A 57671-nucleotide genomic window follows, 5' to 3' on the forward strand; every position below is an offset into this window, starting at 1 on the left:
TGGTGGAAGGGGTGCATCAAGATGTTGTGTTCTGCTTGGAACACGATCATGAAGTTGAATGTTCCTGAGATACCCAAGGGCATACCGTCAGAGAAGGAACCTTGTCCGATGGGGTATACCAAGAATACTGCGGTTGCTGCTGCTACTGGAGCCGAATATGCAATAGCAATCCAAGGACGCATTCCTAAACGGTAGGATAGTTCCCATTCACGACCCATGTAGCAGAATATGCCAATCAGGAAGTGAAAAACTACCAACTGGTAAGGACCGCCGTTGTACAACCACTCATCTAAGGATGCTGCTTCCCAAATTGGGTAGAAGTGCAAGCCAATGGCGTTGGAGGAAGGTACTACTGCACCAGAGATGATGTTGTTTCCGTAGATTAAGGAACCTGCTACAGGTTCGCGGATACCATCGATGTCTACTGGTGGTGCGGCGATGAAGGCGACTACGAAGCAAGCTGTGGCGGCTAGCAAGGTGGGGATCATGACTACGCCGAACCAACCGATGTAAATCCGGTTGTTGGTGCTGGTGATCCACTCACAGAATCTATCCCATACGTTGGCGCTTTCGCGGCGTTGTAAGGTTGCTGTCATGGTTTTATAAGTGCGGTTTGTTGTTTATGAATCAGGCTCGTTTGTCTTTGCCTGTGAATACACTATAGACTCCTTTACAATTTTTAATCAAGTTTTATTACTTGAGTAAAGCTGATAAAATCTATTAGTTTTACTTATTAAAATGCAAGTAACCAAGTCAGGATATGCCCAAGCTGTCTTTTGTCTGACATCACTATATATATAGGATTCCGATTTGATTTCTGAAAACATACTGAAACTGGAAAGCCTCTTTTATAAGGGTTTCATCTGAAATCTTGTTCAAAAATCAGAGATGAGTCCTATATGTTATGGAAATTCTGATTCTATTGCCTACCAATCTGGGAATAATAGCTTTGTAGATTACCGCTATTCCAAAAAAAATTAACCCTCGGCTTATCACTGGGGGCTTCTTTTGTTTGGCAAAATGGCATATCTATAAATTAGACGGTTGCTATGGTATTTGAGTAGGATACATTCCATGCGAAAAAGTACTGACTTGCATTACCCCTGGCTAACTACCAGGGGTTTTTATTGAAAGTTTTACTGAAATATTGCACCATTCCGAATAACCGTAAGATTAGCCGCTTGGTATGAGTTGATTCTAGAATTCCGTACTTTTCTCAATATTCTAGAGCTTTTGTATATAAAGCGATGGCTTCGCCGCGCCGTAGGCATCGCACGATATTTTCTAATAACAAATACAAGACCAATTTTTTTCTAATAGTATAGCTTGTATTGATTGCCTCATGAGGCTTCTAGCGATCGCCCTCCCGGAAAGTGACAGAAGAGGGGTAATGAAGTAAAGTGGGCGGCTTTCAACGCGATCGCATTTCTTGCCTTAACCGAACAGTATTGAGCGGTTATTCTCAGGGGAAAATTAGACTTTAGAGCAGTTGTTTAAAAAAACAGGTTTGCCGCCTTGCTCAAGAGATACTGTTAGTGCAGCCAGAATTTCTACTAACTGTGTGCCTACCCACCCAGATGAAATCTCTGAGGGAGTATTGTTTAGAATAGAGACAACAAAGGTGGAGCAAACTCGCCCCAATGGTTCACCTGGCTCTAATTCCAGCACCACCTGCTTTTGATTTACCGGAATAAAATGATTACCCTGCTGTTCAAATTCCCCATATAGAAGCGTTAGAGGTGATGACTGCAACATTTCATCAAAAATCAAACTACCAAGGCTACCTACAATCCCCAGCCGTCGCTGCTTATCAGTATTCAGCCAGCACAAATGAATATAAGCTTGAAAGCCATCTGGGTATGTCAGTGTCAACCATACTAGATCGGCTAAACCTTGAGGCACAGGACAATTTGTATCTTTCTTCCCCTCTGCTCCCCTGCTCCCCTGCTCCCCTGCTCCCTGTAGCCACACCGTACCCGTTGCTTGTACTTTTACAGGAATCTGACCCAGCCAAGCGTTAAAGATAGCAATATCGTGAATAGCTAAGTCCCACAGCGCATCAACATCTTGGCGGACAGGCCCCAAATGGGTGCGCGTCGCATAGCCATAGCGTAAATAACCTAATTTACCCGCTTGTACTACAGTTTGCCCTTGCTCAACTGCTGGGTGAAATAAATAAGTGTGGTCAACCATAAGTATTAAATGATGCTGCTCTGCCAATAGGCAAAGTTCCCGACATTCTGCGGGATCGAGAGTTAGGGGTTTTTCAGCTAAAACATGGTATCCCTGTTTGAGAGCGTCTTTAATTAAAGCATAGTGAGTGATAGCTGGAGTTGCGATCGCAACTCCTGTCAATCCTGGTACTTTTTTTAAATCTTCCCACTCGGTTGTCAATATTACATTTTCATCTAAATTAAACTGCTGTTTTACCGCCGCTAATCGTTCTGGATGAGGATCTACTACCGCAACTACATCGACTTGGGGATGTCCTAAGAAATTCCGCAGCAGATGCACTCCCCAACGCCCAACTCCGATAACAGCAATTTTAATTTGGTTTGTCATTTGTTATTTTTCATTAGTTATTTGTCATTTGTCATTTGTATACAAAGGACTAGGGACAAATGACCGCTGACAATCAACTGATTATCGGCTAATCGCTCTTATTTTAAGCTCAGGGTATTTGCGGGTTAGGTATTGCTAAAAAAGCCACCTTCGCTGCGGCTTGTTCAGCAGCTTTGATCGATCGCCCCTTACCAACTCCTAGTTTGTTTCCGTGCAACCACACTTCAGCCATAAAACGTTCTTGATTACGATGCGGTTGAGTGACTTCCACAACCCGATATTCTGGTAAAACTTTAAATTGCGCCTGAGTCCATTCTTGGAGAGCAGCTTTGTAATTAAGTCTGGCAGGATCGAGGCGAATTTCTGTTGTTAGTTCTTGGAAGTGGGGATCTAGCCAAGAGCGGATCAATACCAGATTTTGAGTACTTAAGTAAAGCGCACCCAAAACTGCTTCAAAAGCATCTGCTAGTCGTGACTCTTGACCAACTTTATCAGCCGTAGCGCTACCGGCGACTAGCAAGTATAACTCTAAACCATAAACTCTGGCTAATTGGGCGAGAATGCGATCGCTCACCAACACCGAACGAATTGCTGCAAAATCCCCTACCGGACAATCGGGATAATTTTCCCACAACACAACAGCCGACACCAGCCGCACCACTGCATCGCCAACAAACTCCAGTTGTTCATAATTTGCCGAATCAGAGACAGTGGGATGAGTTAGCGCTAAATCTAGCAGTTCCCACTTTATAGGTGCTTCTAGCGACAAACCAAATTTTTGGACTAAACTTTCGAGTTGCCGTTGACGGCGTGGATAGGCAAGGGGCATTACGTGACAAGGGGAAGGGGGCAAGAGGCAGGGGAGCAGAGGAAGGTAACTATCTATCTTATATCTCTAAAGTTCTTGGACTATCACTTTAACAACTTTTTGCTACTTCTCTCTATCTAGCTTCTCTTGAATAGCTTGACGGCAAAACTCAGGAGGATCATCTTTAGCTTTTACGATTTAATCCTAATTTCTGTAATGCACGACACATTGCACTTCGCCCTACCCAGTTGCCAGTCTTGTCTGCAAATAATTCACATAACTTTATCAATGTTGCATCTGGATATGCTTCAATTAATTCTCTTAACTCTATATCAGCATTTGTCAGATGACTAATTGTGGTTTTCCTCGCGGCTTGGGCTATAAATTTCCTTCAAGTTTTTGTTGTTTTACAAGCTTTTGTACTAAACTCTTTGTGACGGAAAATATGTTAGCTACTTTCCTGATTGAGATGTTTTTCTGGAGATGTGGTGCAACTATTTTTTCTCAAAGCTCGACAGAGTATGACTTCATTTAAAAGTATTTATATTTTAGTCTAGTGTACCTCATTACAGATAGAAGTGCTGTAAGCCAAATGATGAATGAATCACCAGACAAAATCCGTACAAAAAATAATAGAGTATAAACCGTGAAAGGTTCATACTCCATTGCAGGGGAAAGAGCAGTACATAAGCCGGGTTCTGTTCTCTTGCGAGGGCAGTTATCTATCTGGGACGCTTGTTACCAAACGCCTCTAGCGGCTCTCATTGAGCGGAACTGGTAAAAAACCAACCGTAGTTCCTATCGCCTTGCTCCCAACCGGGGTTTACCGAGCCAGCACCTCTCGATACTGCTGGTGCGCTCTTACCGCACCTTTGCACCCTTACCAGATCAATTAAAAATGTAAAATTAATCTGACGGTATCTTTCTGTGGCACTATCCTCACGATCGCTCGCACTGGACGTTATCCAGCAAGTTTGGTTTTTCGGGAGTCCGGACTTTCCTCAAACCAGTAACTATGACTGATCTGCAACCGCCTGCGTCTACTCTCTCCTTAGATCCAGTGTAATCTTGGATGGCATAGTCTGTCTGGTTGCTATTGCTTTTTTTTATTCCAAGGTAAAGCGTAAGTCCAAGGTAGTTTCTTGACTGTGAAAGGACAATTGATAATACTAATGGGAGGAAAATCACGGCCTGGGGATAGACCTAAACGCACTTCAGATACTCTAAGCACCAATTGCAGAGAGAAGTCTAACTCCTTTCTTCTGTTAATAAAGTCGTTGTACAACTTTTTTTGCCCTTTTTGTAGCCCGTTGATATCAATTAGTGGTTTTTTCGCTGAATAGGTTCCAGCTTCTTTATCGCGCTCGAATACATCTTCTGCTGTCACTGTTTCAGAAAGTGTTTTGTTGGGAGCAATCAGGCTAGGACTTTGGGGTACTGCTAAGTCGCGGGTTAAGTCTGGTGATTTCCGAATTACACGGCGCGATTGCTTGCTATGTTCAACTACTAAAGAACTGTTGTCCCAATCAACGTATAGGGCAATATTATCAGATTTATTTTCAATGCTAATTCCTAAATCTTTCAGATCGTCTATCGGATATGAAGGTTTGAGTTTAAAGGAAATCCCAATTTTATCGTCGAGATTTTGTTCTTTGAGTTGCTCGTCAACGATTCCTTTTTTAAACTCAAACTTAATTTGATCGTCGATGGATTCAACCATGCGGTTAAAAACATAGGCAACACCGATAATATAAACAGTCAAAACTATTAAATTCTGGTCGCTACTCCTCATAAATTATAATATTAACTCCCAGTACTAATGAATGTATATTCGATTCGTCGCCCATCTGCAATTATTAATTACGCTTAATTGTTACAGAATTTTGCAGCCAACCCCGTTGCCAAAAAAAGAATAGCAGACTAAGTGCGATCGCAGCCATTACTGCCCAACAAAGTGGATAGCCCCAATACCAATTCAACTCAGGCATATTATATGGCGATTTTTCGGTATTGAAATTCATACCATATATTCCGGCAATAAAAGTCAGTGGAATAAAAATTGTTGAAACTATCGTTAGTACCTTCATGATTTCATTCATTTTATTACTCACTGCCGAGAGGTACACATCCATTAATCCAGATGCTAGTTCTCGATAAGTTTCCACCATATCCATTACTTGCACTGTATGGTCATAACAATCTCGCAAGTAGATTCGCACTTCTTCGCCAATCAGTTCGCTACCATCTCGAATCAAAGAATTAATTGCATCTCGCTGCGGCCAGATAGCACGACGTAGTTGCAGTAGTTCTCGCCTAATTTGATAAATATTTTGTAGTGTTTGCGGAGTAGGTCTGACTATGACCTCCTCTTCTAACTCTTCGATTCGCTCCCCATAAAGCTCTAGCACTGGGAAAAAGCCATCAATAATTGCATCTAACACAGCGTAAGCTAAATAATCGGCTCCTTGTTTGCGAATGATCCCTTTGCTTTTTTCAATTCGCGATCGCACTCCTTCAAAACAATCATGTTCTGGTTCTTCTTGTACTGTTAGCAAATAATTTTTACTTAATATCAAACTCACTTGCTCGCTGTAAAAACCACATTCTCTTTCCTTTGGTACTACCATCCGAGCAATGAATAGCAATTGGTCTTCATAATCCTCTGTTTTGGGGCGCTCTGGCACATTAACTATATCTTCTAAAACTAGAGGATGTAACTCAAAAACTTTACCCAATCGTTGTAATATATCTTGACTGCCTAAACCTTGTACGTCTACCCAAGAAACGGATTCCATCTCCAGATATGGAACACACTCCTCTGGGGTTGCTATTTGTTCGCGGATGAAATTGGTTTGGTTATAGTCAATCAAAAAAATTATCGGTGGTGGAGCGTCTTCATCAATAAAAATGGTTCCAGGTATAGTCCCTGGTCGGTGATGGAACTCATCTTCATATAGCTTGGTTACTATTTTGGGAAGACGACGCAATTTTCGTACCATGCAATATTACCTAACATTGGGAATTGAGAATTGGGAATTGGGAATTGGGCATTGGGTATTGGGTATTGGGTATTGGACAAGTTACTCTTTTCTCAGTGCTTCGTAAAGAAATAAGATTTCCTACTCGGCACTTATGAGGCACTTTGATTTCTTTCAGCTTTTGCTATTAATATTACAAAAATTAATACAAAGACTGTGATTTTTAGATTACGCAGTTATTTAGGTTGGGGAATTTAGGAATCAGCATTTTTTAGTGGTTAGTTGTATTCACGACTAATTACTGATAACCATGATGATTATTTCTATTTATGCCCAGCTACTTCCCAGCAATAGAGATAACATATCGGCTCTGAATCAGCAATGCTATAAAAAAACAGTTTGTCTTGACAAGACAAACTGTTGAAAAAATATTTATCTGGGTGAGCAGAAGTTAGAACATGCCCATGCCACCCATGCCGCCCATACCACCCATGCCGCCCATACCACCCATGCCGCCCATACCGCCCATGTCAGGGGCAGCAGCAGCAGATTTCTTCTCTGGTTTTTCAACAACGATCGCTTCGGTAGTTAAGACCAAACCAGCAATGGAACCAGCGTTTTGCAAAGCTGAACGCACAACTTTGGCAGGGTCGATAATACCAGCCGCGATCAAGTCTTCAAATTCGCCGGTTGCAGCGTTGTAGCCAATGTTGAACTCACTTTCTCGGACTTTAGAGACGATCACAGAACCTTCAGCACCGGCGTTATCTGCTATTTGACGCAAGGGAGCTTCTAGCGCTCGTCCGACTATATCAGCCCCAATTTTTTCTTCTTCATTTTCTAGGCTGTTTTTAATCGCTTCTACCGCCTTGGCTAAGTGAATTAAAGTCGTCCCACCACCAGGAACAATACCTTCTTCCACCGCAGCTTTAGTAGCGTTCAGCGCGTCTTCAATCCGCAGTTTGCGGTCTTTGAGTTCGGTTTCGGTTGCTGCACCGACTTTAATCACTGCCACGCCGCCAGCAAGCTTGGCGATGCGTTCTTGGAGTTTTTCTTGGTCGTATTCAGAATCGGTTTCTTCCAGCTGTTTGCGAATTTGAGCAATCCGCTTTTGTACCTCTGGCTTGGTGACACTGCCAGCGACAATGGTGGTGCTTTCTTTGTCAATGGTGATTTTGCGGGCAGTTCCCAGCGCTTCTAAAGCAGCGGTATCCAAGCTTAAGCCGATTTCTTCCGAAATCAACTGTCCATCGGTGAGAATCGCAATATCTTCTAACAAAGCTTTGCGGCGATCGCCAAATCCAGGTGCTTTAATAGCAGCAACGGCTAGTACACCCCGCGCTTTGTTCACTACCAAAGTTGCCAAGGCATCACCTTCGACATCTTCAGCGATAATTAACAAGGGCTGACCAGAACGGGCGACTTTTTCCAAGATTGGCACTAAATCTTGAATGCTGCTGATTTTTTTATCTGTCACCAAGATTCGGGCGTTTTCAAATTCTACGATTTGCCGCTCGTTGTTGGTGACGAAGTAGGGTGAAATGTAACCCCTGTCAATCTGCATCCCTTCAACTACTTCTAGTTCAGTTGTGAGAGATTTAGATTCTTCAACGGTAATGACACCATCTTTGGTGACTTTTTCCATTGCTTGGGCTAACATTTGGCCAACTTCTTCATCGTTACCAGCAGAGACAGTGGCAACTTGAGCGATCGCACTTCCTTCTACTGGCTTGGCTACCCTGGCAATTTCTTTTACCAGTGCCTCAATAGTTTTGTCGATCCCGCGTCTCAAGCTAACTGGGTTACTACCCGCCGCGACGTTCTTCAAACCTTCTCGAATCAAGGCTTGTGCCAAAACGGTAGCGGTGGTTGTACCATCCCCAGCCACATCTTTAGTTTTTGAGGCTACTTCCTGGATGAGTCTTGCACCAGTATTTTCTAAAGGATCTTCTAATTCAATTTCCTTGGCAACAGTGATACCATCATTGACAATTTGAGGTGCGCCAAATTTTTTCTCTAAAAGCACATTACGACCTTTAGGCCCCAAGGTGATTTTTACGGCATCAGCAAGGGCGTTAACACCCCTTTCGAGAGCTCGCCGCGATTCCTCATTAAATGCAATAATTTTCGCCATGTTTTATTTCTCCAGCGCTTCCATTAGACAATTTAGCACTCACAGAGCAAGAGTGCTAATCTCTCAAGCGGCTCAAGTTACAAATGGAAATAAAAAAAATTGATTAATATACAGGTGATGCTCATATTAGATACTGGCAGTAATGCTTGAATTGGGAGATGAATCTAGACAACTCCCTTAAGTCCCTTGGTATTGCCGACCCTAGCGGCACCGGCTGGTTGGCGGTAGTATTTACGTTTCTCTTAGCTTGGGTTGTAACCTGGCGTTTAATTCCGACAATCCGCAAATTCGCCTTGCGGGTAGGCTGGGCTGACCAACCCAACGCCCGACGACTCAACCGAGAACCTTTACCCAATGCAGGGGGGCTGGCTATCTACGCGGGTGTAATTGCCGCGCTGGTATTAGCTAGCCTTTTACGACCGATCGAACTCCAAAACGTATTGGCTCAGGTGCTCACTATTCTGTTGGGGGGTTCGATATTAGTCCTTGTGGGCTTTATCGACGATCAGTTCGGCTTACCGCCCTCTGTTCGATTGTGGGCGCAAATTGTCACGGCACTGTTATTAGTAGCTAATGGCATCAGCGTCAAAGTCCTGTTTGGCACTCCCATCGACTCGCTTCTGTCCATGTTGCTAACAGTACTGTGGGTAGTAGGGATTACCAACGCCATCAACTTGATGGATGGTATGGATGGCTTGGCAGGAGGAATTAGCTTTATTACCGCCATGAGTTTGTTGGGCGTTGCAGCCCAATTTAACAATCGTGCGGCGGCAATTTTGGTACTCGCAGCCTTGGGAGGTGCTGCATTAGGCTTTTTGCGCCATAACTTCCATCCATCACGAATTATTATGGGTGATGCCGGAGCGTACTTTTTTGGCTATGTACTGGCAGCAACTAGTATTTTAGGTAAACTCCAACAAAACACAGTTTATGCACTAATTCCCACAGTTTTATTTCTATTATTGCCAGTGCTAGACACCACTCAGGTATTTGTGCGGCGGTTACTAGCAGGAAATAACCCTCTCAGTACTCCTGGCAAAGACCATCTGCACCACCGTTTACTTGCTTGGGGACTCTCCCAGCGCCATGCTGCGTTTACGCTTTGGTCGATTACCTTAGTTTTCAACTTGCTGGCAATGAGAATACAAGGTATGAGTTTGGCTGTGATGGTGACTACTGCTAGTAGTATTATCCTGCTTTTGGGTTTTACTGTCTGGCAAAGGATACGCCAACAGCCTTAGTTGCTTGTAGGGTAGGCATTACAATGCTAGCCCTACTATGCTTGATTCTCTGTATGAAAGCAAAATCCAAAATTGTTTGATTCAGTCAACCAAAAATTCAAGCTGTTCGATACATAACTGACTGATAAGGCAATACTGTTCAGTTAAGGCTAAAACTCTTGGTCAAAGTCAATTTTTTAACGAACCGCAAAGGGCGCAAAGGACGCAAAGAAAGAGAAGGAAGAAATGCTTAACTGAACTGTATTGACTTATAAGGCAGGAGGCAGAGATAGCAAGGGTTTAAGGCCCCCACTGAACTCTCGTAAGAAAGCGGTAAGCAAACGCAACAGTAGCTTCAATCCGGGGTCGAATCCCCTGCATCCTTTGATGACTATTAACTCAGCAGTAAGTAAGTTGGCACAATAAAACCAAACTGTGTTAAGAAAAGTAAATAAGGCTCAAACCCTTTTTCCCCCTGCTCCCTGCCCTAACCTACTTAACTTAGGCCATTACCATGCCACCATCGACATTAAAAACCTGTCCGGTGATGTAGTTAGCGGCGGGATCGGCGGCGAGAAAGCGCACCATCCCAGCAACTTCTTCAGGCTGACCGAAACGACCGAGAGGGATGAATTTCAGAATATCTTCGGGGTTGTTGAGATCGCTGGTCATGTCGGTGGCTATGAATCCAGGGGCGACGGCGTTAACGGTGATGCCGCGAGTAGCCAGTTCTTTGGCAACGCTTTTGGTGAAGCCAATTACACCGGCTTTGGCGGCGCTGTAGTTGGACTGACCTGGGTTGCCCATTTGCCCAGCAACCGAGGTAATGTTAATAATTCGACCCGATCGCTGTTTGAGCATAATTTTACTGACGGCACGTGTACATAAAAAAACACCAGTTAAGTTAAGGTCTATCACAGCTTGCCAATCTTCTGGCTTTAAACGCAAAAGCAGTGTATCGCGGGTAATTCCTGCGTTGTTGACTAAGATATCCACACGCTTAAACTTTTCCATGACGGCGTTAACTAGTGCGTCTACTCGATCGCTTTTAGAAACATCTGCTTGAATAGCGATCGCTTCCCCTCCCGCTTCTGTAATTTCTGTAACAACAGCCTCGGCAGCTGCACTCGAACTAGCATAATTAACAACTGCGATCGCTCCTTTTGAGGCCAATTCAATTGCGATCGCTCGGCCAATTCCTCGTGAAGCACCTGTGATAATAGCAACTTTACCTTCTAATAGTGTCATTTAATGTTCCTCAATCTTAGAAATACCGCGCTAATTATCTTATGGTGATTTAGGCAACATCTGAATATTGTCTGGATAATTAAATATCAATGATATGTGAATTTTATTATAATTATTTAATATTTTTGGTGAAATAATAAGTCTATATTGGTTAATCTAATCGTTTTACAATAAAAACCTCTGAACCTATACCGATTTTATTTTCTAAGAATTACTATTGAAACAAACAATTGAAAATCGGTGTGTATCACATGGCAACTAAAAAACAATTTGACAGCTTTGAAGAGATGCTGTCTGCTTCTGATGTACCTGTATTAGTAGATTTTTACGCTGACTGGTGTGGCCCATGTCAAATGATGGTGCCAATTTTAGAGCAAGTCAATGCCCAACTTAAAGATCGCTTGCGCATTGTCAAAATTGACACAGAAAAATACACAGATTTGGCGAGTCAATATAAAATTTCCTCTCTCCCAACCTTAGTACTATTTAAGCAGGGTCAGCCTGTGGAACGAATAGAGGGAGTAATGCAAGCACCACAGTTGGTGCAGTATCTACAAACAAAGATTTAAGAACACTTAGAATTTATATTTTGGTTCTTAGAGACGCGAAATGTCGCGTCTCTTTCAGTAGATATTGATTGAACTTCTAGCAGATAAAACCTTAAGTAAACATTAAGCATATCTACTTATACGTCTAGAGAAAGTAGTTTATAAATTGAGATAGGTATATTGTTTAGATATAAAAAATTCTCTTGACAAGCAAAAAAATATATGAATAACTTTCAGAAAAAACCTGACAAAGCCTATATTTGGGTGAATATTGATTTTGATAAGGTCAAACATAGAATAGATGGGGTAACTTGCCAGATTGAACAGGTTATACAAAAGCACCAACTGTCAAATCAAACTCGTAACTCCGGCAAAATAAACAATTAAGTTATGTGTAAAGCGATATCTCCGATAAGCTACGCACTTTATTTTTAGTGTAGCGTAGTCCATCGGAGACATCGCACCAGTTTTAAGCAGCAGACTTTGGGCAAAACGACTATGTTTCTGTTTAAAAAAATATTATTTTTCGATGAAATGAAAAAGTAAGCTTCAAGCTGATATTGAACATCTGCTGTATTCAGCAGTTGAAGAAGAATTCAGGAGTCAGAATGCAAGACGCTCTCTATGAGACGCTGCGCGAACGCGAAATGTCAATTCTAATATCAAGCCCCAGCTAGATGCTTTCTAGTTAGGGCTTTTGTTTTTATGTCTGGAGTCGATATGTAATCGCGTATCAAACGCGATCGCAGTGGGGAATTTATCCGATTGTCAAAGCTGGTTCTTCACAGAAGTTAAACAGGGCTGACTCTGTTTCTGATTCATCTTCAAATACAGCAGAGATGTACCATTCACAGGGCGAATCATTCGTATATTCAGCCCAAGCAATGCTTACTGTTTCACCTGATGGAATCCCTGAATCACTCAAGGTAAATGAAGCCCACTCTTCATCATCCACAGATACCCACAACTCTGTAATTGCTTGTTCAGTTTCATTGGTAACGGTAAAGGTGAATTGGTCTGACATAAATAGCCTTCTAGCGATAAATAAATTGCAGGTTGTCAGTCACCGATTATACTGTCACTTTTTTGAAGTGTTTGTCATCTTAGCTGCTAAAATCCATACCCAGAATGGTTTCTAACCTTTTTTTTGCTAAAGTTAAATTTATTAAAGAGGATTAAAAATATCACCAATTTATATGTGAGATAGTCAATGCCACGCAACAGGAGATTTAGATCGCACATCCTCAGTGGCATTAAATTTTGAGTGAGTAAAAGTAATTGAGAGCGATCGCTAAACCATACTACACGCCCTTAGTACAACTCATATTTCATTAACTGACAAGGTATAGTTCCGTTGTACACCGCCATCCGTTGGGATGATTTCAGTCCAATGGATTGAGATAGTTCCTTGTTACCACTTAGCACAAATGCAGTCCAGCCCTTGAAGCGTTGTTTCAAGACATCGCCCAAAAGTTTGTAAAATGCCCCTAAATCACTATCTCGCCCCAGCCGTTCGCCATAAGGTGGATTGCATAATAAAATTCCACTGTCTGCGGGGGCGATAACATCGGCTAACTCCATTTGAGAAAACCATATATGGTTATCAACGCCGCAGTTTTGAGCATTATTAATCGCTTGCTCAATTACATTTTCGTCGCGATCGCTTCCCCAAATAGGTGCGGTCAAGTTATCCAATTGACTGTCCTTAGCTTCTTGGAGCAGCTTTTCTAAAAGAGGCAGGTCAAAATCGAGCCAATTTTCAAATCCAAAGCAATCACGAAATAGACCTGGCGCTATATTAAGTGCTTTTAAGCTAGCTTCCAGAGGTAAAGTACCAGAACCACACAGAGGATCGTAGAACATCTGATTTGGCTGCCAGCCCGAAAGTTGAATGAGGGCTGAAGCCAGAGATTCCTTGAGAGGGGCCGATCCAACGGCAGGGCGATAGCCTCGGCGGTGCAGACTATTTCCAGAACTGTCGAGTTTGACGGTACAAAAATCGCGTTCAATATGAACATTAATCCGCACATCTGGTTCATGAAGCTCTACATTTGAACGCTCACCCAGCTTTTCTTGCTGCTGATCGACGATCGCATTTTTGACTTGGAGCGATGTGAAGTGGCTGTGATTGAGGCGATCGTTTTTGCCTGTGACATTCACCGCTAGGGTCATGTCTGGCGTTACATAGTTTTGCCAATCGATAGTCTGGATGCCGCGATAGAGATCCTTAGCATCAAGGCATGGAAAATCATGGATATTCACCAAGATTCGGAACGGTAGCCTAGCCCAGAGGTTGACGCGATAAAGGAGAGTGCGATCGCCTTCAAAGGCTACACCACAAAACCCTGGTTCCACAGAATTGGCTCCCAATTGCTCTAACTCTTGAGCCGCGAGAGTTTCTAATCCACGAGCAACCGTTGCAAAATAATTCATCATTCGTAATTCGTAATTAATAGTTACTAGCAACTCAATTTCTCTTAGTCCACGGAGGTGAACTTTGCTTGTGTAGTTGCGATTTTTCATCGCCCAATACTTTTTGAAACAAGATTAATCTAGAAATTTCTAAAATCAATCATTGTCTGACGATAAGCATCTGGCAATCCTGTATCAAAACACTTACCTTTCACAACATATCCGGTCATTCCCTCTTCTTGATGCAATTTTTCTAGACAGGATGTTAGCTGAAATTCACCTCGCTCTCGAAAATTTTGGTTGATATGTTCTGCTAGAAAGTCAAAAATTTTCGGCGTGAGTAAATACAAACCAAATATGCCTAAAAACTCATTGTCTGCCATTCCCTCTACATATAAATGCTTTTGTGCATACTCAACAGTCGGTTTTTCATATAGTTGCGTTACTGACAAAATCGAGTTTAACTCTTGCCAAACTCCTGTTGCACACCCAGCTTTATGAATAATTTCTGCTGGCATTGTAGTCAAACCCACAACGCTTTGATTAACTTGTTCGTAAACATCTAAAACTTGACTAGCACAAGATTTTTCAATATCAGATGTATAAATGTGGTCGCCCAACATTAACAAAAACGGCTCATCTTGTACCCAATCTTTAGCACAAAATACTGCATGACCATAACCTAATTGTTCCTCTTGCAATAAAATTGTAATTCTGCTACCTAAATCTTCCAGATATCGGCTATATTCTTGATTTTGTGGTGAAAGTTTTTGTAAAAGTTCTTTTTTAGGTGGATTTTTCAATAAATCTGCAAATATTTCTCGATCGTCCGGCTGCACTACAATCCCCACTTCTGCAATTCCAGCACTAATTGCTTCTTCAATAATTGCAAGAATCACAGGTTTTGCCCTACCATCTCGATCGATAATCGGAAAAAGTTCTTTTTTCACAACTTTGGTAGCTGGAAACAACCGAGTCCCGAAACCAGCTACCGGAATCACAGCTTTTCTAACTTGATTTTTCTGCATAAATCTCCCCTCCTCTCTCTGCGGACTCTGCGCCTCTGCGGTTCGTCACCCCAACTTCTCAAACAACTCCGCCAACACCACATTAGAAAACAAAAACCCTTGGGGATCGATCAAACGCAACCTTCCCTCTGCAATCTCCACCCAACCTTTATCAAAATACCCTTGCAAACACCTGCAAATTTCCTCCACCTTCTCTTGTCCAAACGCCTCTATCAAAGCCACCAAACTCAAACCCTCCGCCAAACGCAACCCCAACATTAACGTTTCTAACAATACTTCTTTTGGGGGAGTCACATCACAATCAATCACAGCACCAGCTTGTACCCACTGGTAATACTCCCTAGTCTTGCGCGGACGAGTGAAGCGTTTCCCCTCAACATAACTCGCCGCACCCATCCCAAAGCCGTAGTAAGGGCGGTTTTCCCAATACACTCGATTATGTTGGCACTGATGACCGGGTTGGGCATAATTAGAAATCTCATAATGGTCGTAACCTGCACCAGTCAAAACCTGCTGCCCCATCTGGTACATTTTGACTGTGGCTTCATCCGTCGGTAAAGGAGTATCGCCAGGTTTGTAGTAACGACCAAAGGCTGTACCTGGCTCAATGGTGAGATCGTAGATAGAAATGTGAGTGGGTAAAAGCGCCACCGCTGTTGTTAGGGAATCCTGCCATTGATCCAAAGACTGATGCGGCAACCCAGAAATTAAGTCTAAGCTGAATTTGGGAATCTCAACTTGGTGGATTAGTTCCACAGCTGCAAAAATATCTTCAACCGAGTGCGATCGCCCCGCCTTCTGCAATAATTCTTCTTGAAAGGCTTGTACGCCCAAACTTACCCGGTTCACGCCTGCACTGCGATAGCCTGCTATATGGGCTAAATCAAAGGTGCCTGGGTCAATTTCCATAGAAATCTCTGCACCAGCTGCAATACCAAAATGCTTCTCTAGCCCTGTTACTATTCGTTGTAGCTGTTCTGTTGATAGCAGCGAAGGAGTACCACCACCAAAGAAAATTGTCTTTAGAGGTTGACCCAAGGCTGGTGTAATGGCAATTTCTTGACATAGCACCTCAACATATTGGGAGATAGTACCAGATGTTTCGCCCCGCAAGCGATCGCCCACAACAGACACCGGAAAATCACAATAAAAGCACCGCCGTCTGCAAAAGGGAATATGCACATAAGCTGAACTCGCAATTCCAGAAACACTAAATTTTTGACTCATTTTGAGAAAAGTTTTAAGTTAATCCAACTGCGAATTAGAGACAATGAAAATGAGGAGTTTTTTTACAAATTTTTGTCGTTTTACAAAGAAACAATGAAAAATATTAAGATAAAAGCCTTTAGTTATAATAATTGCAGATATTGCCCTACTAAACCCTTAGTGTAAGTCAATATTGATGAGTTTATCTTACCGATGAAATAAAAAATACTGAACTTTCTCGGTGAACACAGTTGCAGGAAAACAACATAACCATGCTTGACGCAATTATCATTTTCTCATTTATCCTGGCAGCTTCGGGAATAGGGTTCTACAGCATTGAACTACTACCCAATGGGGCGCTAGACGAGGTAACAAATCTTGAGGCTTTACGCTTAGTTGTTGCCGTCTTTGCCGCGATTATTGGTGGTGCGATCGGACTGAGTTTCCAGACGACATATCGTCGCCTAGAATCACAAGTCAAAGAAATGCCTCTGGAAGTGATTTTAACTCGTGCGATCGGCTTAGTAATTGGTTTATTGCTAGCTAACCTGATGTTAGCCCCACTATTTTTACTACCTATACCGGCAGATTTTGGATTTATTAAGCCACTTGTGGCAGTTGTCGGTAGTATTATCCTCTCCGTCACTGGTATGAACTTGGCAGATACCCACGGGCGGGGCTTATTGCGGTTCATTAATCCCAACACTGTTGAATCAATGGTTGTGGAAGGAACGCTAAAACCAGCTAATACCAAAGTTTTAGATACCAGTTGCATTATTGATGGTCGCATAGAAGCGCTACTAGAAACAGGCTTTCTGGAAGGACAAATTCTCGTACCGCAATTTGTCTTGCAAGAACTCCAGCAAGTAGCTGATGCTAGCAAAGACCAAAAACGGGTGCGGGGAAGACGAGGACTAGAAATTCTCAACCGCATTAAGGAAGATTATCCCGATCGCATCCTGATTAATGCAGTTGACTATGAAGATATTCCCACAGTAGATGCCAAATTGGTACGTTTTGCCCAAGAAATTAGCGGTACATTGCTAACTAACGACTACAACTTGTCTAAAGTCGCCAGTGTTCAAAAAGTACCTGTTTTGAATGTGAATGATTTAGTAAATGCCGTCCGTCCTAGTTATTTACCTGGCGACAACCTTGATTTAAAAATTCTCAAGGAAGGCAAAGAACCCAGTCAAGGTATTGGCTACCTAGATGATGGCACAATGGTAGTAGTTGAAGAAGGCAGCAATTATGTGGGTGGTGAACTGCGAGTAGTAGTCACCAGCGCTTTGCAAACTACCGCAGGAAGAATGATTTTTGCCAAACCCCAAGCTTCAGCATTGGCGTGAGGGAAATGTCCGGTGGAATTAGAGTTAAATTGTGCAATCGGTGCAGTCAACCTGCACCGATTCTTTATATAGTTGTTAGCGCTACTCTCCGAAAAACTGCTGCCCGCTCATAGCGCTAACATTTAAACTTGGTATCTTTTCAAAATTACATTGTCAAAGATTGAGGATTCGTCTCAATCAATTTTGCTAAATCTTGCAAGAACGCCGCAGCATGGGCACCGTAAATAATCCGATGGTCAGAAGTAATATTGACTTGCATTTGTTGACGCACGCCAAATAAACCGTCGGGTGTTGCTACCACTTGTGGACGGGATGCCCCGATCGCTAAAATTGAGCCTTGTCCAGGCGGCAAAATCGCATCAAATTTGTCTACGCCAAACATTCCCAAATTGGACAGGGTAAAAGTACCACTGTTGTATTCTTGGGGCTGTAATTGTTTTGCCCTCGCCCGTTCTACCAAAGATTTCCAAGTCCGCGATAGAGAATAAATATCCACCGCATCTGCATTTTGCAGCACAGGTGTAATTAATCCGCCATCATCCATCGCAACTGCTACAGAAATGTTGATATCAGAATGATAAACAATACCCTGGTCTGAGTAGCTAGCATTTAACAATGGGTGTTTTTGCAATGTCACCGCTACAGCTTTCGCCAGTAACGCTGTCATTGTCACACCTTTGGATTTAATTTGTTTATAAAGTTTATCTAATCCATCGGTGGTAATTGTATAACCGACACGGAAGACGGGCACGGATATGGTAGCTACCATGTTCCGTACTACGGCATTTTGGAAGGTAGTTAGAGGCACGATTTGACCAGGAACAGCCGCTACCACTGGTGCAGGCGCTGGTGTCCGAGGTGCTGGGGGTGCAACTGGGGCACTGGTTGGTACAGGTGCTGGTGGGGCAACTGGGGCAGTGACAGGTTGTTTGCCCTTATTGGACAATGCTTCTACATCTTCGGCGACAATGCGACCGTGGGGGCCACTACCTTGGAGTGTAGTTAAATCAACCTTGAGTTCTTTGGCTAACTTGCGGGCCCGGGGTGAAACGACAAGCCTTCCTTCTTTGTGGTTAGACCCGTTTTGAGACGCTAAGGCAGGTGTTGCAGCTGAGGTTGTGGCGGCGATTGGTTCAGGGGAAGAGGTAGTAGCAGCAGCCACGCCGGAGGAATTGGCCAGAGATTTCGCCTGTTCAATTTCAGCTTCCGTTTCGGCGATGAAGGCGATCGCAGATCCTACCGGGGCAGTTTCACCAGCTTCAACTATGATATGGGCAAGAAATCCTTCGTAAAAGGTTTCTACATCCATATCTGCCTTATCTGACTCTACAACCACCACTGTTTCGCCTTTTTCCACTTTGTCCCCTGGCGATTTCACCCAGGAGACGATTTTGCCTTCGGTCATAGTGGAACTCAGCGCCGGCATAAATACTTCGTGAATGCTCATAGGGTGGTTTGGGAATCAATGGTTTATGGACTTTAACAGCTTTTATCAGATCGAATTGTATCTTGGCGGGAGAGTTTTGGACTGGAGATTTTATATTTTAGGTTGAAAATTAGGAATGGGGAATGGGAGAGTTCCTAACTCCTAACTCTTGACCCCAGGAACCTAAATATAACTTAAGAGGTCTATAATCCAGAGTTATCCCCAATGGTTAGCCAGTATTTCGATCTCGTTTTTAGTCGTTGACTTGCAAAAACCAGCACGAGTTTCTCACAGATTTAATGGGATTGGCATTTTTATTCCTCATAACCACTGATTAAGATACAGGAGCTACTCACAGGTAGAGGATATAAGATACAGTTCAATCTAGAATTCAAAATTGGTAATAAACCTATTTGAAATTCCTGTTTACTTTTATGTCGGCAAAGTTGAAATTATTTTTGATTGTGATACTAAGTATCTTTGCCACTGCTGGCGCTGGAGTTTATATTATCCAGCGACAGCAATCTGTACCAATTGTTGAGAGTAGTGATGGGCAAACCCAGCAGGTGAAAGCAATACATCAATCTCAAGAGGTTGTGGCATATCCAAACCGTTCCGATTATAAAACTATACCTTTAGAAAAAATTAACTCATCTCTCCAAGGTAGCGATCCTGCTACCCTTGCTTTAAATGCCTTTGACGACATAACACCAGTGCAAGGAACGCGAAAGGTAGAGGTGGCTTATCCGCAACGAAATCAGGCCCTTGTGACGATTACGCAACTCAAGCGGGGGGATGATTCAGTTGGTATTAAATATCGAGTTGAGATGTCAGCCTTCGGGCGATCGCTATTTATTAGCTCTCCTCCAGTCTGGCAAATAGTTTGGGCTGGCTCCCAGGTAGAATGTTGGGCTGGGAGCCGCTCCCACACTAAGTTAAATCACATCTGTCACTAGTCATTGGTCATTGGTCACAAAACAAATGACAACGGACAAATGACAAATGACAAACTTAAATGTCGCCGCGAATTTCTTCTACAACGCCGTCGCGCAGAACGATTTCGACTTGCATTTTGCTAATCAGGTTATCACCGATTTCTACCCGGAAAAAGCCTTCCATTTGGAACTGATTGACTTCCTGATCTTGCTGGAGAAACTGGACTTGCTGGAGGTTTTGCAGCAACTGGTTTTTCTGCTCTAGAAATTCACTTTTCTTTTGATTGACTTGGAGTTGAATATTGTCAATTTGTTGGAGGGTCTGGGGGCCGGGTGGTTGCAGACTCTGCTTTTGAATTGCCGCGATCGCTCTTTGTCCTTCTACGTCTAGCTGTTGCAGTTGCTGATCGAGTTGATTGATCTGCGTTTGCAGCTGCTGTTGTACTTCCTCTTTCCAAAGAGGAGTCACAATAACTTTGACGTTAACGACGCGTTTCAGAAGCAAATTAGATTTGGAGACATCCATAAATATTTCACGTTCACTCTTTACAGTTGGGAGGTGGAATTATCAGGCAAACATGCCGTCAATAATATCGCGATAACGTTCCGTGACGATATGTCGGCGAACTTTTAGTGTTTGTGTCATCAAACCATTTTCAATGGAAAACGGTTCTAGAATGAGTTTGAATGTCCCGATGCGGTCATCCGGTCGATAGCCTGGACGATTTTGCACTTCTCGATTCAATTCTTGCCGAAATAAATCCTGGATCATTCTACTCTCACAGTCAATTTTTTGACTAGGCGAAGAAGTGGCCGGATTGTTCTGCACCCATTTTTCTAAGGCTTCGACATTGGGGACAATTAAGGCTCCTAGGCTGCGCCGATCTTGCCCAACGAGCATAATTTGATCGATGTATGGCGATCGCAAACAGGCATCTTCAATTGGCTGTGGCTCGATGTTTTCCCCGTTAGTCAATACAATCGTATCCTTTGATCTGCCAGTCAGCACCAAATCGTCTTGTGGTGTCAGCCAACCTAAATCGCCGCTATCAAACCAACCTTCAGCGTCAATGGCTTTCGCTGTCGCTTCGGGATTTTGGTAATAGCCTTGCATAATCTGCGGGCCCCTCAACAATACTAAGCCTCGCTTTTCTACTGGTAGAGGCGCTTTTGTCTCAGGATCTACAATTTTAGCTTCTGTAGCGGGGAGTGGTAGCCCTGATGCACCAATCAAATTTCGCCAAGGACGACGCACATGGGTAACAGGAGAAGTTTCTGTCAAACCATAGCCTTGCAAAATCTGGACACCAATAATTTCAAAGAAGTTATCGATGTGTTTGGGAAGCGCACCGCCGCCGCTAATCATCTGCTTGACTTCTCCGCCTGTGGCTTCTCGCACCTTAGCATAAACCAGTCGTTCTCCCAAGGCATGGAGGGGTAATAAAGCAGATGCTTGGATCTTAGCTGCTAATCGTTCGACGGCTGAAGCATGAAGATTATTTAAATCCAATCCCTGAGCAGTTCGCCTAGCTCTGATATATTTATCGCTAATGCCCAATAAAAAGTTAACTAGGCGTTGCTTATTTGCTGGTTGTTCGCGGAACTGCTTTTGCACTCCTTCATAAATCGATTCCCACAGACGGGGTACACCCACCATATAGTTAGGTTTAAATTTTTTCAAATCTCCTTTCACGGAGCGCAGGTTAGTATAAACTTGCGTGCAACCTTGAGATAGTAAGTAATACTCAACAGTTCGCTCGTAACTATGCCACGAAGGTAGGATACTGAGAACCATATCGCCGACATTTGGTTGCAATACTGTGCCAAAGGTTGTTACTTGGTGCATCAAGTTTTTATAAGACAGCATTACACCCTTGGGTTTGCCTGTGGTGCCAGAGGTGTAAATTAGGGTTGCCAAAGCCTCACGGTTTTGTTTAACTGGCACAAAATTATGATTTTTTCCAATTTCAATCAACTGGGCAAAATTCAGCACCTTTAGGGTTTCGTCTGTGGGTGGTGCTTCATCTGAAAGTAAGATCGCAAACTGAATTGGTAAATCTTTGATCCGGTCTTGCAGTTTTTTAAGTGTCTTTAAATCCTCTGCTACTATTGCCGTACTGCCGCTATTAGCGATGATAAACAGCAATTCTTCTTTTTCCGCTTGAGAGCTACGCACCGCATCAACTGCTCCAGCAGTCATTATGCCTTGATCGGCAATAAACCACCGGGGACTGTTGTCAGAAATTAAGGAAATGCGATCGCCTACCTTCACTCCCAACGCCTGTAAACCAGCTGCAAATAGTTGTATTTGCTCTGCTAACTGGGTATAAGTAATCACTATTTCTTGTTTGGTGTGAGGGCTGCGGAGGGCGACAACATCACCAAATTTCTGAGCTGCCAAAGGCCAAACTTCTGGTAGCGATTCCACATTTGTGTAATCTACCAACCGCTTTAATGCCTCGCGTTCTTGCTCGCTGATATTAGATAAAAAAGAAGACGCGGTTTGGGTTTTTGACATAACACCTTAATATTGTAAATTAATCGTTTTTACAGCTTATTTTGTTATTCCGCTACAATAACCGTCCTTATTATCCACATTCCCTTCTGTGTATAATAATTTCAGGAATTCCACGTTTATATTTACAAAAATTTATGTTAAAGTTAGTTTACATAGAGTGCAAGCAATAGATGAACTGAACGTCAATCCTACACATAATATTATGCTTGCGCCTCAAAACAGCGATCGCCTATTTTTTAAAGGAGATGATTACCTATGAATTTGATAGATGCTATAGTGCTAACGCTCATCAATGCCGCTGCTTGCATGGCGTTTCCTAAGCTTGTAGCTATTCTTCTAGATGATAAAACCAAAGCCAATCAAGTGTTGCGGAATGCTTCAAAATTGCAAGTAGCCAAAATTGAACTTACGAGTTTTCCTTATTGTACAGCTTACTCATTGACGGGAAGTCAATACTGCAAATTCAATCCTGATTTTTGTTCTAATTGTTCTCCAAATTGATGGACTATTTGCCAGAATAAATTACTCGGTACTCCGAGCAACTTTCTAGATATATTAGGCAATTGGAAAAATTTATTTTTTCCTATACCTATATTTTTGCGTCTACTTATTCTAGCGATGTCTACGACGAGCTACGCTAACGCTAGTTATCCTATAATCGCCGAACCTCTTATGTTGTAAGTATTTATCATTCCTACGTAAGTCCATTAGACATTACGTACATACTTTCACGGTGCGATCGTGTTGCTCGGTAGTGCATTCGCTTTGATTTGTAATAATTGCAACCTCTATAACCCCGATTTCTTAAAAAAATCGGGGTTTTTGTTTATAATAGCCCAAAAAATCGCCTTTTTTGAGTTAACCGAACAGTATGCCTAGCCTACCAAAACTTGAAGTGCAAGGCTAAGAGCCACTTGAAACTCTTAGAGGATGTTTGAAAAGTAGCAAAACATTTCAGATTCCCCTAAATCCCCCTTAAACAGGGGGACTTTAATTCCGGTTCCCCCCTTTTTAAGCTACGGTGTACACACAAGTCTTTGAGAGTGGCCTCATAAGCTTTTGATCCCCCCCAACCCCCCTTAAAAAGGGGGGCAAAAGTCTTTCAAAGTCCCCCTTTTTAAGGGGGATTTAGGGGGATCTTTAACGATTTTGGGTTTCGTACAGAGATGTGTGTACACCGTAGCTTAAAAAGGGGGGCTAGGGGGGATCTCTAAGTGCCTACAATCATAGCCAAATACTTTTCAAACAACCTCTTAGGGTTCCATTACATCTTTGTTTCCTTGCCAAGGTCTAACTCAGTATAATTACTAATTGAAGTCAGGGTACATATATAACTAATATAACAATTAATATATTAATTGTTAAATCTATTACATGAGAATCCAACAGCTTTAACGCCCAAACAGCCGGAAGTTGGTCGAAACTTCACAAAGTTCGAGGGTTGACCCAGGACAAAGTTTGCAGCAAGCATTGTTCGTAGTGAGCGATTCATCGCTTATAGCAAGGTTTAATCGGGACATCTAGAACAAAAGAAGATTATGTACAAAAACTTCTGCAAACTATCTTGATTATTTAGACATTAAACTATTAGTTCAAAATAACAGGTTCTACCATGACTCGGAAACAAATCACAGAGTTTTCTCTAGAAGATGGTACAAAGTTTTTAGCTGAAGTTGATGAGCCAGAAAATAGCAATTCTCTTGTACGTGTTGCTAGACCAGATGCTGGACAAATAGTAGTTGAAGCTAAAAAGAAATTTGATGAAGTATTAGATCAAATACAACCTGTAGCTTCAGCGATTATCATCAAACTGAGTCAGCTTAATACACCTGCCGATGAGGTAGAGGTTAAGTTTGGTATTAAGTTAAATGCAGTTGCAGGTGCAATTTTTACTTCTGTAGGTGGTGAAGCTAACTACGAAATTACCTTGAAATGGAAGCAAAACAAGGCATAGTAAAATATGGCATCCATTGCAGATAATTATATTCCAGCTTTTAGGTCAGCGATCGCTCGAATTTTCCATCCCAACGGTGCGGTCGTTGGTGTAGGTTTTTTAGTATCGGGGCGAACTCGAAATTATATTCTGACATGCGCTCATGTTGTTACCTCGGCTCTATCTTTACCAGAAGATATTGTTGAAGCTCCTAGTGATGATATTTACTTGGATTTCCCCTTAATTGCATCAGGGCAACAACTAAAAGCTAAAGTTGTTTTTTGGCAACCCGTTGTCAACAACCTATCAACCTCCGAACCTGAAGATATTGCTGGGTTGCAAATAGAAGGACAGTTGCCTCATGAAGCACAACCTATCAAGCTAATCTCAGCTAATAACGTCTGGGAGCATCCTTTCCGCATATTCGGTTTTCCCCACGGACACAATGATGGCGTTTGGTCTACAGGGGTGTTACGAGACGGGCAAGGAAAGGGATGGGTGCAACTAGAAGACAGTAAGGTAACTGGCTATAGGGTAGAACCGGGCTTTAGTGGTGCGCCTATATGGGATGAAACCCTTGCAGGAGTAGTTGGTATGGCTGTGGCGGCGGAGAAACAGCGAGAAAATATCAAGACTGCTTTCATGATTCCGGCGGATGTATTGACCAAAGCATGGGATGAAATAACCTTGCCGATTTCATCAAATGCACATACTCAAAAGAGTCCAAGCCGGGTACAACAACTCAAAATCAAAACTTTGCAACGACGCTTTGAGGTTCTAAGTAGTGACTATGAGGCAGCTTACAACCAACTTAACTATACACTTGGTGCGAGCGATCGCAATATCATTCAACGGCAAATCAACGCCATACTTCAAGAACTCGGTCGAGTAGAAAGCGAACTTAATGCCATTTAAATACAATGAAAAATTCCTCAGATTTACAAAAGAACTATTTAGAGCAGTTAATAGCCCGGTTAAACACTGAAATTGAAAGTCTCAGCAACCAAATAGGGTGGACGCTAAATAATGTACAGAAAGATCAATTAGAAAGGCAACTTAAGGATAAATTTAAGGAAATAGAAAAAGCTTACTCAGAGTTAAGTCAGCTAAATCAAGAATCTCTAGACCAAGTTGATCCTGATAAAATACCATTCACTAATCGAGATGCTACAATTAGTGAGATTACGGGAAATAATTTTCCTACTTATTGTCTGATAACGGCTCCTAAAGGTTACGGAAAAACAGAATTTCTCAAACACATACAGAAGCGATTTCAAGAATTACAATGGTGTTGCGCTTATGCTTCTATGTCTGGCGATCAAAGTATTGAGGACTTAGAAAAGGAATTAGCTAGTTCTCTAAATATTCAAATCAAAGAAGGAAATGAGTTGCCTTGGGGAGAGCGCTTGGGTTCATTATTACATGGAAATTGGCGTAAATTGCAATCGCAGGAGCAGATAGATAATAAAGGAAAGAAAGGTATTGTACTCCTAATCGATCTGGATGGAAATGCCCCACACAAACAACGTTTAAACGAAATTTTTGATCAACTAAAAAAATTGAGTGAGAGAATTGAAAAATGTTTGAAAGGATTACAATTTTTTAAAGATAATTCTAAGAGTCTTCGAGTTATAATTGCAACTCGCTGCCTTACCGATCTCCCGCGAGATTTGATTTTTCCCAAACGAATACTCTCTCTTTTTAATTGGGAAGTGATTCAGGATACAGCAACAAAATATCTCAAACCGATAGACATGACCTCTGAAAGTCTTGCTCTACTTGCAGGACACTTACTGTATTTAACTGGTGGGCATCCAGGGTCTATTGCTGAAGCCCTAAAAGTTTATCGAAGTGAGGGTTACACAGTTAATTGGTTTTTAACCAGTTATGGCAGCAGAATATGGGAAAAAAACCTCAAAAATTGTAGAGATCAGATTAAAGAAAGCTTGACAAAAGAAAATAACCATCTATACGAATCTATTGAAAAATTAAGTATATTTCCTATACTAAACGGTTCTTGGATATTAAAGGAAGCCTTTCAAAGATTTCAGTTGCCTTTCAATGGTGACAGTTTTAAATTAAGCACTGAATTAACAAAGACATCTATTTTTACTCGTGACAAAACGTTTATTAAAGACGGAATGACCCGTCGGCTGCTAGTTATTGGTCTCCTGCGAGAAAGTTCGCCTGAAAACTTTCAAAATCTTTGTAAGGAAGCGGCTCAAATTTGTAGAGACTATGTTGATGATCTGAAATCAAAGAATGATTTTGCTCTTGCAGGAACTTGGTCAATGCAGTATTTTTTTCAAACTCTTCAGCAACACGCTGGATTTATAAATTATGGTGCTGATAGTTTGGCTTATCGACAAGAGCTTCGCCGAACTTTCTTTGATGAAACTGTTGAAGAAACTATTGGAATATTCCGCAATACAGACCGAGAACAAACCCACGAATTTCTGTCTACCCTTAAATCTGAAGTAGAGCATGACTGGGAATTTCAGTTTCTTGTCAATTACTATCTACACAATGACGAATATAATGATACACCCTATAGATATTTAATTCATAAGCTTGATGAAGCTATTCAAAATAACTAACTCAGGAGTCTATTATGTTTGAAATAGATAAATTAGAATTTGTTGGTCGTGAAGAACATCTAAATCGAATTATTTCCCTCGTTCAAAAAACTAACACACTGCATGTTGTTTTAGTAGAAGGTAGAGGTGGAATTGGCAAAACTTGGTTGCTTAATGAATTACAAAACCGCCTCAATCAAATTCAACTCGTTACAAGTGAAATTATTGATTGCGATACCCCTATTTTTAATGATGCAGAAGATTTATGCACTCAAATTGCCAAGCAATTGTATGACAATACATATCAAGAATGGCTGCTGAGGTTACGACAACTAAGAGAAGATGAAAACCACCTCAGTGAAATCGCATACCAAGAAGAACGCAGACAAATTGAAAAGTTTTTAGTAGATGAAATTAATCGAAAATCCAGACAACAGAGACTAGTATTTCTAATTGATACGGTTGAGAAGTTAGGACAACCAGAAATAAGAGCGGAAGTTTGGGAATATATCGCTAATTTATGCCAGCAACTAGATAACGCAGTATTTATTTTTGCAGGTCGTTCTAGCGTTGCTCGTCCAATTCTAGAAAGGTCATTTAAGGAAGAAGAATTAACTTATTTTGAGTTAAATGAATTTACTCATGAGGATGTGCAGACATACATTATTTCTAAAGAGGAGCAACTTCACTTTAATCTTGGGAAAGACTTAGTTGAAAAAATCATAGTTCTTTCTGGTGGCAGCCCCATTATGATTGAATTTGGAGTAGAGTATGCTTATCGAGAAGTTATTCCAGATTGGTTAGAGAGTGAAGATATAGAAACTATTCCAGCCAGGTTGGAAAAAACAGGCGGATTTGAAGCTGAAATGGTTCGTCATATTACACAGCTTCGGACATCAATGGACAGGCTAACCCTGTTGCTTTCACGTATCTACCCATTAGATAGTTATGATATTGCTAATTTATTAGAACTATCGCTGGAAGATGCTGAAAAATTATTTATTGATGCCCAAAGCTACTTTTTTATCAAACCAGTAATGAGTGGCAATCAAATATCATTACATGATATTGTGCGAGACTTGGTTGATAAATATGTGTGGACAGATATTGACCCAGATTTGGAATGGAGAAAACGAGATAGTCGGATTGCTGCTAAATATTTTGAGCAAAAAGATTATCAGCTAGGGCCACAAAAAAGGATATTGGAGGTTCAACTTTCCTCTGATGATTCTCATAAAGTAGCCAATATTGAGTTTCTAATTGAAGAACTGAAACAATTACGAGAATTCAATACTACGCGATGGCTATGGAATGCTTTATACGCCGATCTAACAACAGGCTTTGAGACTTGGTATAAAGTTACTAATACAATCCGCACTCAAGCTAAGAAAATTAGCTTTGTCAAGCAATTGTTAACGCTTCTTAAACAGTTTGAAAAAGACCTAAACCCCGATCAAAAGCTTAGACTGGTTATTTTTGAATCAAGGATTGTTCACGCCCTTAAAGACAAGAGTACAACAGAACATGAGGTGAAAAAACTGGAGGGGATACTATCTGAACAATCTTCTAATTCTTCTCATAAGGCAGATATTTATAATGTCTTGGGAATACTGAATACCAAGTTACATCTTTATGACGAAGCTTTGAAATATCAGCAAGAGTGTTTATCCCTAGTTCAAGGAAACAGGCTATCATCTGCTATACCTCGCGTAGCTAACCAAGTTGGTTATCTTTATCGACAACTCAACAAGTTTAACGAAGCTGAAAAATATTACAAACTAGGTTGGGATGCTGCGATGGAAGTTGACATACCTGATAAAGGCTTAACTCAAGTTATGGCTAGCATTCAGAATAACTTAGGATTTTTGTACGGGCAACAAAAAGATTATGTAAAGGCTGAACAGTGTTTTAAGGCAGCCATTGATATGTGGTCTAGTGTTGAAAGCGAGCGCGAAATAGCCGATGCCGAAATTGCCTCTGCTGCTATTTTGGTAGATAATGGTAATTATATTAAAGCTAAACAGCTACTTGAACGGGCGTTAAGCCGTTGCGACAATGAAGAAAACGATAATCGAATATTGTGTAGGGCATACTTTCAATTAGGCTTAAATCAGTGGTTTAGTGCTGAAGTCGTAAATGAAGCCGTTTGGGATGTGACACAAGTACAGTGGGATCTCAATCTGCTAAGTCTTGCTCAAGATGCTTTAGAAAAAAGCCTGAAACTGGCAGATAAATACGGACTTGAAGAGGAATTACCTAAAATTTTGCACCAAACGGCCAGTGTCTATTGGCATCTTGGGTTTCAAAAGTGCGATCGCTCTCTGCAAGAACAAGCTCTCAAACTCAACGATCGCTCTTACCAGACTAGTCTAGAGTACAATGACATGCGGTATGCCATCGATAGCCTGGTAGGGAAAGCAGAGTTTGATTATTATGCAAAAGCATACGAGAATATTTCAGATTATGCACGAGAACTTAGCGATCGCTTCTTATCATATCAAAATACCTATCAATTGTACTTTGGTCGGATATTACGGATAGAAGGTGATGTTGCATTTCAACAAGCGAACTACGATCTTGCCTTTGCAAAATATGCTCAAGGCATCCCTAAAATCTTCCAGGATGGAGGTTTTGGGCCGTATTCGATTCAACATGAGCTAAATCTGCTGCAAAAGAAAATCGAACGATTGCCGATAGAACTTGCTAAAACTTTAATCCAGCAACTCAAACATCAATGGCAAGACAATAAAGCTCTCAAGGAATGGTGCGATCAACAAATGTTTTTAACTAGAATCCGTGCAACAAAACAGCCATCTTCTCATGCTTAGTAAAAAAATTGATCGACCTAGAATTTTAGTTTCTCTTAATTCTACCTACATAGCAACTGGGCAATGCGATTGTGATGGAGGGGACTGTGCCTGTGACTTATCCCCTTTAGCAGAATTAAGCTCAGATATCCAATTATCTTTGGGGATGTTGGAAACAGAGTTTGTGATATCTCCCAACTCGCAAATTATGAATTTAGATGATACTTACTCTATCTGTTATGGAACCGATCATAAGGTAGTAATTCTAAATCAATCCGCACTAGATATACTAAATATATTTAAAAAACCTCATAAATTACATAATATCACAACAGCGCATTCTCATATTAACGAAATAGACTTAAAGACAGCTATTCAGGAACTATATCAAGCCCGTTTAATTATTCCTAAAAATAATAGCTTATTTAACCTAAATGAAATACCAGAAACTTTATCAGCATGGTTACATATCACCGATCGCTGTAACTTAAGATGTGACTACTGCTACCTTCCTCATTTAGCCAGAGATATGTCAATAGATATAGGTAGAGCAGCTATTGAATCTACATTTCGCTCTGCCACCTTAAATCATTACCGCCGCGTCAAACTAAAATATGCAGGCGGAGAAGCCTTACTATGCTCTCCTTTAATCAAGGATCTCCATTTATATGCTAAATCTCTTAGCGAAGAAAGAAACATTATATTAGATGGAGTTGTTCTCAGTAATGGAACATTGATTACACCTGAGATTATTGAGATGCTTCAAATATTGAATCTGCGTCTAATGATTTCACTAGATGGGTTATCAGATTTCCACAATATTCAACGAACTTATGCAGGCGGAAAGGGATCGTTTCAAGATGTTGAACGGGGTATTAAGATTGCTTTACAAAATGGTCTAATACCTGATATTTCTATCACCGTTAGCGGGCGGAATGCAGAAGGATTACCCGATCTGATTGAATGGATATTAGAGCATAATTTGCCCTTTAGTTTAAATTTCTATCGTGAAAACGAACTGTCCGCCTCTTACGAAGACTTGCAACTAGAAGAATCTCGGCTGATTAAGGGAATGTTGGCAGCATTCAAAGTTATAGAATTGAAATTACCTAATCGAAGCTTATTAGGTTCATTAGTCGATCGTGCTAATTTAGCATCTCCTCATAAACGAACTTGTGGAGTTGGGCAAAGCTATCTCGTATTTGATTACCAAGGACAAATTGCCAAATGTCAGATGCAGCTACATAAAACTATATCTTCAATCAACACTCAAGATCCTTTAAGTGTTGTGCGACAAGATAAAACAGGTATTCAGAATTTATCTGTTGAAGAAAAAGAAGGCTGTCGTACATGTGAGTGGAAATATTGGTGTACAGGTGGTTGCTCTTTGGCTACGTTTAAGGCTACAGGCCGTTATGATATTCAATCTCCAAATTGCAATATTTACAAAGCTTTATACCCTGAAGCTCTTCGGCTAGAGGGCTTGCGCCTTCTCAAATATAGTTAAGTATTAAGACGTATTGTCTTTAATGCTTTAAATCAAGAGCAATCTTTGAAACGTAGTAATCGCCAAAAATATATCAAGCCGCAATGGAAAATATAACTGAATTTACATTATTTGCTCCTCGCAACAAAGGAGCAGCTTTAATTGGGTCTTTTTCTGATTGGAAAGAAATTCCAATGTCAAAAGGTGAAGATGGTTATTTTCGCACTCAAATAAAACTGGAGGATGGCGTTTATCAATACAAATTTCGGATTCAAACCAAAAGTCCAAATTTTACACCTGATGAATGGATAGATGTCATCGATCCCAAAGCAACAGATGTTAATGAAACAGAAAAATATAGCCGGGTACGCATTCAAGATGGGCGAACCATTGTTGATACTTACCTTTGGCAACACGATGAAACGCCGTTGCCTGATAATCGGGAATTAGTTATATATGAAATGCACGTTGCAGATTTTACTGGTGATGAAGTTGGCTATCACAAAGGAGGCAAATACTTAGGGATAATTGAAAAGTTAGATTATCTTTGCGAATTGGGAATTAATGCAATTGAATTAATGCCAGTTAATGAGTACCCTGGTGATTATAACTGGGGTTATAAAGTTCGTCACTTCTTTGCTACAGAATCTAGTTACGGTTCAACAGAAGATTTAAAGCGGTTGATTGACGAGTGTCATGGTAGAGGCATTCGCGTCTTTATGGATGGAATTTATAACCACACAGATGAAGAATGTCCTTTAATACTGATTGACCGAAATTACTGGTACTACGAATATAAGCATTATCCTGAAGACCCAGATAACTACTGGGGGCCAGAGTTTAACTATGATAATTATGACAAAAACTTAAATATTAAGCCTGCATGGGAATACATCAGCGATGTAGTAGAATTTTGGATTAAGGAGTATCACATTGATGGAATTCGCTTTGATGCAGTGCGCCAATTAGCTAACTTTGAATTTTTCAACTGGCTAACTAAGCAAGCAAAAAACCATGCTGCACCTAAGCAATTTTACAATATTGCCGAACACATTCCCGATACAAGCACTGTAGTCAAGCCAGATGGGCCATTAGATGCTTGTTGGCATGAAAGTTTTCGCTACTTTATAATTCCATATATTTGCGGTCAATCATTTGAATTAGAACAACTCAAGCAGGTTTTAGATCCCAAACAGCAGGGTTATGCGATCGCTACCAATGCGATTAATTATTTGGCAACCCACGATCGCGAACGTGTATTACGAGAGTTAGGCAATTGCGGTATCTTTGACACCGCCGCATTTCAACGAGCAAAGTTAGCAGCGACTCTGTTAATCACAGCGATGGGTGTACCCATGCTGTGGATGGGAGAAGAGTTTGGCGAATACCAGCAAAAAAGCGAAGATGTGACTAAGCCGCAGAAGATTACTTGGTCTTTGTTGTCAGCCCCTCAGAATCATGATTTATTTGAGTATTATCGCAAGCTTATTGCTCTACGCCAGCAAACTCCAGCTTTGCAAAGCGATAATATTAAGTTTTTTTATGAAAACGCAGATGATAAAGTGCTGGCTTACACTCGTTGGGATGAGCAAAATTCTCATGTTGTCATAGTGGCAAATTTTTCTGACCAAAATCTAAATCAATATAAAATTTCCGACTTCCCAACTGCTGAGTATTTGCGAGATTGGGTCAGTAATCGGGAAGTAGAATCTGGAGAGAATAGTTTAGTTACTGACTTACCAAAATATACAGCTAAGATATTTGTTTTACAGTAGACAAGATTGGATATCTCATGGAGCTTATCTGATGAAGCGATCGTGCAGCAAATGTCTACTACCCAAGTGCCGCAACTAGTGGATGATTCACGCACTCGCAAAGTAAATGCCTTGTTAGCTATGGTGGGTGTTAGCTATGGTGGGTGGATGCAGTGAATTGCTATACTTATTCCTTGAGAATTTCTCCAAATCGCATTTAGGCTGCCAACAGCTATATTCGCGGATTTTGTGTGAGTATATCTTTTAATATACTCATATATGAATATGCTTTAACGTTCTCATCTCAGCAATTAGATGGTTGGAAAGAGATTAACCCAAGTGTTTTAATTTTATTAAAGAATTGGCAATCAAATCTCAGCCTATTCTCAATAGTCAATCTAGTAATTTTTGTGGTAATTAAAAATGACATCTACATCTAATACATTAGTTGATAAAACCTTCCGTGATAGTGATGGCAACATTGTTATAGCCGAGATGCCAAACCTACCACTCATTGTTTGGATAGCAACTACTTTACTCGCTCTAATTTTTACAAATGGCAAAATCAATACAGTCTTAGAAGTACTAGCAAATGGCTCCTTGTTTACTTGGGCTTGGCTAGAATTATTTCAAGGCGTTAATTATTTTCGCAGAGCGCTAGGTCTTGCAGTATTTATTGGTATTATTGTATCAAAAATTCAGTATTCATAACTGAATCAGTAAGTAAGCGAAATTATCCCATGATTGGAGTCAAAATTTTTAGTAATTTACGGTACAAGTATTAACCGGGCTTTGCCGTTTGCAGTTAGTTCGTAATAACTAGGACTTCCGCAAAAATTGCTAAAAAGCTTCATTTATCGTAGATACATAGTAGCTTACCCCAGGCTACTGCCAAGATGCCAAAAACGCCTTCTCTACGACAGGCTATGCCAACACACTGAAACTTCTTGGTTGAGATGGTAATTTTTCGATCGCCAGCTTGCCCAAATTTCTCACCCATGCTACTGACAAAATCTTTACCCCCTCGAACCTGCTTCTCTACGAGGTGCCGCTTCATGTTGTGAAATGGGCGCGATTGCCGACGACAGGCGGGTACGCGATCGCAATTGCTTTCATAGCTGGTTTTCCGAAGAAATAGAAACCGAAATACCCTTTATTTGTTGCTTGACTTTAGCTTTCGTATTAAAATCTTGATGTAATGCTTCATGGTTAATGCAGTCAAACGTTCAATTCGGATATTCAAAGATGTGCCCCTGCTATGTCTGATTTCCTTTATCACCCTACAGAATTGATCTTCTTCCATTTCCAACCCTTTTGTGTGTTGGGCTGTACTTAGGGTAAGTGGGGGCAGGCGATCGCAATTTGCGCGATCGGATCGCTGGTTAACTATCTACTGGATGCAGAGAGCTGGCTCCTATGTCATCCTAGATTAAGGAGAGTTAATTCAGTGATGTCTTTGATTTTAGTATTGAAAGGCTTTTCCTTTTAGTATTTACAGACTTCTCAGAGAAATTAAAATCTCTACACAGTGATGATTTTGGAGCGAATCGATGTCAATTTACGTAGGTAACCTCTCTTATGAAGTTACACAAGAAGATTTAAGTGGTATTTTTGCAGAATATGGTACTGTAAAGCGGGTTCAAGTGCCTACTGACCGTGAAACGGGTCGTCCGCGAGGCTTTGCTTTTGTGGAAATGGGAACTGAAGCTGAAGAAACAGCTGCCATTGAAGCTCTCGACGGTGCAGAGTGGATGGGTCGTGACCTTAAAGTAAATAAGGCTAAACCCAAGGAAGATAGAGGTGATAGAGGTTCCTTTGGTGGAGGCCGGGGAGGATACGGTGGTGGCGGCGGCGGACGCGGCGGACGCTACTAAATCTTGGAAACCAAGAAAACTTACCAAGAGTCTTAAGGTCAGACAAAACAAAAGTCTGTCTTTTTTTTGTAATGTTACCGCCTGCATATCATTGATTAAGTCAACTTAGTAGGAGAAATAATGACCCAAGTAATTGTCGGTGACAATGAACACATTGAATCAGCCTTACGACGATTTAAGCGAGAAGTTTCCAAGGCTGGAATTTTTCCAGACATGAGAAAGCATCGTCATTTTGAAACACCCTTAGAAAAACGCAAGCGCAAAGAAGTTGCCAAGCACAGACAGAGTAAGAGAAGTTTTCGTAATTAAGAACTGACATAGCTATAAACCAATAGGCTTGGGTTAGTGATATTTCGTTTTGGAAGATCCCCCCAACCCTCCCTAAAAAGCAGGTTTAGGAAGGATCGACCCTTAACCCAAGGATATTGAGATATAAACAAATGCCCTCATAGAATCTATGAGGGTTTTCCTTTTGCTTATTAAAAAATCAGGAAACCTCAAGAAACGCTAAAATCAACTCAGCCTTTGTATTGTAGCGGTTGTGTCCCACATCACTCAGAGTGCGGTTCACTGCATAAATCCTGATTGTCAACGTCCTTATCCCCAGCCTTGGGGAAACAAATTTTGCAACAGCTGTGGCGCACCGCTAGAGTTGTTAGACCGCTATGTTCCACTTCAGCCATTAGGATCGGGAGGATTTGCTCAAATCTACACGGTTTGGGATGAAAAAACTCAAACAGAGAAAGTGCTGAAAGTGTTGGTAGAAGATTCGCCAAAGGCACTGGAGTTATTTACCCAAGAGGCGGCGGTTTTATCTAGTTTGCAGCATCCAGGTGTCCCCACAGTTGATGCAGAAGGGTATTTTCAGGTACAACTGTTTAACCCCAAACCGCACCAACTACCTTGTCTGGTAATGGAAAAAATCAATGGGCGGACTTTAGAGGAGATATTAAAAAAATTTCCCCAAGGTTGTCCAGAGAATTTGGTTGTAAACTGGTTTGCTCAAGCTGTAGAGATTTTACAAGAATTACACAAACGTCAGATTATTCACCGGGATATTAAACCCTCTAATTTAATGCTGGGCACATCTTCGCCCACTGTAACCCTACCTCAAGGGCAAACAGAAGGCGATCGCTTGGTACTAATTGATTTTGGTGGGGCAAAACAATTTAGCGCCTCTAAGCTGCGTTCTCAGTCTAGTTCCACCCGCTTATTTTCTTCTGGCTATAGTCCCCCAGAACAAGTAAGTGGGAGTATTGTCGGGCCAAGTGCCGATTTTTATGCCCTTGGTCGAACAGTGATTGAAATGCTAACAGGCAAATACCCGCTAGACTTGGAAGACCAACAAACTGGAAAATTGCGCTGGCGAAGTTCGGTAAATGTCAAACCAGAACTAGCAGATTTACTGGATGAGATGGTGCAGGAGGATGTGCGATCGCGTCCCGCAAATGCAGCTATGATTCAAAAACGGTTGGCGAAGATTTCTCAACCATTACCGCCGCCAGGATTATTTGCCCAACTACGAGACAAGGTTAAGCTTGCGTCAACGCAAGTTTCCCAGAGATTTGCACTTATAATCCAAGCTATTGAACGAGTTTTAGCTAACTTTAGCCAAGCTGTAACTAAAACCGTTGTTTTTATCGCTCAGACACTCATCAAAATTTTCCAAGCTTGTTTGGCGACCATTTGGGCGATGATATTGGCTTATGTTGGCGCTTGTTTTGGTGCGATCGCTGGTTTTATTTTGGCATATCACACCAACTTAGGGCGGTGGGTTGTGGAATTTATTTCCAGTCAGCTAAACCAATTAGTGCCAAATACTCAACCCGTCTTCGGGGCAGATATTTTGGTATTCGTCGCCGCAGGCTGGGGAACCGCATGGGGACTGACAGTATCTGGGTGTTTTGGTCAACGGCGACGCTTTTTAGTAGCCTCGCTGATGGGCATGATTAGCTATGGCTTCGGCTGGTTCATTTTGCAATTAATTACACCAAAAGACAGTGGCGAGGGCTTAGTAGCAGTGATTTTAGTGTCAGCTTGCCTACTCACCTTGAGCTTAGGTCTTCGCAGCCATCATATAGTGTACGCTGTGTTCGCTGCCTTTGGTAGTGCGATCGCTTATGCATTTTTGATTATTTTGAGATTAGCACCGCCGATCTTCCAATTTACTACTCAACCAGCCTGGTCAGAGTTACAGTTACCTCTGATTTTTTTTGGTTCTCTAGGCTTCTTTATCAGCTTCTGGCTAGGAGTGAGTTACTACCTAATTGTCCCTGGATTGCGCTTTTTAGGATGGCGTTAAGATAATTCGTAATTCGTAATTCGTAATTCGTAATGACGCTCTCTATTAGACCCTGCGGACTTGCTAATGCTGCGCTAACGTAATATTAGGACTTACGCAAACAATAGCCAAAACCCTTTTTTATAGTAGGGGCAATTCATGTAGACGCAAAGCGGCTACTCTTATGAGAACGCTTTCAGGAAACCAGCAGGGTATTGCCTCTACCACATGTAATTCACATAACTGTCTTTAATTACGAATTACGAATTACGAATTACGAATTAATAAAGTGCCTAAAAACAAGATCCCCCTAGTCGTATTTTTCATCGAGCTAGGGGGATCACATATATGGTAGTCTATAAGAGGTTCGGTATAGTTGCTTACGAATCGATTCTATAGCCTATATTTCAGTTTGAGTAGTCTTACCACTAGAATTTATAGTATTTTTACACCTTCTTAATGAATGCTTCATCCCTGTTCTTCCTTAGAGAAGCGGTATATGTAAGTATGGCAGTACGCAGTGTGCGTAAATTGTCATTTTTGTAGATATCTGTAAAAAATATGAACTTTAAGATTGTTGCTACCGTCGCTTTGTTGGCGTGTTTTGGTTTTGCAGAGCAAGCCTTGGCGTTAAATCAGCTAGATTTGGATCAGTTGAAGGCAACAAGTGCCTGTCCCCGGTGTAATTTGAGTGGTGCTGACCTAACTCAACTGAATTTAACTGGAGCGAATTTGCGAGGGGCCGACTTGAGTAGTGCAACATTATCTAAAGCTAATCTCACCAAAGCCGATCTCACAGGTGCAAATTTAGAAGGTGCGATTCTGAACTTAGCGAATCTTAATAGTGCTTCCTTAACCGGAGCAAATTTGAAATCAGCATCCTTGGAAAATGCCGATCTGTCTTATGCCGGTTTCATCAGCGCCAATTTAGAAGCAGCAAACTTAAAAGGTGCGAAATTGGAATTTACCAATTTTCGGGGAGCTAATTTCCGACTAACAACTCTAGCTAATGGTGTCGTCACCTCAGATATGCCTTATAGCTGGTCGTCAGAGCGTCAAAAGACAAGAGAATGTAACCAGTTCAAACCCGAAAATACTCCAGGCACAACCTGTTATTCAAAATAAACTGGGGATTGAGGACTGGGGATTGGGGACTGGGCAATAATCAATAGCTTTTCTTCGTCTGCTTCCCCTGTTTCCCCTGCTTGTTCTTAACTATCCTTGTATAGCAAAAGCATTTTGTTTGTTAACAGTTCTTTATCATGGGAAAAAAGCTTGTAGATTAACTAAATCGATGCTTACCCATATAAAAGACTTAGCAGCAAAACTAGCGCCTCGCTTGATTGAAATTCGCCGCCACATCCACTCTCACCCAGAACTCAGCGGCCAGGAGTACCAAACAGCAGCCTTCGTAGCTGGTGTTTTATCTTCTAATGGTCTGCATGTACAAGAAGGTGTTGGTAAAACGGGCGTTATTGGAGAACTGCAAGGCACTGGTCAAAATGACCGTTTATTGGCAATTCGCACCGATATGGATGCCTTGCCAATTCAAGAGGGCACAAATTTGGAATACGCCTCTCGCGCCGAAGGTATTATGCACGCTTGTGGTCACGATGTCCATACCACTGTGGGCTTAGGAACGGCGATGGTGCTGTCCCAAATGGCGGAGGAGTTGAGTGGAAAAGTGCGGTTTTTATTTCAGCCAGCCGAGGAAATTGCTCAAGGGGCAAGCTGGATGGTGAAAGATGGCGCGATGGAAAACGTCTCAGCTGTTTTAGGGGTTCATGTTTTTCCTTCTATACCCGCAGGATCTATTGGCGTGCGTTACGGGGCATTGACAGCCGCCGCAGATGATTTAGAGATTCTAATTATGGGAGAATCTGGGCACGGGGCGCGTCCTCATGAGGCTATTGATGCGATTTGGATTGCTTGCCAAATTATTACTGCACTGCAACAAGCTATCAGCCGGACACAAAATCCTTTGCGTCCTGTTGTATTGAGCATAGGGAAGATTAATGGTGGCAGAGCGCCGAATATAATTGCGGATAAAGTACAGTTATTGGGAACCGTGCGATCGCTCCATCCCGAAACCCGCGCTCATCTCCCTAAGTGGATTGAAAATATTGTATCTAATGTTTGCCATACTTACGGAGCAAAATATCAAGTAAATTATCGTCAGGGTGTATCCAGCGTTCAAAATGATTACACTTTGACACAATTATTACAGTCAGCCGCAGAAGAAGCTTGGAGTAGCGATCGCGTCCAAGTTTTACCCGAACCCTCCCTTGGTGCTGAAGATTTTTCTATGTATTTGGAACACGCCCCCGGTTCCATGTTTCGCTTGGGTGTAGGCTACAAAGAAAGAATCATTAACCACCCATTACACCATCCCCAATTTGAAGTTGATGAATCTGCCATTATTACCGGAGTTGTAACTATGGCCTATGCCGCTTATAAATACTATCAGCAAAATGTTTAAACAAAAACTCCCAGCTTTGGTGTGCTGGGAGTTTTTGTTTAGACATCTCCTTGAACCACCCCACCGCAAGGCGGATGGGGATTCCTGACATCTCGTGATGACAGTGGGACATTCAAGTATCCCTCTAGACCCTCAAACTAACACCCATACGAGAGGCGTAAGAATTGGGCTTACTTTTGTATTTAGATTCATGCTTTCAGAGTCCATCACTCAGCCAGATAGGTACGCTCTGCATTCTGATATTGCTTGTCAGTTGTTTAGGCTTGCTGCTTAAAAGCAGTAGTGACTTACTGTGCCGGAGTCTCACCGCAAACGTGAATGCTTCAACACGTAGATGATTATTCTTACTCACTTTCCTATTTTAGCATTGAAGGGATTGTCTACTGCGCTCCGCTCCGTAGACCGCTATCCATCCCCACCGTATAGACGGATGGGGTTTTCCGCGAAATCAGATAAATTCAATATGCATTATCTAGAACCCTTGTAGAGACGTAGCACTGCTACATCTCTACATTCTTTTTCACCAGATGTCTTTTAACTAACCTTTTTTAGTAGATATAGAAAGCTCAAAAGCATCCTACACCTTCGATTCGGTAACAACACCTAGCTTTTGTTGAATTCGGGTCTTAGCAGCTTTGAATTCAGTAGCCAGTTGCTCGCTTTGTTCAGTGCTTAAGTTGTTGCGAATAGCAGCAAACATTGTGCTTTCTTCTTGACGAATATGATCGGCAATAGCCTCCCTCAACTGTTTGACTTTCTCTTTGAATAGCGGCGAAGATGGGCTGAGAGCCTTAATTTCTTCTAACGCCTGCTTTGCATGAGCTTGTTCATCAAACAGTTCTTGGGTGTTGCTTTGACCATAGAAAGGACGTACTTTTGGGTATACGACTTCCTCTTCAGCTTCAGCGTGGACACTTAGATCCTTATAAATTTGACCGAAGTACTCTTGGATCTTCTCAGGATTGTCGCTTTGGATCAATTCGGCGAACAGGGTATTTAGCTTGTTATGATCGAGGCGGATGGCATCCTGGATATTCATATCCTTTTTGTCACTGGCTTGGGTAACAGCGCTACCTACCACACCACTGACTGCGGCCAAAGCGTCTTGAACACGCGCCCAAATTCCTTGATCTGCATCTTGTCCAGTGAGTTCGCGGACACCCAGAATTTCTAAAATACCCTTGAGTTGTTCTTGGTGAGCGCGGTTTTCAAAGTTTATGGTATTGAGAGGTGCGATCGCTAGCAACACGTCAGCACCAACTTTTTGAGCAGCTTTATGAACTATCAAACCAGTGGTTACTAGTTGATGTTTCAGCAATTCATGCTGAGATACTTTGTCATACAGACTTAGCTCGGAACTTTTGAACAATTCTTTCGATTTTTCAATGAATTCTCTGACAATCTTTCTTGGTTCAGCCTGGATGCCATACTGACCAATTACAGTTTCTAGAATGCCAAGATTTTTTTCGTCATCATTGAGAAAATTTCGGATGCGATCGGCGATTTCGGAATCGAGTCCTTCTTTCAAAAATAGTTGCTCTTTTTCGATAACCAACTGTTGCAGTGCTTTCAGGTCTGCCAATCTAATAGCAATAGCATTGCGTTTCGTATCATCTAAAGTAGCTACCATCTGTGTTCTCCTCGGCAAAGTGTTCGTAGTCCTTACTGATATAACCTTGACACAGAGGGTTAGAAGATTCCATCTTTCTTTTGAGCGATCGCTTTCACCACTATGGGTAGAAAAAATAATTTTTCTTAACAATTTATATGTTCTTATACTTTTAGATAGATATCTGAAATATCAACTCAAACTGTATCCTGAGATAGATACTTATTCGGTTTTGTTTTATCAAGCAGAATCAAAGTATATCTATCAGAATGCGATTGGATTTTATGAACTATAATATTGTATTTGGTAATTCAAAATAAGCTCCCAATCACAGCGAGCATCCAAATTTGGCAAAAATATACGGAACTGACATGAAAATCCTTTTAAATCCTCTTCTCTTTGTGTCCTTTGCGTCCTTTGCGGTTCGTTTTTTATTCTCCGGGATAAGCCAGAATCTCGGATGTAAATTAAACTTGCACATTTGGGATGCTCCCCAAATCACAAGGCTTTAGTTGATGCTTCAAAGGTTCGCTTGATTAAAATTCGGAATGATATTTTAATTCGTTTAATCCTTTCTCAACATTCTGCCAGATTACAAACTTTAAAAGGTAGACTTTGGTACTTTTAGGTAGTTCTGTCCACCTTTTAACGAAGGGCTAGATTCTACTTACATCCTAAAGACTCACGAGTATCTACACCAGTTTTAGAATTAACACCACTTGCTTTAACACAAAGCTTTTTCACTTGCGTTCCATCTAAAATTGCATTCGTAAAATCAGTGCCTGTGACATTTACATCATCAAAAGTAGAACGCAGCATCATTGCATCGGTTAACACAGCATCACTCAAATCAGCATCCTTAAATCTTGATAGATAAGCTATGCCTTCACTAAAATTAGCACCATGCAGATTTACTCCCTCCAGCAGAGTACCGTTGAATACAGTGCCACGTAAATCAGCATTGCTAAAATTAGCATTCTCTAATTTGAGATTGGTAAACTCAGTGCCAATTAAACTTTGACCAGAGTAATCCTTACCCTTGAGTTCATCATTACCCACAGAACGGGTAATACTGGAAGAACTCGCAGCTTCCGCCGATAGGGGAAACAAAAAAAGAACCAAAGCTAAAACACAGCTAGCTATTAGTCGCCAATATTTCATAATGTCTTCTTAATAAATCTCAACACTTCCACCATTAACTATTAAACCTCACAGAAGAGGACAAAGGAATGAAGAAGGGAAGCGGGTACAGCTTACAGGGTAGAAATTATTCCCTATCATCTACCCCCTGTCACCTCTTCCCTAATCTCTCGTAGGATGATAGATGTTGAGGTGCGATGCCTAACGGCAAGTTGCTCCGCATCTACGCAAAATTACCTGTGGCTAATCAAGAAGACAACGCCCAATCTCTGGCGCGAACCCCTTTATATCAACTGGGTGTAGAACTCAAAGCCCGCTTTACCAGCTTTGGCGGCTGGGAAATGCCCGTGCAATTTAGTGGTATTAGCCGCGAACACGAGGCTGTAAGAAATACAGCCGGAATGTTCGATATTTCCCACATGGGTAAATTTACTCTCCAAGGTAAAAATCTCATTTCCCAACTTCAGCCTCTAGTGCCTTCAGACTTGAGTCGATTGCAACCTGGTCAAGCACAATACACCGTATTGTTAAATCCCCAAGCTGGAATTATTGACGACATCATTGTTTATTACCAAGGTGAAGACACTACTGGTATACAAAAGGCATTTATCATCGTCAATGCAGCAACCTCTGGTAAAGATAAAGCATGGTTATTGCAACATCTTGACCTGGATAAGTTGCAATTCCAAGACCTTTCACCAGAAAAAGCCTTAATTGCCGTCCAAGGGCCAAAAGCGATTAAATATCTCCAGCCATTAGTGAAAGAAGACTTAGAACCAATCAAAGCCTTCGGACATTTAGAAGCAACCCTACTAGGGAAACCTGCCTTCCTGGCCCGCACAGGTTACACCGGAGAAGATGGCTTTGAGGTGATGGTAGACTCAGATGTGGGGGTAGAATTGTGGCGAAATCTCCATAAAGCTGGTGTTATCCCCTGTGGACTTGGTGCGAGAGACACCCTGCGCCTAGAAGCAGCGATGGCACTTTACGGACAAGATATCGATGACACCACCACACCCTTAGAAGCAGGTTTGGGGTGGCTAGTTCACTTAGATACCAAATGTGATTTTATCGGACGAGAAGTTTTAGCACAGCAAAAAGCCACTGGAGTGCAGCGCCGATTGGTGGGTTTACAAACCCAAGGACGCAACATTGCCCGTCATGGCTATCAAGTGTTATCAGCAGGTAAAGTGGTGGGAGAAGTTACCAGTGGCACTCTGTCGCCCACAGTTGGTTATCCCATTGCCTTAGCCTACGTTCCTACCCAACTAGCAACCGTTGGTCAGCAGCTAGAAGTCGAAATTCGTGGCAAAGCTTATCCAGCAGTTGTAGTTAAACGTCCCTTTTATCGGTCAAAAAATCGTGTTGCCAACTGATAAGAGCCGGGGTTTTTGAGGAATAATGTGTTGTGAGTTACTCAATCTACAGTAAGGTTCATTACTAGATATGGCTTGGATGACTGTTGGGGCAATAATTTTTTTGATAAGGGAGAGGAAGTGATATGTCTTTTGAATATCCTCAAGATTTTAGATACCTCGATTCTCATGAATACGTGCGAATAGATGGCGAAATTGCCACCATTGGCATTACTGAGTTTGCCGTCCATGAATTGGGTGATATCGTCTTTTTGGAACTGCCAGAAATTGGCGACGCTCTGACCAGGGGAGAAAACTTTGGCACAATTGAATCAGTAAAAGCCGTTGAAGAACTGAATTCACCAGTCACAGGCACGGTTATAGAACGCAATGAAGCCTTAATTAATTCTCCCGAAGAAGTGTCAGAAGACCCCTACGGAGAAGGGTGGTTTTTGAAAGTGCGTGTCAATGACCCTGGTGAAGTTGAGGATGCCTTGACAGCAGATGAGTATCGCGCCCAGGTGGAAGGGGAGTAAGGAAGAGGGAGATGGTGAAGCAGAGAATGAAGATTTCCCTGCGTCACTGTCTCCCCATATCTTCTCTACCACTCCACTCGAAAATAAGTCATGAAATTTAGATAAAATTCAAAGTTACACCTACTTCTCATCAGTATTTATTGCAAAATATGAAATAGTACCATCTGGAGAGTAATTTGTGGTATTGAACGCCCCTATTCTCAAGTCTAATGAGCAGCAAGTGCTGGACGGAAAAAGTCAAAAGTTAAGTAGTTTTGTGCCAAGACACATTGGCCCTAACTCTGATGACATCCAGCTTATGCTTAAGGTTTTGGGGTTTCCCAGCCTGGATGCCCTAATCGATAAAACAGTTCCCCAGACAATTCGGCTGAAGCAACCGCTAAAGTTACCAGAAGCTGAAAGCGAGTATGCAGCACTGGTATCGTTAAAAAAAGTTGCTAACAAAAATCAGGTTTTCCGCTCATACATCGGTATGGGATATTACGACACTATTACCCCACCTGTGATTGGGCGTAACATCCTAGAAAACCCAGGTTGGTATACTGCTTACACTCCTTATCAGCCAGAAATTGCCCAAGGGCGACTAGAAGCGCTGCTCAATTTTCAAACCCTGATTATCGACCTCACAGGTTTGGAAATCGCTAATGCTTCGTTACTTGATGAAGCCACAGCCGCAGCTGAAGCAATGAGTTTAAGCTACGGTGTCTCCAAAAATCAGGCAAATGCCTATTTTGTCTCTCATGATTGCCATCCCCAAACTATTGACGTGTTACAAACACGGGCTAAACCATTAGGGATTAATATTATTGTCGGCGATCATCAAACATTTGATTTTGAGCGAGCAATTTTTGGGGCTGTTCTACAATACCCCGCAAGTGATGGCACTATTTACGACTACCGTGCTTTTATAGAAAAAGCCCATGCTAAGGGTGCATTGGTGACGGTAGCAGCAGATCCTTTAAGTTTAACTTTGCTCACCCCTCCTGGGGAATTTGGTGCTGATATTGCTGTCGGTAGTACCCAGCGCTTCGGTATTCCCTTGGGGTTTGGGGGGCCTCATGCGGCATACTTTGCTACGAAGGAAGAGTATAAGCGGCTGGTTCCGGGGCGAATTGTGGGAGTATCAAAAGATGCTCAAGGTAAGCCTGCATTACGTCTGGCTTTGCAAACCCGCGAACAGCATATCCGCCGCGAAAAAGCTACTAGTAATATTTGTACTGCACAGGTGTTGCTGGCAGTAATGGCGAGTATGTACGCGGTCTATCATGGGCCTGCTGGACTGAAGCAAATTGCTGAAAATATCCATTCCTTGACGGTGTTACTGGCACAAGGACTGAAGCGTTTGGGTTATAGGGTCGTTTCAGAATCTTTCTTTGATACGCTGCGAGTAGAACTGGGAACACACAATTTAGAAGATATTCTGGCAAATAGCGAACAGCTTCAAATTAATTTGCGGATTTTTGATGCAACTGCTGTTGGTATCTCACTGGATGAAACTACTACAGTAGATGATGTGCTTCACATCTTAGCAATCTTTGCAGGCGAAAATGAACTACCCTTCAGTTTAGAAGAATGGTTTTCTCCGCTTCTCTGTATCTCCCCCTCCCCCCATCTTCCCCTCACCCGTACCAGTACATATCTCACCCACCCAGTTTTTAACCGCTATCACTCAGAAACTGAGTTATTGCGCTATCTGCACAAGCTAGAAAGCAAGGACTTGTCGCTAACAACATCGATGATTCCTTTGGGTTCTTGCACAATGAAGTTGAATGCAACTGCTGAAATGATTCCGGTAACTTGGGAAGAATTTGGCAAGATTCATCCATTTGCCCCTGCGTCGCAAACTCAGGGTTATCAAATGATATTTAAGCAACTTGAGAAATGGTTAGCTGAAATTACTGGTTTTGCTGGGATTTCTCTACAGCCAAATGCTGGTTCTCAGGGCGAATACGCGGGACTTTTAGTAATTCGTCAATATCACGAAAATCGGGGTGAAGCACACCGCAACGTTTGTTTGATTCCCACTTCTGCACATGGGACAAACCCAGCAAGTGCGGTAATGTGCGGGATGAAGGTGGTGGCTGTTGCCTGTGACTCACAAGGTAATATTGACGTTGATGACCTGAAGGCTAAGGCAGAAAAACACAGCAATGAATTAGCCGCCTTAATGGTGACATATCCCTCAACTCACGGTGTCTTTGAGGAGCCAATTCAGGAAATCTGCGCTGTTGTCCATAGTCACGGTGGACAAGTTTACATGGATGGGGCAAATATGAACGCCCAAGTAGGCATTTGCCGTCCTGGAGATATTGGCGCGGATGTTTGCCATTTAAATTTGCATAAAACTTTTTGTATTCCTCATGGTGGCGGTGGCCCTGGTATGGGCCCCGTTGGGGTAGCCTCTCATCTTGTGCCATTTTTGCCTGGACATGCTGTAGTCAGGACTGGGGACTTGGGACTGGGGACTAGGAAAGAGGAAATTCCCAATCCCCAATCCCCAATCACCAGTACCCAACATATTGGTGCTGTGGCGGCTGCGCCTTGGGGTAGTGCCAGTATTCTGGTGATTTCTTGGATGTACATCGCCATGATGGGTGCAGATGGTTTAACCCAAGCAACTAAGGTGGCGATTCTCAACGCTAACTACATCGCCAAGAAACTGGAATCGTACTATCCGGTTTTGTATCAGGGGAAAAATGGTCTAGTTGCCCATGAATGTATTTTAGATTTGCGATCGCTCAAAAAATCAGCTGCGATCGAAATCGATGATGTAGCCAAGCGTCTGATAGATTACGGTTTCCATGCGCCGACTGTCTCCTGGCCTGTAGGAGGTACAATCATGGTGGAACCTACAGAAAGTGAATCTAAACAAGAGTTAGATCGTTTCTGTGATGCTTTGATTTCTATTCGCCAAGAAATTGCCGAAATAGAATCAGGCAAGGTGGATATCCAAGATAATGTTTTAAAGAACGCACCCCACACTGCTGAAAGTCTTATTACAGGAGAATGGCACCATTCCTATTCTCGCGAACAAGCCGCCTATCCTGCTTCTTGGACTCGTGAATATAAATTCTGGCCTGCTGTTGGTCGCATTGATGCAGCCTTTGGCGACAGGAATTTTGTTTGTTCTTGTCTGCCAATGGATGCTTATTCCTGATAGCACCATACAGTTTAGTTAAAACTTGCTCTCCTCAACTCTCATTTTCCGAAAGTTGAGGGGATTTTTTAATAATTTTTTTAGCTCCCCAGTGAAAATATTATTGGGAATGTTGGTTTGGATGGTATGGGAAGGTTAGATATGATTTAGGCAGAAGATAAATACTAATTGCTTCTATAATTATCTAAGTTATTTAATTCATCTTCCAAAGAATCTGAATCTTGAGAAGTTGGAATTTTCATGCTAATCAAAAATACTATTTGATCGCTTTCAATATTTATATTAGTTACATTAACTACTGCTTTCTCAGGCGATAAATCTAAGCCTGGAACCTTTATCGACTGATTTTTATACCCTGCATCATCTAGCCATTCAGAAATATTTCGCCAATTTTCTAACTTTTCATCAGACTTATCCAACAGACTTTTTACATACCTGTATATAGTTGCACAGAGGTCAGTTTCTACACCCTTGCCGTTTTTACCAAGTTTATCAGCTATTTCAGCCGGACTACAGCCACAAAGCAAACCTCGCAAGTGTCGCTTTTCCACTGGTGTCAAACGCTTACCTTTCACTGATGACAAATCAGAGTAAAGGGTTTCTAAGTCCCAGTGGTTTTCTGCTTGCATAAAGGGTTCATTGCTGGATGCCATAGTCTAATTTTGAAGGTTGTCTTTAATTTCCTGATGTAATTTTACCATTATCCCTGATGGCAGCTAGGGGATGATTAGCTTTTAATGGCATGATACTGAGATAAAAGCAACAAAAATTACATTAATTTTAGTGATCTATTATGGATAAGCTAGTTGACAAAATCGCGGCATTAGGTGTGCCTGGTCTTGTACTTTTGGTTGCTATGGCTGTGACGGGATGGGCTGGAGCAGCTGCAATAACAGCAGCTTTAGCAGTGCTTGGTGGGCCATTCGGAATGCTTGGAGGAATTGCTGTACTTGGCTTGCTTGCTCTAATGTCACAAGGATTAGCTGAGTATGGATTTGAAGCAATTTTTAAGTCTACGGTAGATCAACTTAGAACAAAAGGGAAATCTAAATCAGATATAGAACGTGAGATTGAATCTTACCCTATTTCAAGCGATTTGAAATTGAAGATAAAGGATTATTTGAGAAAACTTGCATAGTTGAGATACTGCTCCATATTTTATTAATCGATACTTCAAACAACAAAATTGACTATGAACACTAATCAAGAACAAGAATTAACTCAAAATCCTGTATCTGAATCATGTGAAGATAATCAAACGATTGAAGAAGGACAAAAAGGAGAGTTGTATAAAAAGATAATTTCATTTTTCCAAACTATACCATCAAGCTTAAATAATCTGTTTACTGCCCTATTTAAGGCTAATTCCCCATCCAAGCCTGTTGATGAAGGGACTTTTTCTCAGAGGACAGAGCGTATTCATGCCTATAGTGATTTTATTAAATCTGCATCTAAATTCATTTGGATTGGTGTTGTTTTCATAATCATTATTCAACTATGGGGTAATTTTTCGCTTAATCACATCAGCGATGCGTCTAAACGCAAATCAAATACTGTTACGATTACTATTCCTGAACAAAAGCTATCTCAAATGTCTGATGATGTTGCAAATGCCCTTGGCAAGGCATTAGTTAGTGCCAGAGCATCTGCATCAAATAATCTGGAACAATGGCATGATGAGGTAATGCAACGTGTAGACCATCCGTTTCTCGATTGGTACTACAATTATTTTACTCAGTGGGGTGTTGGTGTAGAAGCTATTTGGGTAAATATTAGTGCTAGTTCAGAAGAAGAAAAAGCTGAAAAATTAATTGGTAATTTCCAAAATGAATTTACTAAAAAGGTTTTGCAACCATCATCAATGCAACTTGAAATGGAACGTTTTACAAGAGAAGCAATTGATAAATATGTATCTGAAGCTAATCAAAAACTAGCAGGAATCCAAAGTCAGTATCAGATTCCCAGACCTGTTTGGGAAGAATTTTTAGAAGGTTTAGGAAGTACAACATATAATACAGGTAGCAAAGAGCAAAATCTCTCTATTCGCGCCCTTTCGCGTGGTACAGGTTATGTAGCCGCCAGTGCAATGATGAAAGCTGTTAGTGTTATTGGGACTAAAAAAATTGCTACAGCAACTGTGAGTAAAGCAACTTCTAAAGTAGTTGCTAAGATAGCAACTAAAACTGCAACAAAGGTAGCAACAGAAGGAACAGGTGAAGTTGCTGCTGGACTTTTAGGTTTAGAACTACTTAATCCTATTGCTGGTTTAGGAGTTTTAGCATGGGATATCTGGGATCATTATCATACAGTTAAAGTAGAAAGACCAATTCTAAGAGAAAACCTCTACAATTATTTGAATGAGGTAAAAGACTCATTACTGAATGATAAGGAAAATGGAATTTTGTCTTCAGTGAATAAATTCCATGATGGAATTATAGATACTTTAAATAGCAAGCCAATATTGGCTAAATAAAAGTTGCTTGTTCGTCAGCAGATACCAAGTTTCTGTTGTTTTTATTTGGTATAATCCGCAATTACATAATTGAAGGCTGCCTATGCTGACTAAAAAATATTTAGTCAGCATAGGCAAGTTTTGTTTTGTAATTGCTCTATTATTTATTAATAGTTATTTAGCTATTAAAGAATGTAACAATAAATTTACAAATAAGTGAGCCAACACTTTTATATAAAGTCAACAATTACAAAGAAATATTTCGTTTTTTATATCGATTTGTGTCATATAAGCGATAAAATGCCTACTGGGCAAGCATTTTCTGATAAAAAACAGATATTGCCTAAAAGTTCACAAGTTACTTGTAGCTGATGATGCCGCGAGGAACTTCCTTCAGAGAACACGCATCAAAGGAGCCGAAGAAGCATGTTCACACACGTCAAGTCCACCATTAGACACATTGCGCCTGATAACTTACGCGGTCGTAGTTTAATCAAGGTGGTCTATGTCGTGCTTGAGTCCCAGTACCAGAGCGCATTGTCGCAAGCGGTTCGCACCATTAACGCGAACAATCCCAACTTGGCGATTGAAATCAGCGGGTACTTGATTGAGGAACTCCGCGACCCCGAAAATTACGAGGAGTTCAAACGAGAAATTGAGAATGCGAATATCTTCATCGCTTCCCTCATTTTCATCGAAGACTTAGCACAGAAAGTAGTAGCGGCAGTAGAACCACACCGCGATCATCTCGATGTTTCCGTTGTCTTTCCCTCCATGCCAGAGGTAATGCGCCTGAGTAAAATGGGCAGCTTTTCCTTGGCACAGTTGGGTCAGTCAAAAAGTGCGATCGCGCAATTCATGCGGAAACGCAAAGAAAAATCCGGTGCGGGATTCCAAGATGGGATGCTGAAGCTTTTGCGAACCCTCCCGCAAGTGCTGAAGTTTTTACCGATGGACAAGGCACAGGATGCCCGAAATTTCATGCTCAGTTTTCAGTATTGGCTAGGTGGTTCTCCAGAAAACCTGGAAAACTTCTTGCTGATGCTAGCTGATAAATATGTATTTAAAGGTTTAGATAAACAAGATTTTGAACCTTCTACATACGAACAGCCGGTGGTTTATCCCGATTTAGGGATTTGGCATCCTTTGGCTCCTAGTATGTTTGAAGATGTCAGAGAGTACCTCAATTGGTATACAGCTCGTAAGGATATTTCTAGCGATCTAAAAGATCCCCTAGCTCCTTGTGTCGGTTTAGTATTGCAACGTACTCACCTAGTTACAGGGGATGATGCCCATTATGTGGCAATGGTGCAGGAGTTGGAAGCAATGGGCGCACGGGTACTACCTGTGTTTGCTGGTGGTTTGGATTTCTCCAAGCCTGTGGATGCATACTTCTACGAACCAATTACCAAAATACAGTTAGTAGATGCAGTGATCTCGCTGACTGGTTTTGCTTTAGTGGGTGGCCCAGCTAGACAAGACCATCCCAAGGCAATTGAATCACTCAAGCGCTTAAACCGTCCTTACATGGTGGCGTTACCCTTAGTATTCCAAACCACAGAAGAGTGGATGGATAGCGATTTAGGGTTACATCCAATTCAAGTAGCTTTGCAAATTGCGATTCCCGAATTGGATGGGGCAATTGAGCCGATTATATTATCGGGTAGAGATGGAACTACAGGCAAAGCGATCGCACTGCGCGATCGGGTTGAAGCTGTAGCCGAACGCGCCTTAAAATGGGCTAACCTCCGCCGGAAGCCAAAACTAGATAAAAAAGTCGCCATTACCGTTTTCAGTTTCCCACCAGATAAAGGCAACGTGGGAACCGCCGCGTACTTGGATGTATTCGGCTCCATCTACGAGGTGATGAAAGCCCTCAAAAATAACGGCTACGACTTACCAGAATTGCCAGAATCAGCCGAAGCGTTGCTGCAAGAAGTCATCCATGACGCACAGGCGCAGTACAACAGCCCAGAACTGAACGTTGCTTACAAAATGTCGGTTCCTGAGTATGAAGCGCTGACCCCTTACTCTCACCGCCTAGAGGAAAACTGGGGGCCACCTCCGGGACATCTCAACAGCGATGGGCAAAACCTGCTAATTTATGGTAAGCAATTCGGTAACGTCTTCATTGGCGTACAACCCACATTTGGTTACGAAGGCGACCCGATGCGGCTGTTGTTCTCCCGTTCCGCTAGTCCTCACCACGGTTTTGCTGCTTACTACACTTACCTAGAGCAAGTTTGGAAAGCTGATGCTGTACTGCACTTTGGTACACACGGTTCCTTGGAATTCATGCCAGGTAAACAGATGGGGATGTCTGGTGATTGTTATCCAGATAACTTGATTGGCTCAATTCCCAACCTGTATTACTACGCAGCAAATAATCCGAGTGAAGCGACAATTGCCAAACGCCGGAGTTATGCCGAAACAATTTCTTACTTGACACCGCCGGCAGAAAATGCTGGTTTGTATAAAGGTTTGAAGGAACTCAGCGAATTAATTGCTTCCTACCAAACCTTAAAAGATAGTGGACGCGGTGTTTCCATTGTCAACAGCATCATGGATAAATGCCGAATTGTGAATCTGGATAAGGATATTAACCTGCCAGAAACCGATGCCAGAGACATGAGTACCGATGAGCGGGATAATATTGTTGGCAACGTCTACCGCAAGTTGATGGAAATTGAGTCGCGGTTGTTGCCTTGTGGATTGCATGTTATTGGTAAACCGCCAAGTGCAGAAGAAGCGATCGCAACTCTTGTCAACATTGCTAGTCTAGATCGTCAAGAAGAAGGACTTCAAGGCTTACCGGGAATTATCGCTAACAGCATTGGGCGTAATATTGACGATATTTATCAAAGTAATGACAGAGGCATTTTAGAAGATGTCCAGTTATTGCAAGATATCACTTTGGCAACCCGTGCAGCAGTTACCGCCCTTGTCCAAGAGCAAATCGACGCGGAAGGACGAGTTTCTCTGGTTTCCCGGTTGAATTTCTTCAACATGGGCAAAAAGGAACCTTGGGTAGAAGCATTGCATAAAGCAGGTTATCCCAAAGTTGACACCGCCGCCCTCAAACCCCTACTTGAGTATTTGGAATTCTGCTTGCAACAAGTTTGTGCCGATAACGAACTGGGAGCATTACTCAGAGGCTTGGAAGGCGAGTATATCTTACCTGGCCCTGGTGGCGATCCCATCCGCAACCCGGATGTATTGCCCACTGGTAAGAATATCCATGCACTCGATCCGCAATCCATCCCAACAACAGCAGCAGTTCAATCAGCCAAAATTGTCGTAGACAGGCTTTTGATCCGTAACAAGGCGGAAAATGAAGGAAAATGGCCAGAAACCATTGCGTGTGTCCTTTGGGGAACCGATAACATCAAAACTTACGGTGAATCCCTAGCGCAAATTATGTGGATGGTGGGCGTGCGTCCAGTTCCCGATGCTTTGGGACGGGTGAACAAGTTGGAATTGATATCTTTAGAAGAGTTGGGACGACCCAGAATTGATGTGGTAATCAACTGTTCTGGTGTATTCCGCGACTTATTCATCAACCAAATGAACCTGCTAGATCAAGGCGTGAAGATGGCGGCTGAGGCGGATGAACCCTTAGACATGAATTTTGTTCGCAAACACGCTTTGCGACAGGCTGAAGAAATGGGGATTAATCTGCGTCAAGCAGCAACTCGCGTTTTCTCCAACGCTTCTGGTTCCTACTCGTCAAATATCAACTTGGCGGTAGAAAACAGCACTTGGGATAGCGAAGCTGAGTTGCAGGAAATGTATCTCAACCGAAAATCTTTCTCCTTTAATTCCGATAACCCCGGAATCATGGACGAATCGCGCGGTATTTTTGAAAGTACATTGAAAACTGCTGATGCAACCTTCCAAAATTTGGATTCTTCCGAGATTAGCTTAACGGACGTTTCTCATTACTTCGACTCAGATCCTACTAAGCTGGTGGCAAGTCTGCGGGGTGATGGTAAAAAACCAGCATCTTATATTGCAGATACAACCACAGCTAACGCCCAAGTGCGGACATTATCAGAAACCGTGCGTTTGGATGCGCGTACCAAATTGTTAAATCCCAAGTGGTACGAAGGGATGCTATCTCACGGTTACGAAGGTGTGCGCGAACTCTCCAAGCGGTTGGTGAATACAACAGGTTGGAGTGCGACAGCCGGCGCTGTGGATAACTGGATTTATGAGGATACGAACGAAACCTTCATCAAAGATGAAGAAATGCAGAAACGGTTGCTGAACCTCAACCCTCATTCTTTCCGCAAGATTGTATCAACTTTGTTGGAAGTGAATGGACGCGGTTATTGGGAAACTAGCGAGGATAATTTAGATCGTCTGCGCGAGTTGTACCAAGAAGTTGAAGACCGGATTGAAGGGATTGAATAATCTCTAATCATAAATGTAGGGACGTTTTATGAACGTCTCTACATAAAAAATCGTTTTGATAAATTGTATGGAATCCGGCTAAATGAAAATCAAATATATAATTATAAATAGGTATGTCTGCTAAAGATGTCTTTCATGAAGTTGTCAAAACAGCTTTACAGAAAGATGGTTGGCAAATTACTCACGATCCACTCACAATGAGCGTGGGAGGAGTTAACCTTTCGATTGATTTAGCCGCCCAAAAGCTGATTGCAGCAGAACGTGAAGGACAAAAAATTGCAGTCGAAGTCAAAAGTTTTTTAGAGAGATCGTCTGCTATTTCAGAATTTCATACAGCATTAGGACAGTTTATTAATTATAGAGGTGCATTACGACGGCGGCAACCGGAGCGTGTTTTGTATTTAGCAGTACCTTTAACAACTTACAAAACATTTTTTCAACTTGATTTTCCTCAAGAGATGATAGCAGAAAATCAAGTAAAAATGCTTATTTATGATGTAGAACAAGAGGTGATTTTCCAATGGATAAATTAACTCGATATCGCCAGCTTTTACAACAGATATTACATGATTATAGTGAGCAAAAACCAGCCTTCGGAAATATAGAAGTTGAAACAATTTTTGATACAGAACGTGACCATTATCAAATAGTTCATGTAGGGTGGGAAGGTCAAGACTGGATACATAGTTGTATTATTCATATTGATATTAAAGGTGGGAAAATTTGGCTTCAGTGGAATGCTACAGAAGATGATATTGCAGCTAATTTGGTAGCTGCGGGAGTTCCCAAGGAAGACATTGTGTTAGGTTTTCAGTCTCCTTTTATGAGACAGTTTACAGAATATGCAGTGAGTTAGGAGATGTTTTGAAAATCTCCAAGTACTACTTAATGAATGTTAACCCCAACGCCTGTGTTAATATGATGAAGAATATGAGCAATTCATGACATTGATTTAGAATAAATTGTGAAGAATTGTTTTTTGAATAATTTAAATTTAGAGCAATTTTCAGATAAATGAATCAAATTTTAAAAATTTTATTTTTAGTTATAATTAATCCTGAATTAAATTAGTATAAATATACTATACTTTATTATAATAATTGCTTGGAAGCAATCACAATGATAGATGGTAAAGCTATTTCTATTTCCTTATTTACCGGTGCATTTGGTTTAGACTTGGGTATGGAACAAGCAGGATTTAATACACTAAGTGTAGTAGAAAAAGACCGTGATGCTGCAAAAACAATTGCTCTTAATAGACCATTTCTTCAAGAAAGTGCTGTCTCTAGAGAAATAGAAAAAGTTAGTTCCCAAGAATTACTTGAGGAAGGGGGAAGAGTTTTAGATTTAGGTAGAGCCTTACGCCCTGGTGAAGTAGACTTAGTAACAGGTGGTCCACCTTGTCAGCCATTTAGTACCGCAGGTAAAAGAGGTTCAGTTATGGACCCTCGCGGTAGTTTATTTATGGACTTCACCCGTATTGTTAAAGAAGTCCAACCCCGATTTTTCTTGATGGAAAATGTGAGAGGTTTGCTTTCTGCTCCAATTCGTCATAGAGCAATTAACCAACGGGGAAAAGATTACCCTCCTTTAGAATCTGATGAAATAGCAGGTGCTGCTTTAAGGGTGGTATTAGCAGAAATGGAGGAACTAGGCTATAACGTCGTTTATAACCTTTTAGAAGCAGCAGATTACGGCGTTCCGCAAAATAGAGAACGTGTAGTATTTATTGGTTCTAGAGATGGTGAAGCTGCTACATTTCCTTTACCTAAATATTGCAAAGATGGTAAAACATTACCTAAATGGCGGACTTTACGAGATGCAATAACTGGTTTAATTGATCCAGAACCGGAGTTTATGACTTATTCAGAAAGTCGTCTGAAATTTTTAAGATTATTACAAGCGGGACAAAACTGGAGACATTTACCAGAAGAATTAAAAAAAGAGGCTATGGGAGGTGCTTATAATTCTGGAGGTGGAAAAGTCGGTTTTTATAGAAGATTATCTTGGGATAAACCTTCGCCAACAATAACAACAAGTCCGCATCAAAAAGCTACAGATATGTGTCATCCTGTAGAATTACGTTCTTTAACCGTGCGGGAGTCTGCAAAAATTCAAACTTTCCCTGATGATTGGATTTTTTATGGTTCTGTAAGTTCTAAATATAAACAAATTGGTAATGCAGTACCAGTAATACTTGCAAAAGAAATTGGTAACTATCTTTTCAATTTGATTCAAGGAAATAAACAAAAAGGTAAAGAAGTGGCTGAACAACTTTCCCTGTTTGCTTTATAGAATTTATTTTGCAGCTAACTCAGTAAAAGCTTTATCAATTTTCTGTAACATATTTCTTACATGGTTCTCAATAAGGTTATAATCCATGTGAATTTTCTCCCAAAATACTTTACCTGCAATCCGAGGAATTTTAGAATCATTAAATGTCCAATCACCTAAATTAAAAGCTGCTATAAATAAAGGGTTTTGATGAATACTTAACTCATGTTTTGCTCTAGGCACTTGAGAACCAGTTAATGTACCTTTTAGAGTTTTTAATTGTGCAAATTTAACTTGTTCTTCTGAAAATAAGATGATATCAATACCAGTAATTTTAATTCCAAATTCAAATTCAGGTATAATTACATAAGGGCTAATATTAGCTATTTCCTCCCAAAGTACTCCCATTTTTGTGCTAAGGCTTCTTGTGACTGAGTTGCTAGTTACTAGCAATTTTGCTCCACAGAGTTCAAAAAGATTTCGTGGGTTAGGATGATGCTCAAGTATTGCACTTTTCTTTTGAAAATCCGCTTTTAGCCATTCAATAAAATTATCTGCAAATTTATCAGTTTTACTGCTAATTAATTCAGATTGTATATCTAATTCTATAATGGATAAATTCTGGTTATCTTGTGCAATTTGATATTGAAAATAAGCAGGTGCTATTGAAGAAATAATTTTTCCATATTTATATGCTGTATGCAAATCTTCATCCGCAATATGAGTTACATCAATTAATAAAGCATGATTCAAAATTAATACTTTACGTTCTTGGATAGAAAGAGTTAATAGAGTTTCAGCCACTAACTCAGTAGGCATAAAAATTATATTTAACTGATTGGGCTTTCTTAGTATTCCCCAAATTATCCACTAAACTGCGACATTTAGTGAAATTTTATTTGCTGCTTGCTGTAAATTGGTGTGTTAGTGTAGCTTACCATAGGTATCACGACAAGCCGCTACGCATCTACGCTTAGTTTTTGAGATTTTCTGTAAGGCGATCGCACTCACTCTTCCACAACAGGCGATCGCATTATTTTTGAGGTTTTCTGCAAGGCGATCGCTTTGTTTTGAGATTTTCTGCAAGGCGATCGCCTACAATGCCATCATACAATCAGCGATCGCAACATCCAAAAAAGACTCAAACTATAAGTGTATCCAACACTAGCACTG

At 41.5% G+C, this 57671-nt stretch carries 48 protein-coding genes, 1 other RNA gene and 1 pseudogene (1 of these 50 running past the window's edge); 28 read left to right on the top strand and 22 right to left on the bottom strand.

The features are described from left to right. From CDG77_RS08115 to groL, 7 genes and pseudogenes are all read right to left on the bottom strand, one after another. Positions 1-596, bottom strand: a pseudogene (locus CDG77_RS08115) (photosystem II q(b) protein); the annotation flags it as partial. Positions 597-1473: 877 nt separating this feature from the next. Next, entirely contained in the window at positions 1474-2562 is a 1089-nt protein-coding gene (locus CDG77_RS08120; RefSeq protein ID WP_190233929.1) for a Gfo/Idh/MocA family protein, read from the bottom strand. A 109-nt stretch (positions 2563-2671) separates the two neighbouring features. Beyond that, positions 2672-3391 carry a ribonuclease III gene (gene rnc / locus CDG77_RS08125; RefSeq protein WP_094328894.1) on the bottom strand — a complete coding sequence of 240 codons (720 nt, stop codon included), beginning with the start codon at positions 3389-3391 and terminating at the stop codon, positions 2672-2674. Between the two features lie 651 nt (positions 3392-4042). Further along, positions 4043-4417: RNase P RNA component class A (rnpB, locus tag CDG77_RS08130), an RNA gene on the bottom strand. Between the two features lie 46 nt (positions 4418-4463). After that, positions 4464-5162 carry a hypothetical protein gene (locus tag CDG77_RS08135; protein ID WP_094328895.1) on the bottom strand — a complete coding sequence of 233 codons (699 nt, stop codon included), beginning with the start codon at positions 5160-5162 and terminating at the stop codon, positions 4464-4466. Between the two features lie 64 nt (positions 5163-5226). Then, positions 5227-6369 (bottom strand): magnesium/cobalt transporter CorA, encoded by a 1143-nt coding sequence (gene corA / locus CDG77_RS08140; protein ID WP_094328896.1) that lies wholly within the window; start codon positions 6367-6369, stop codon positions 5227-5229. Between the two features lie 430 nt (positions 6370-6799). Next, positions 6800-8482, bottom strand: a complete 1683-nt coding sequence (gene groL, locus CDG77_RS08145) for a chaperonin GroEL (protein WP_094328897.1) — start codon at positions 8480-8482, stop codon at positions 6800-6802. Positions 8483-8640: 158 nt separating this feature from the next. Between groL and CDG77_RS08150 the strand changes: the two genes are divergently transcribed. Further along, positions 8641-9723, top strand: a complete 1083-nt coding sequence (locus CDG77_RS08150; RefSeq protein WP_094328898.1) for an MraY family glycosyltransferase — start codon at positions 8641-8643, stop codon at positions 9721-9723. A gap of 480 nt (positions 9724-10203) precedes the next feature. Here the strand turns inward: CDG77_RS08150 and fabG are convergent, their stop codons facing one another. Next, a complete protein-coding gene (gene fabG, locus CDG77_RS08155; protein ID WP_094328899.1) occupies positions 10204-10950 on the bottom strand; it encodes a 3-oxoacyl-[acyl-carrier-protein] reductase in 747 nt (248 codons plus the stop codon). A gap of 251 nt (positions 10951-11201) precedes the next feature. Here fabG and trxA point away from each other — a divergent pair, with 251 nt between their 5' ends. Both trxA and CDG77_RS36315 read left to right on the top strand, forming a co-directional pair. Next, positions 11202-11519 carry a thioredoxin gene (gene trxA / locus CDG77_RS08160; RefSeq protein ID WP_094328900.1) on the top strand — a complete coding sequence of 106 codons (318 nt, stop codon included), beginning with the start codon at positions 11202-11204 and terminating at the stop codon, positions 11517-11519. A 201-nt stretch (positions 11520-11720) separates the two neighbouring features. Then, a complete protein-coding gene (locus CDG77_RS36315; RefSeq protein WP_190233930.1) occupies positions 11721-11885 on the top strand; it encodes a hypothetical protein in 165 nt (54 codons plus the stop codon). Between the two features lie 370 nt (positions 11886-12255). Here CDG77_RS36315 and CDG77_RS08165 read toward each other — a convergent pair whose 3' ends face one another. From CDG77_RS08165 to hemW, 4 genes are all read right to left on the bottom strand, one after another. Further along, positions 12256-12522 carry a hypothetical protein gene (locus tag CDG77_RS08165; RefSeq protein ID WP_094328901.1) on the bottom strand — a complete coding sequence of 89 codons (267 nt, stop codon included), beginning with the start codon at positions 12520-12522 and terminating at the stop codon, positions 12256-12258. A gap of 287 nt (positions 12523-12809) precedes the next feature. Beyond that, positions 12810-14021: a THUMP domain-containing class I SAM-dependent RNA methyltransferase gene (locus tag CDG77_RS08170; protein WP_223269740.1), complete on the bottom strand. Its 1212-nt coding sequence runs from the start codon at positions 14019-14021 to the stop codon at positions 12810-12812. Positions 14022-14050: 29 nt separating this feature from the next. Beyond that, positions 14051-14938, bottom strand: a complete 888-nt coding sequence (locus CDG77_RS08175; RefSeq protein WP_094328902.1) for a UTP--glucose-1-phosphate uridylyltransferase — start codon at positions 14936-14938, stop codon at positions 14051-14053. Positions 14939-14983: 45 nt separating this feature from the next. Beyond that, entirely contained in the window at positions 14984-16165 is a 1182-nt protein-coding gene (gene hemW / locus CDG77_RS08180) for a radical SAM family heme chaperone HemW (protein WP_094328903.1), read from the bottom strand. A gap of 251 nt (positions 16166-16416) precedes the next feature. Between hemW and CDG77_RS08185 the strand changes: the two genes are divergently transcribed. Next, positions 16417-17493, top strand: a complete 1077-nt coding sequence (locus tag CDG77_RS08185) for a PIN/TRAM domain-containing protein (RefSeq protein WP_094328904.1) — start codon at positions 16417-16419, stop codon at positions 17491-17493. A 145-nt stretch (positions 17494-17638) separates the two neighbouring features. Here CDG77_RS08185 and CDG77_RS08190 read toward each other — a convergent pair whose 3' ends face one another. Next, positions 17639-18940: a dihydrolipoamide acetyltransferase family protein gene (locus CDG77_RS08190; RefSeq protein ID WP_094328905.1), complete on the bottom strand. Its 1302-nt coding sequence runs from the start codon at positions 18938-18940 to the stop codon at positions 17639-17641. A 413-nt stretch (positions 18941-19353) separates the two neighbouring features. Here CDG77_RS08190 and CDG77_RS08195 point away from each other — a divergent pair, with 413 nt between their 5' ends. After that, on the top strand, positions 19354-19875 hold the full coding sequence (locus CDG77_RS08195) for a hypothetical protein (RefSeq protein ID WP_094328906.1): 522 nt from the start codon (positions 19354-19356) through the stop codon (positions 19873-19875). A gap of 55 nt (positions 19876-19930) precedes the next feature. On the opposite strand, the gene CDG77_RS08200 is transcribed toward CDG77_RS08195, so the two are convergent. Both CDG77_RS08200 and CDG77_RS08205 read right to left on the bottom strand, forming a co-directional pair. Then, entirely contained in the window at positions 19931-20380 is a 450-nt protein-coding gene (locus CDG77_RS08200; RefSeq protein WP_012412623.1) for a YlqD family protein, read from the bottom strand. 42 nt (positions 20381-20422) lie between these two features. Further along, a complete protein-coding gene (locus CDG77_RS08205; RefSeq protein WP_094328907.1) occupies positions 20423-22372 on the bottom strand; it encodes an AMP-dependent synthetase/ligase in 1950 nt (649 codons plus the stop codon). Positions 22373-22627: 255 nt separating this feature from the next. On the opposite strand from CDG77_RS08205, the gene CDG77_RS08210 reads away from it, so the two are divergent. The 9 genes from CDG77_RS08210 to CDG77_RS08245 all read left to right on the top strand — a co-directional run bounded on the left by CDG77_RS08210 (position 22628) and on the right by CDG77_RS08245 (position 33639). Then, positions 22628-22873, top strand: coding sequence for a hypothetical protein (locus CDG77_RS08210; RefSeq protein ID WP_223269741.1), 246 nt, complete (start codon positions 22628-22630; stop codon positions 22871-22873). Between the two features lie 1111 nt (positions 22874-23984). Beyond that, positions 23985-24326 carry a CU044_2847 family protein gene (locus tag CDG77_RS08215; protein ID WP_094328908.1) on the top strand — a complete coding sequence of 114 codons (342 nt, stop codon included), beginning with the start codon at positions 23985-23987 and terminating at the stop codon, positions 24324-24326. A 6-nt stretch (positions 24327-24332) separates the two neighbouring features. Further along, positions 24333-25220 carry a trypsin-like peptidase domain-containing protein gene (locus CDG77_RS08220; protein ID WP_094328909.1) on the top strand — a complete coding sequence of 296 codons (888 nt, stop codon included), beginning with the start codon at positions 24333-24335 and terminating at the stop codon, positions 25218-25220. Positions 25221-25225: 5 nt separating this feature from the next. Next, positions 25226-26902 (top strand): hypothetical protein, encoded by a 1677-nt coding sequence (locus tag CDG77_RS08225; protein WP_094328910.1) that lies wholly within the window; start codon positions 25226-25228, stop codon positions 26900-26902. A gap of 14 nt (positions 26903-26916) precedes the next feature. After that, positions 26917-29709 (top strand): tetratricopeptide repeat protein, encoded by a 2793-nt coding sequence (locus CDG77_RS08230; RefSeq protein ID WP_094328911.1) that lies wholly within the window; start codon positions 26917-26919, stop codon positions 29707-29709. Next, positions 29702-31195, top strand: coding sequence for a radical SAM/SPASM domain-containing protein (locus CDG77_RS08235; RefSeq protein ID WP_094328912.1), 1494 nt, complete (start codon positions 29702-29704; stop codon positions 31193-31195). The genes CDG77_RS08230 and CDG77_RS08235 overlap by 8 nt, the downstream gene beginning before the upstream one ends. Before the next feature lie 83 nt (positions 31196-31278). Next, on the top strand, positions 31279-32949 hold the full coding sequence (locus tag CDG77_RS08240) for an alpha-amylase family glycosyl hydrolase (protein ID WP_094328913.1): 1671 nt from the start codon (positions 31279-31281) through the stop codon (positions 32947-32949). 6 nt (positions 32950-32955) lie between these two features. Further along, a complete protein-coding gene (locus tag CDG77_RS36320; protein ID WP_181154464.1) occupies positions 32956-33105 on the top strand; it encodes a hypothetical protein in 150 nt (49 codons plus the stop codon). 246 nt (positions 33106-33351) lie between these two features. Continuing rightward, the gene (locus CDG77_RS08245) at positions 33352-33639 is read left to right on the top strand and encodes a hypothetical protein (RefSeq protein WP_094328914.1); all 288 of its coding nucleotides are present in this window, start codon (positions 33352-33354) and stop codon (positions 33637-33639) included. 139 nt (positions 33640-33778) lie between these two features. Here CDG77_RS08245 and CDG77_RS08250 read toward each other — a convergent pair whose 3' ends face one another. Further along, on the bottom strand, positions 33779-33985 hold the full coding sequence (locus CDG77_RS08250) for a hypothetical protein (protein WP_094328915.1): 207 nt from the start codon (positions 33983-33985) through the stop codon (positions 33779-33781). 493 nt (positions 33986-34478) lie between these two features. Here CDG77_RS08250 and CDG77_RS08255 point away from each other — a divergent pair, with 493 nt between their 5' ends. The 5 genes from CDG77_RS08255 (at position 34479) to CDG77_RS08275 (ending at position 39562) form a co-directional block, all read left to right on the top strand. Beyond that, positions 34479-34802: an RNA recognition motif domain-containing protein gene (locus CDG77_RS08255; protein ID WP_094328916.1), complete on the top strand. Its 324-nt coding sequence runs from the start codon at positions 34479-34481 to the stop codon at positions 34800-34802. Between the two features lie 120 nt (positions 34803-34922). Further along, complete coding sequence (gene rpsU / locus CDG77_RS08260) at positions 34923-35111, top strand: 30S ribosomal protein S21 (RefSeq protein ID WP_012407716.1); 189 nt, start codon at positions 34923-34925, stop codon at positions 35109-35111. Positions 35112-35343: 232 nt separating this feature from the next. Then, entirely contained in the window at positions 35344-37104 is a 1761-nt protein-coding gene (locus CDG77_RS08265) for a serine/threonine protein kinase (protein ID WP_094328917.1), read from the top strand. A gap of 540 nt (positions 37105-37644) precedes the next feature. Continuing rightward, the gene (locus tag CDG77_RS08270; protein WP_094328918.1) at positions 37645-38208 is read left to right on the top strand and encodes a pentapeptide repeat-containing protein; all 564 of its coding nucleotides are present in this window, start codon (positions 37645-37647) and stop codon (positions 38206-38208) included. Between the two features lie 169 nt (positions 38209-38377). After that, positions 38378-39562: a M20 family metallopeptidase gene (locus tag CDG77_RS08275; RefSeq protein WP_094328919.1), complete on the top strand. Its 1185-nt coding sequence runs from the start codon at positions 38378-38380 to the stop codon at positions 39560-39562. Positions 39563-40139: 577 nt separating this feature from the next. Here the strand turns inward: CDG77_RS08275 and CDG77_RS08280 are convergent. Further along, complete coding sequence (locus tag CDG77_RS08280; RefSeq protein ID WP_094328920.1) at positions 40140-41192, bottom strand: hemerythrin domain-containing protein; 1053 nt, start codon at positions 41190-41192, stop codon at positions 40140-40142. Between the two features lie 642 nt (positions 41193-41834). Beyond that, positions 41835-42332 carry a pentapeptide repeat-containing protein gene (locus CDG77_RS08285; RefSeq protein WP_094328921.1) on the bottom strand — a complete coding sequence of 166 codons (498 nt, stop codon included), beginning with the start codon at positions 42330-42332 and terminating at the stop codon, positions 41835-41837. A gap of 218 nt (positions 42333-42550) precedes the next feature. On the opposite strand from CDG77_RS08285, the gene gcvT reads away from it, so the two are divergent. The 3 genes from gcvT to gcvP all read left to right on the top strand — a co-directional run bounded on the left by gcvT (position 42551) and on the right by gcvP (position 47359). After that, positions 42551-43687 (top strand): glycine cleavage system aminomethyltransferase GcvT, encoded by a 1137-nt coding sequence (gene gcvT, locus CDG77_RS08290; protein WP_094328955.1) that lies wholly within the window; start codon positions 42551-42553, stop codon positions 43685-43687. A gap of 125 nt (positions 43688-43812) precedes the next feature. After that, positions 43813-44202 carry a glycine cleavage system protein GcvH gene (gene gcvH / locus CDG77_RS08295; protein ID WP_069072677.1) on the top strand — a complete coding sequence of 130 codons (390 nt, stop codon included), beginning with the start codon at positions 43813-43815 and terminating at the stop codon, positions 44200-44202. Between the two features lie 178 nt (positions 44203-44380). Further along, the gene (gene gcvP, locus CDG77_RS08300) at positions 44381-47359 is read left to right on the top strand and encodes an aminomethyl-transferring glycine dehydrogenase (RefSeq protein WP_094328922.1); all 2979 of its coding nucleotides are present in this window, start codon (positions 44381-44383) and stop codon (positions 47357-47359) included. 164 nt (positions 47360-47523) lie between these two features. On the opposite strand, the gene CDG77_RS08305 is transcribed toward gcvP, so the two are convergent. Next, positions 47524-48012 carry a helix-turn-helix domain-containing protein gene (locus CDG77_RS08305; protein WP_094328923.1) on the bottom strand — a complete coding sequence of 163 codons (489 nt, stop codon included), beginning with the start codon at positions 48010-48012 and terminating at the stop codon, positions 47524-47526. 140 nt (positions 48013-48152) lie between these two features. Here CDG77_RS08305 and CDG77_RS08310 point away from each other — a divergent pair, with 140 nt between their 5' ends. From CDG77_RS08310 to CDG77_RS08335, 6 genes are all read left to right on the top strand, one after another. Next, positions 48153-48497, top strand: coding sequence for a hypothetical protein (locus CDG77_RS08310; protein WP_094328924.1), 345 nt, complete (start codon positions 48153-48155; stop codon positions 48495-48497). Between the two features lie 54 nt (positions 48498-48551). Beyond that, a complete protein-coding gene (locus CDG77_RS08315; RefSeq protein WP_094328925.1) occupies positions 48552-49832 on the top strand; it encodes a hypothetical protein in 1281 nt (426 codons plus the stop codon). A gap of 405 nt (positions 49833-50237) precedes the next feature. Then, positions 50238-54224, top strand: coding sequence for a magnesium chelatase subunit H (locus CDG77_RS08320; RefSeq protein ID WP_094328926.1), 3987 nt, complete (start codon positions 50238-50240; stop codon positions 54222-54224). Between the two features lie 113 nt (positions 54225-54337). Continuing rightward, positions 54338-54757 (top strand): XisH family protein, encoded by a 420-nt coding sequence (locus CDG77_RS08325; RefSeq protein ID WP_094328927.1) that lies wholly within the window; start codon positions 54338-54340, stop codon positions 54755-54757. Next, a complete protein-coding gene (locus tag CDG77_RS08330) occupies positions 54745-55080 on the top strand; it encodes a XisI protein (protein WP_094328928.1) in 336 nt (111 codons plus the stop codon). Before CDG77_RS08325 ends, CDG77_RS08330 begins: the two co-directional genes overlap by 13 nt. Positions 55081-55343: 263 nt before the next feature. Beyond that, positions 55344-56519, top strand: coding sequence for a DNA cytosine methyltransferase (locus tag CDG77_RS08335; RefSeq protein ID WP_094328929.1), 1176 nt, complete (start codon positions 55344-55346; stop codon positions 56517-56519). Between the two features lie 3 nt (positions 56520-56522). Here CDG77_RS08335 and CDG77_RS08340 read toward each other — a convergent pair whose 3' ends face one another. From CDG77_RS08340 to CDG77_RS08345, 3 genes are all read right to left on the bottom strand, one after another. Then, a complete protein-coding gene (locus tag CDG77_RS08340; protein ID WP_094328930.1) occupies positions 56523-57317 on the bottom strand; it encodes a hypothetical protein in 795 nt (264 codons plus the stop codon). Positions 57318-57422: 105 nt separating this feature from the next. Further along, complete coding sequence (locus CDG77_RS36325) at positions 57423-57584, bottom strand: hypothetical protein (protein ID WP_190233931.1); 162 nt, start codon at positions 57582-57584, stop codon at positions 57423-57425. A 55-nt stretch (positions 57585-57639) separates the two neighbouring features. Then, positions 57640-57671, bottom strand: the 3' end of a protein-coding gene (locus CDG77_RS08345; RefSeq protein WP_094328931.1) for a type II toxin-antitoxin system VapC family toxin. The gene runs 412 nt beyond the window's last position; the window shows 32 of its 444 coding nt (coding positions 413-444); its start codon lies beyond the right edge, outside the window; its stop codon occupies positions 57640-57642.

The sequence above is a fragment of the Nostoc sp. 'Peltigera membranacea cyanobiont' 213 genome, assembly GCF_002245975.1.
Taxonomy (GTDB): Bacteria; Cyanobacteriota; Cyanobacteriia; order Cyanobacteriales; family Nostocaceae; genus Nostoc.

Excerpts from the sequence above, each read along its gene's own strand:
- hemW (WP_094328903.1), bottom strand. The coding sequence starts at position 16,165 with ATGAGTCAAAAATTTAGTGTTTCTGGAATTGCGAGTTCAGCTTATGTG.
- CDG77_RS08135 (WP_094328895.1), bottom strand. The coding sequence starts at position 5,162 with ATGAGGAGTAGCGACCAGAATTTAATAGTTTTGACTGTTTATATTATC.
- CDG77_RS08325 (WP_094328927.1), top strand. The coding sequence starts at position 54,338 with ATGTCTGCTAAAGATGTCTTTCATGAAGTTGTCAAAACAGCTTTACAG.
- CDG77_RS08200 (WP_012412623.1), bottom strand. The coding sequence starts at position 20,380 with ATGGATGTCTCCAAATCTAATTTGCTTCTGAAACGCGTCGTTAACGTC.
- CDG77_RS08330 (WP_094328928.1), top strand. The coding sequence starts at position 54,745 with ATGGATAAATTAACTCGATATCGCCAGCTTTTACAACAGATATTACAT.
- CDG77_RS08230 (WP_094328911.1), top strand. The coding sequence starts at position 26,917 with ATGTTTGAAATAGATAAATTAGAATTTGTTGGTCGTGAAGAACATCTA.
- CDG77_RS08250 (WP_094328915.1), bottom strand. The coding sequence starts at position 33,985 with ATGAAGCGGCACCTCGTAGAGAAGCAGGTTCGAGGGGGTAAAGATTTT.
- CDG77_RS08280 (WP_094328920.1), bottom strand. The coding sequence starts at position 41,192 with ATGGTAGCTACTTTAGATGATACGAAACGCAATGCTATTGCTATTAGA.
- rnc (WP_094328894.1), bottom strand. The coding sequence starts at position 3,391 with ATGCCCCTTGCCTATCCACGCCGTCAACGGCAACTCGAAAGTTTAGTC.
- groL (WP_094328897.1), bottom strand. The coding sequence starts at position 8,482 with ATGGCGAAAATTATTGCATTTAATGAGGAATCGCGGCGAGCTCTCGAA.
- CDG77_RS08245 (WP_094328914.1), top strand. The coding sequence starts at position 33,352 with ATGACATCTACATCTAATACATTAGTTGATAAAACCTTCCGTGATAGT.
- CDG77_RS08335 (WP_094328929.1), top strand. The coding sequence starts at position 55,344 with ATGATAGATGGTAAAGCTATTTCTATTTCCTTATTTACCGGTGCATTT.
- CDG77_RS08120 (WP_190233929.1), bottom strand. The coding sequence starts at position 2,562 with ATGACAAACCAAATTAAAATTGCTGTTATCGGAGTTGGGCGTTGGGGA.
- CDG77_RS08340 (WP_094328930.1), bottom strand. The coding sequence starts at position 57,317 with ATGCCTACTGAGTTAGTGGCTGAAACTCTATTAACTCTTTCTATCCAA.
- rpsU (WP_012407716.1), top strand. The coding sequence starts at position 34,923 with ATGACCCAAGTAATTGTCGGTGACAATGAACACATTGAATCAGCCTTA.
- CDG77_RS08235 (WP_094328912.1), top strand. The coding sequence starts at position 29,702 with ATGCTTAGTAAAAAAATTGATCGACCTAGAATTTTAGTTTCTCTTAAT.
- corA (WP_094328896.1), bottom strand. The coding sequence starts at position 6,369 with ATGGTACGAAAATTGCGTCGTCTTCCCAAAATAGTAACCAAGCTATAT.
- CDG77_RS36315 (WP_190233930.1), top strand. The coding sequence starts at position 11,721 with ATGAATAACTTTCAGAAAAAACCTGACAAAGCCTATATTTGGGTGAAT.
- CDG77_RS08310 (WP_094328924.1), top strand. The coding sequence starts at position 48,153 with ATGGATAAGCTAGTTGACAAAATCGCGGCATTAGGTGTGCCTGGTCTT.
- CDG77_RS08220 (WP_094328909.1), top strand. The coding sequence starts at position 24,333 with ATGGCATCCATTGCAGATAATTATATTCCAGCTTTTAGGTCAGCGATC.
- CDG77_RS08270 (WP_094328918.1), top strand. The coding sequence starts at position 37,645 with ATGAACTTTAAGATTGTTGCTACCGTCGCTTTGTTGGCGTGTTTTGGT.
- CDG77_RS08320 (WP_094328926.1), top strand. The coding sequence starts at position 50,238 with ATGTTCACACACGTCAAGTCCACCATTAGACACATTGCGCCTGATAAC.
- CDG77_RS08185 (WP_094328904.1), top strand. The coding sequence starts at position 16,417 with ATGCTTGACGCAATTATCATTTTCTCATTTATCCTGGCAGCTTCGGGA.
- CDG77_RS08275 (WP_094328919.1), top strand. The coding sequence starts at position 38,378 with ATGCTTACCCATATAAAAGACTTAGCAGCAAAACTAGCGCCTCGCTTG.
- CDG77_RS08240 (WP_094328913.1), top strand. The coding sequence starts at position 31,279 with ATGGAAAATATAACTGAATTTACATTATTTGCTCCTCGCAACAAAGGA.
- fabG (WP_094328899.1), bottom strand. The coding sequence starts at position 10,950 with ATGACACTATTAGAAGGTAAAGTTGCTATTATCACAGGTGCTTCACGA.
- CDG77_RS08195 (WP_094328906.1), top strand. The coding sequence starts at position 19,354 with ATGTCGGCAAAGTTGAAATTATTTTTGATTGTGATACTAAGTATCTTT.
- CDG77_RS08205 (WP_094328907.1), bottom strand. The coding sequence starts at position 22,372 with ATGTCAAAAACCCAAACCGCGTCTTCTTTTTTATCTAATATCAGCGAG.
- gcvH (WP_069072677.1), top strand. The coding sequence starts at position 43,813 with ATGTCTTTTGAATATCCTCAAGATTTTAGATACCTCGATTCTCATGAA.
- trxA (WP_094328900.1), top strand. The coding sequence starts at position 11,202 with ATGGCAACTAAAAAACAATTTGACAGCTTTGAAGAGATGCTGTCTGCT.
- CDG77_RS08165 (WP_094328901.1), bottom strand. The coding sequence starts at position 12,522 with ATGTCAGACCAATTCACCTTTACCGTTACCAATGAAACTGAACAAGCA.
- CDG77_RS08190 (WP_094328905.1), bottom strand. The coding sequence starts at position 18,940 with ATGAGCATTCACGAAGTATTTATGCCGGCGCTGAGTTCCACTATGACC.
- CDG77_RS08215 (WP_094328908.1), top strand. The coding sequence starts at position 23,985 with ATGACTCGGAAACAAATCACAGAGTTTTCTCTAGAAGATGGTACAAAG.
- CDG77_RS08170 (WP_223269740.1), bottom strand. The coding sequence starts at position 14,021 with ATGAAAAATCGCAACTACACAAGCAAAGTTCACCTCCGTGGACTAAGA.
- CDG77_RS08175 (WP_094328902.1), bottom strand. The coding sequence starts at position 14,938 with ATGCAGAAAAATCAAGTTAGAAAAGCTGTGATTCCGGTAGCTGGTTTC.
- CDG77_RS08225 (WP_094328910.1), top strand. The coding sequence starts at position 25,226 with ATGAAAAATTCCTCAGATTTACAAAAGAACTATTTAGAGCAGTTAATA.
- CDG77_RS08305 (WP_094328923.1), bottom strand. The coding sequence starts at position 48,012 with ATGGCATCCAGCAATGAACCCTTTATGCAAGCAGAAAACCACTGGGAC.
- CDG77_RS08150 (WP_094328898.1), top strand. The coding sequence starts at position 8,641 with ATGAATCTAGACAACTCCCTTAAGTCCCTTGGTATTGCCGACCCTAGC.
- CDG77_RS08255 (WP_094328916.1), top strand. The coding sequence starts at position 34,479 with ATGTCAATTTACGTAGGTAACCTCTCTTATGAAGTTACACAAGAAGAT.
- CDG77_RS08315 (WP_094328925.1), top strand. The coding sequence starts at position 48,552 with ATGAACACTAATCAAGAACAAGAATTAACTCAAAATCCTGTATCTGAA.
- CDG77_RS08210 (WP_223269741.1), top strand. The coding sequence starts at position 22,628 with ATGAATTTGATAGATGCTATAGTGCTAACGCTCATCAATGCCGCTGCT.
- CDG77_RS08285 (WP_094328921.1), bottom strand. The coding sequence starts at position 42,332 with ATGAAATATTGGCGACTAATAGCTAGCTGTGTTTTAGCTTTGGTTCTT.